Source organism: Acinetobacter sp. AB03 (assembly GCF_058107045.1).
On sequence record NZ_JBUEBA010000002.1, the window covers coordinates 1,987,484 to 2,036,472 of the forward strand.

General features: G+C 41.2%; 54 protein-coding genes and 1 tRNA gene (1 of these 55 cut by a window edge). 27 read left to right on the forward strand and 28 right to left on the reverse strand.

Annotated features, from left to right (window positions below; translation table 11 throughout):
* Both ACY3FQ_RS10120 and ACY3FQ_RS10125 read right to left on the reverse strand, forming a co-directional pair.
* Positions 1-37, reverse strand: the 5' portion of a protein-coding gene (locus tag ACY3FQ_RS10120) for a DMT family transporter (protein WP_489774001.1). Its footprint begins 815 nt before the window's first position; the window shows 37 of its 852 coding nt (coding positions 1-37); it begins with the start codon at positions 35-37; the stop codon falls past the left edge of the window.
* A gap of 131 nt (positions 38-168) precedes the next feature.
* Positions 169-588, reverse strand: a complete 420-nt coding sequence (locus ACY3FQ_RS10125; RefSeq protein ID WP_489774002.1) for a GFA family protein — start codon at positions 586-588, stop codon at positions 169-171.
* Positions 589-929: 341 nt separating this feature from the next.
* On the opposite strand from ACY3FQ_RS10125, the gene ACY3FQ_RS10130 reads away from it, so the two are divergent.
* On the forward strand, positions 930-1,310 hold the full coding sequence (locus ACY3FQ_RS10130) for a PaaI family thioesterase (protein ID WP_489774003.1): 381 nt from the start codon (positions 930-932) through the stop codon (positions 1,308-1,310).
* Between the two features lie 123 nt (positions 1,311-1,433).
* Here the strand turns inward: ACY3FQ_RS10130 and ACY3FQ_RS10135 are convergent, their stop codons facing one another.
* The gene (locus ACY3FQ_RS10135; RefSeq protein ID WP_279741829.1) at positions 1,434-1,892 is read right to left on the reverse strand and encodes a hypothetical protein; all 459 of its coding nucleotides are present in this window, start codon (positions 1,890-1,892) and stop codon (positions 1,434-1,436) included.
* Positions 1,893-2,143: 251 nt separating this feature from the next.
* On the opposite strand from ACY3FQ_RS10135, the gene ACY3FQ_RS10140 reads away from it, so the two are divergent.
* Positions 2,144-2,219, forward strand: a tRNA-Asn gene (locus ACY3FQ_RS10140).
* Between the two features lie 815 nt (positions 2,220-3,034).
* On the opposite strand, the gene ACY3FQ_RS10145 is transcribed toward ACY3FQ_RS10140, so the two are convergent.
* The 11 genes from ACY3FQ_RS10145 to ACY3FQ_RS10195 form a co-directional block, all read right to left on the reverse strand.
* On the reverse strand, positions 3,035-3,688 hold the full coding sequence (locus ACY3FQ_RS10145; protein WP_489774004.1) for a MiaE family protein: 654 nt from the start codon (positions 3,686-3,688) through the stop codon (positions 3,035-3,037).
* A 24-nt stretch (positions 3,689-3,712) separates the two neighbouring features.
* Positions 3,713-4,438: a pyridoxine 5'-phosphate synthase gene (gene pdxJ / locus ACY3FQ_RS10150; RefSeq protein WP_004980400.1), complete on the reverse strand. Its 726-nt coding sequence runs from the start codon at positions 4,436-4,438 to the stop codon at positions 3,713-3,715.
* A gap of 13 nt (positions 4,439-4,451) precedes the next feature.
* Entirely contained in the window at positions 4,452-5,162 is a 711-nt protein-coding gene (gene recO, locus ACY3FQ_RS10155; protein WP_489774006.1) for a DNA repair protein RecO, read from the reverse strand.
* A 10-nt stretch (positions 5,163-5,172) separates the two neighbouring features.
* Positions 5,173-5,370, reverse strand: a complete 198-nt coding sequence (locus ACY3FQ_RS10160) for an NF038104 family lipoprotein (RefSeq protein ID WP_004693662.1) — start codon at positions 5,368-5,370, stop codon at positions 5,173-5,175.
* A 35-nt stretch (positions 5,371-5,405) separates the two neighbouring features.
* The gene (gene era, locus ACY3FQ_RS10165) at positions 5,406-6,434 is read right to left on the reverse strand and encodes a GTPase Era (protein ID WP_489774008.1); all 1,029 of its coding nucleotides are present in this window, start codon (positions 6,432-6,434) and stop codon (positions 5,406-5,408) included.
* Between the two features lie 6 nt (positions 6,435-6,440).
* Positions 6,441-7,133, reverse strand: a complete 693-nt coding sequence (gene rnc, locus ACY3FQ_RS10170) for a ribonuclease III (protein ID WP_058869418.1) — start codon at positions 7,131-7,133, stop codon at positions 6,441-6,443.
* Positions 7,105-7,479 (reverse strand): DUF4845 domain-containing protein, encoded by a 375-nt coding sequence (locus ACY3FQ_RS10175; RefSeq protein WP_004693667.1) that lies wholly within the window; start codon positions 7,477-7,479, stop codon positions 7,105-7,107. The genes rnc and ACY3FQ_RS10175 overlap by 29 nt, the downstream gene beginning before the upstream one ends.
* A 21-nt stretch (positions 7,480-7,500) precedes the next feature.
* The gene (gene lepB / locus ACY3FQ_RS10180; RefSeq protein WP_489774010.1) at positions 7,501-8,328 is read right to left on the reverse strand and encodes a signal peptidase I; all 828 of its coding nucleotides are present in this window, start codon (positions 8,326-8,328) and stop codon (positions 7,501-7,503) included.
* A 20-nt stretch (positions 8,329-8,348) separates the two neighbouring features.
* Positions 8,349-10,166 (reverse strand): translation elongation factor 4, encoded by a 1,818-nt coding sequence (gene lepA, locus ACY3FQ_RS10185; RefSeq protein WP_489774011.1) that lies wholly within the window; start codon positions 10,164-10,166, stop codon positions 8,349-8,351.
* A gap of 145 nt (positions 10,167-10,311) precedes the next feature.
* Complete coding sequence (locus ACY3FQ_RS10190) at positions 10,312-10,788, reverse strand: acyl-CoA thioesterase (protein WP_489774013.1); 477 nt, start codon at positions 10,786-10,788, stop codon at positions 10,312-10,314.
* Positions 10,789-10,899: 111 nt separating this feature from the next.
* A complete protein-coding gene (locus ACY3FQ_RS10195) occupies positions 10,900-12,279 on the reverse strand; it encodes a Do family serine endopeptidase (protein WP_234965859.1) in 1,380 nt (459 codons plus the stop codon).
* A 230-nt stretch (positions 12,280-12,509) separates the two neighbouring features.
* Here ACY3FQ_RS10195 and nadB point away from each other — a divergent pair, with 230 nt between their 5' ends.
* Positions 12,510-14,144, forward strand: a complete 1,635-nt coding sequence (gene nadB, locus ACY3FQ_RS10200; protein ID WP_489774014.1) for an L-aspartate oxidase — start codon at positions 12,510-12,512, stop codon at positions 14,142-14,144.
* Between the two features lie 45 nt (positions 14,145-14,189).
* On the opposite strand, the gene ACY3FQ_RS10205 is transcribed toward nadB, so the two are convergent.
* From ACY3FQ_RS10205 to pabC, 4 genes are all read right to left on the reverse strand, one after another.
* Complete coding sequence (locus tag ACY3FQ_RS10205; RefSeq protein ID WP_205666817.1) at positions 14,190-14,606, reverse strand: PaaI family thioesterase; 417 nt, start codon at positions 14,604-14,606, stop codon at positions 14,190-14,192.
* An 87-nt stretch (positions 14,607-14,693) separates the two neighbouring features.
* Complete coding sequence (gene tmk, locus ACY3FQ_RS10210) at positions 14,694-15,293, reverse strand: dTMP kinase (protein WP_125273085.1); 600 nt, start codon at positions 15,291-15,293, stop codon at positions 14,694-14,696.
* Complete coding sequence (gene mltG / locus ACY3FQ_RS10215; protein WP_373868112.1) at positions 15,294-16,295, reverse strand: endolytic transglycosylase MltG; 1,002 nt, start codon at positions 16,293-16,295, stop codon at positions 15,294-15,296.
* A gap of 55 nt (positions 16,296-16,350) precedes the next feature.
* Positions 16,351-17,163, reverse strand: a complete 813-nt coding sequence (gene pabC, locus ACY3FQ_RS10220; protein ID WP_201950903.1) for an aminodeoxychorismate lyase — start codon at positions 17,161-17,163, stop codon at positions 16,351-16,353.
* A gap of 164 nt (positions 17,164-17,327) precedes the next feature.
* Between pabC and ACY3FQ_RS10225 the strand changes: the two genes are divergently transcribed.
* From ACY3FQ_RS10225 to ACY3FQ_RS10255, 7 genes are all read left to right on the forward strand, one after another.
* Positions 17,328-18,338, forward strand: a complete 1,011-nt coding sequence (locus ACY3FQ_RS10225) for a sulfate ABC transporter substrate-binding protein (RefSeq protein ID WP_201950898.1) — start codon at positions 17,328-17,330, stop codon at positions 18,336-18,338.
* A 37-nt stretch (positions 18,339-18,375) separates the two neighbouring features.
* Positions 18,376-18,981, forward strand: a complete 606-nt coding sequence (locus ACY3FQ_RS10230) for an RBBP9/YdeN family alpha/beta hydrolase (RefSeq protein WP_201950896.1) — start codon at positions 18,376-18,378, stop codon at positions 18,979-18,981.
* A gap of 85 nt (positions 18,982-19,066) precedes the next feature.
* Positions 19,067-19,900 (forward strand): sulfate ABC transporter permease subunit CysT, encoded by an 834-nt coding sequence (gene cysT, locus ACY3FQ_RS10235; protein WP_004693816.1) that lies wholly within the window; start codon positions 19,067-19,069, stop codon positions 19,898-19,900.
* The gene (gene cysW, locus ACY3FQ_RS10240; RefSeq protein ID WP_004693818.1) at positions 19,897-20,778 is read left to right on the forward strand and encodes a sulfate ABC transporter permease subunit CysW; all 882 of its coding nucleotides are present in this window, start codon (positions 19,897-19,899) and stop codon (positions 20,776-20,778) included. Before cysT ends, cysW begins: the two co-directional genes overlap by 4 nt.
* 12 nt (positions 20,779-20,790) lie before the next feature.
* Positions 20,791-21,852 carry a sulfate/molybdate ABC transporter ATP-binding protein gene (locus tag ACY3FQ_RS10245; protein WP_004693820.1) on the forward strand — a complete coding sequence of 354 codons (1,062 nt, stop codon included), beginning with the start codon at positions 20,791-20,793 and terminating at the stop codon, positions 21,850-21,852.
* Between the two features lie 57 nt (positions 21,853-21,909).
* Positions 21,910-22,833 (forward strand): CysB family HTH-type transcriptional regulator, encoded by a 924-nt coding sequence (locus ACY3FQ_RS10250; protein WP_201950895.1) that lies wholly within the window; start codon positions 21,910-21,912, stop codon positions 22,831-22,833.
* Positions 22,834-22,952: 119 nt separating this feature from the next.
* Positions 22,953-24,161, forward strand: coding sequence for an OmpP1/FadL family transporter (locus tag ACY3FQ_RS10255; protein WP_262469853.1), 1,209 nt, complete (start codon positions 22,953-22,955; stop codon positions 24,159-24,161).
* Between the two features lie 60 nt (positions 24,162-24,221).
* On the opposite strand, the gene carO is transcribed toward ACY3FQ_RS10255, so the two are convergent.
* Positions 24,222-24,938: an ornithine uptake porin CarO gene (gene carO, locus ACY3FQ_RS10260; protein ID WP_201950893.1), complete on the reverse strand. Its 717-nt coding sequence runs from the start codon at positions 24,936-24,938 to the stop codon at positions 24,222-24,224.
* Positions 24,939-25,240: 302 nt separating this feature from the next.
* Between carO and dapD the strand changes: the two genes are divergently transcribed.
* From dapD to ACY3FQ_RS10290, 6 genes are all read left to right on the forward strand, one after another.
* Positions 25,241-26,062, forward strand: coding sequence for a 2,3,4,5-tetrahydropyridine-2,6-dicarboxylate N-succinyltransferase (dapD, locus tag ACY3FQ_RS10265; RefSeq protein WP_004693827.1), 822 nt, complete (start codon positions 25,241-25,243; stop codon positions 26,060-26,062).
* 95 nt (positions 26,063-26,157) lie between these two features.
* The gene (gene queE, locus ACY3FQ_RS10270; RefSeq protein ID WP_201950891.1) at positions 26,158-26,868 is read left to right on the forward strand and encodes a 7-carboxy-7-deazaguanine synthase QueE; all 711 of its coding nucleotides are present in this window, start codon (positions 26,158-26,160) and stop codon (positions 26,866-26,868) included.
* 43 nt (positions 26,869-26,911) lie between these two features.
* Positions 26,912-27,580 carry a 7-cyano-7-deazaguanine synthase QueC gene (gene queC / locus ACY3FQ_RS10275; RefSeq protein WP_005399706.1) on the forward strand — a complete coding sequence of 223 codons (669 nt, stop codon included), beginning with the start codon at positions 26,912-26,914 and terminating at the stop codon, positions 27,578-27,580.
* 16 nt (positions 27,581-27,596) lie between these two features.
* A complete protein-coding gene (locus ACY3FQ_RS10280; protein ID WP_004980581.1) occupies positions 27,597-28,004 on the forward strand; it encodes a hypothetical protein in 408 nt (135 codons plus the stop codon).
* Between the two features lie 72 nt (positions 28,005-28,076).
* The gene (locus ACY3FQ_RS10285) at positions 28,077-28,769 is read left to right on the forward strand and encodes a Dph6-related ATP pyrophosphatase (protein WP_201950888.1); all 693 of its coding nucleotides are present in this window, start codon (positions 28,077-28,079) and stop codon (positions 28,767-28,769) included.
* A gap of 9 nt (positions 28,770-28,778) precedes the next feature.
* Positions 28,779-29,237 carry a peroxiredoxin gene (locus tag ACY3FQ_RS10290; protein WP_201950887.1) on the forward strand — a complete coding sequence of 153 codons (459 nt, stop codon included), beginning with the start codon at positions 28,779-28,781 and terminating at the stop codon, positions 29,235-29,237.
* A gap of 72 nt (positions 29,238-29,309) precedes the next feature.
* On the opposite strand, the gene ACY3FQ_RS10295 is transcribed toward ACY3FQ_RS10290, so the two are convergent.
* Positions 29,310-29,909: a LysE/ArgO family amino acid transporter gene (locus ACY3FQ_RS10295; protein ID WP_114837103.1), complete on the reverse strand. Its 600-nt coding sequence runs from the start codon at positions 29,907-29,909 to the stop codon at positions 29,310-29,312.
* Positions 29,910-30,027: 118 nt separating this feature from the next.
* Between ACY3FQ_RS10295 and ACY3FQ_RS10300 the strand changes: the two genes are divergently transcribed.
* On the forward strand, positions 30,028-30,918 hold the full coding sequence (locus tag ACY3FQ_RS10300; RefSeq protein ID WP_195728880.1) for a LysR family transcriptional regulator ArgP: 891 nt from the start codon (positions 30,028-30,030) through the stop codon (positions 30,916-30,918).
* A 38-nt stretch (positions 30,919-30,956) separates the two neighbouring features.
* Here the strand turns inward: ACY3FQ_RS10300 and ACY3FQ_RS10305 are convergent, their stop codons facing one another.
* Complete coding sequence (locus ACY3FQ_RS10305; protein WP_489774018.1) at positions 30,957-31,553, reverse strand: YceI family protein; 597 nt, start codon at positions 31,551-31,553, stop codon at positions 30,957-30,959.
* Between the two features lie 43 nt (positions 31,554-31,596).
* Complete coding sequence (locus ACY3FQ_RS10310) at positions 31,597-32,166, reverse strand: nicotinate-nicotinamide nucleotide adenylyltransferase (protein WP_126036059.1); 570 nt, start codon at positions 32,164-32,166, stop codon at positions 31,597-31,599.
* Between the two features lie 104 nt (positions 32,167-32,270).
* On the opposite strand from ACY3FQ_RS10310, the gene ACY3FQ_RS10315 reads away from it, so the two are divergent.
* The gene (locus tag ACY3FQ_RS10315; protein WP_201706274.1) at positions 32,271-33,071 is read left to right on the forward strand and encodes an enoyl-CoA hydratase-related protein; all 801 of its coding nucleotides are present in this window, start codon (positions 32,271-32,273) and stop codon (positions 33,069-33,071) included.
* Positions 33,072-33,175: 104 nt separating this feature from the next.
* Positions 33,176-33,931, forward strand: a complete 756-nt coding sequence (locus ACY3FQ_RS10320) for a nitroreductase family protein (protein ID WP_201706273.1) — start codon at positions 33,176-33,178, stop codon at positions 33,929-33,931.
* A gap of 232 nt (positions 33,932-34,163) precedes the next feature.
* Here the strand turns inward: ACY3FQ_RS10320 and ACY3FQ_RS10325 are convergent, their stop codons facing one another.
* The 4 genes from ACY3FQ_RS10325 to purL form a co-directional block, all read right to left on the reverse strand.
* Positions 34,164-34,478 (reverse strand): YqfO family protein, encoded by a 315-nt coding sequence (locus ACY3FQ_RS10325; RefSeq protein WP_201706272.1) that lies wholly within the window; start codon positions 34,476-34,478, stop codon positions 34,164-34,166.
* 4 nt (positions 34,479-34,482) lie between these two features.
* The gene (locus tag ACY3FQ_RS10330) at positions 34,483-35,253 is read right to left on the reverse strand and encodes an abortive infection family protein (RefSeq protein WP_201706271.1); all 771 of its coding nucleotides are present in this window, start codon (positions 35,251-35,253) and stop codon (positions 34,483-34,485) included.
* Between the two features lie 124 nt (positions 35,254-35,377).
* Positions 35,378-35,506, reverse strand: coding sequence for a KGW motif small protein (locus ACY3FQ_RS10335; RefSeq protein WP_004693854.1), 129 nt, complete (start codon positions 35,504-35,506; stop codon positions 35,378-35,380).
* A gap of 215 nt (positions 35,507-35,721) precedes the next feature.
* Complete coding sequence (gene purL / locus ACY3FQ_RS10340) at positions 35,722-39,558, reverse strand: phosphoribosylformylglycinamidine synthase (RefSeq protein WP_201950876.1); 3,837 nt, start codon at positions 39,556-39,558, stop codon at positions 35,722-35,724.
* Positions 39,559-39,994: 436 nt separating this feature from the next.
* On the opposite strand from purL, the gene ACY3FQ_RS10345 reads away from it, so the two are divergent.
* The 3 genes from ACY3FQ_RS10345 (at position 39,995) to ruvB (ending at position 43,315) form a co-directional block, all read left to right on the forward strand.
* Positions 39,995-41,335, forward strand: coding sequence for a deoxyguanosinetriphosphate triphosphohydrolase (locus ACY3FQ_RS10345; RefSeq protein ID WP_151836263.1), 1,341 nt, complete (start codon positions 39,995-39,997; stop codon positions 41,333-41,335).
* A gap of 125 nt (positions 41,336-41,460) precedes the next feature.
* Positions 41,461-42,063: a Holliday junction branch migration protein RuvA gene (gene ruvA / locus ACY3FQ_RS10350; RefSeq protein WP_151836264.1), complete on the forward strand. Its 603-nt coding sequence runs from the start codon at positions 41,461-41,463 to the stop codon at positions 42,061-42,063.
* Between the two features lie 247 nt (positions 42,064-42,310).
* Positions 42,311-43,315 carry a Holliday junction branch migration DNA helicase RuvB gene (gene ruvB / locus ACY3FQ_RS10355; RefSeq protein WP_151836265.1) on the forward strand — a complete coding sequence of 335 codons (1,005 nt, stop codon included), beginning with the start codon at positions 42,311-42,313 and terminating at the stop codon, positions 43,313-43,315.
* Positions 43,316-43,343: 28 nt separating this feature from the next.
* Here ruvB and ACY3FQ_RS10360 read toward each other — a convergent pair whose 3' ends face one another.
* Together ACY3FQ_RS10360 and ACY3FQ_RS10365 are read right to left on the reverse strand one after the other, a co-directional pair.
* Positions 43,344-44,132: a hypothetical protein gene (locus tag ACY3FQ_RS10360; protein ID WP_004693865.1), complete on the reverse strand. Its 789-nt coding sequence runs from the start codon at positions 44,130-44,132 to the stop codon at positions 43,344-43,346.
* Positions 44,133-44,208: 76 nt separating this feature from the next.
* Positions 44,209-44,790 carry a hypothetical protein gene (locus ACY3FQ_RS10365; RefSeq protein WP_151836600.1) on the reverse strand — a complete coding sequence of 194 codons (582 nt, stop codon included), beginning with the start codon at positions 44,788-44,790 and terminating at the stop codon, positions 44,209-44,211.
* Between the two features lie 220 nt (positions 44,791-45,010).
* Between ACY3FQ_RS10365 and ybgC the strand changes: the two genes are divergently transcribed.
* The 5 genes from ybgC (at position 45,011) to ACY3FQ_RS10390 (ending at position 48,977) form a co-directional block, all read left to right on the forward strand.
* A complete protein-coding gene (ybgC, locus tag ACY3FQ_RS10370; protein WP_004693869.1) occupies positions 45,011-45,418 on the forward strand; it encodes a tol-pal system-associated acyl-CoA thioesterase in 408 nt (135 codons plus the stop codon).
* A 26-nt stretch (positions 45,419-45,444) separates the two neighbouring features.
* Positions 45,445-46,143, forward strand: coding sequence for a protein TolQ (gene tolQ / locus ACY3FQ_RS10375; RefSeq protein ID WP_004693871.1), 699 nt, complete (start codon positions 45,445-45,447; stop codon positions 46,141-46,143).
* Entirely contained in the window at positions 46,143-46,595 is a 453-nt protein-coding gene (tolR, locus tag ACY3FQ_RS10380; RefSeq protein ID WP_004693872.1) for a protein TolR, read from the forward strand. Before tolQ ends, tolR begins: the two co-directional genes overlap by 1 nt.
* A gap of 3 nt (positions 46,596-46,598) precedes the next feature.
* Positions 46,599-47,858, forward strand: coding sequence for a cell envelope integrity protein TolA (gene tolA / locus ACY3FQ_RS10385; protein ID WP_201950873.1), 1,260 nt, complete (start codon positions 46,599-46,601; stop codon positions 47,856-47,858).
* Between the two features lie 367 nt (positions 47,859-48,225).
* Positions 48,226-48,977, forward strand: a protein-coding gene (locus ACY3FQ_RS10390; protein ID WP_151532474.1) for an IS5-like element IS1301 family transposase whose coding sequence is annotated in 2 segments (ribosomal slippage) — positions 48,226-48,427 and positions 48,427-48,977 — 753 coding nt in all. Because the reading frame shifts where the segments join, the coding sequence is not laid out codon by codon here.
* The last annotated feature ends 12 nt before the right edge of the window (positions 48,978-48,989 follow it).

Below are 48,989 nucleotides of genomic sequence, written 5' to 3' on the forward strand. Positions count from 1 at the left end.
CAAAGGCCAACATTGCAATGGAAATTTTAAGCAGCATGTTTGAGCGTCCTTATTCAACAGCCTGCTTTAGATATATCGAATATATCTTATTAAATCTAGAGAGTTTTTCTCATGCAATTTATCAATAATCTCGATATGTAACTCAGATGATTCAACCTGAATACCTTATTATTTAGCATCATCTGGTGAAAATAAAGCAATCACATCCGCTTCCGTGAGCTGCTCCGTAGAATACTTGAATTGGTAAAAATCAGGCTTATTATCAATATAAATTTCTGTTGTAAGTTTTAAATCTTTTGGCTGTTCTTCCATCGCAAATACATTGATATTGCAATAGCTGCCGTCCTGAGTTCGCCAAAAAAGCGACGTGTCACATTCGCTACAAAAACCTCGCTCACCCCAGTCTGATGATTTGAATAATTTTAAATATTCTTGATTGTCAAACTTTAAACTACTGGGTTCGACATCAATACTCATGAGCACCCCGCTCGACTGCTGGCGGCACATAGAACAATGACAAGCATGGACATCATGATTTTTGAGTGCGGCTTGGAACTTGGTTTTACCGCATAAACAGGACACGTTCATTGTGAGTTCCCTCTTCATGTGAAGACTGTGTAAATTACTAAAACCTTGTTTATCTTATATATAAATAAAAAACAAAAGAGTGTATAAATTTTGTGCACCATTTTAAAACAATGCTCACGTTTAGGCTGCTCTGTTCTATCAACACTCAAATTATCAAAATGAATAATCCTAAATCTTTTCCCTACAATATGTTCATAGCATGAGCTCAATCCATGATTACGATTTCGTTGATTTTTGTACTGATCAATCCAATGCTGAATCTTGACGAAAAGACTGAATTTTGTTTAATTGGACAACAGGTTCCAAAAAGGAACTCATAGATAAATATAGGAATGAACAAGATGAATCCCAAAGAAATGACAGGACTACAACTCTTAGAAGCCATGTGTACAGGAAAAATTCCACCTGCAAGTATCAGTGAAACTATTCCCATGCAGCCTTTTGAAGTTTCTGAAGGGAAAATTAGCTTTAAAGCAAAAGCAGATCATCGCCATTTAAACCCGCTTGGTGGCGTGCATGGTGGCTTTGCAGCAGCAGTACTCGACTCAGTGACGGGTTGTGCCGTACATACTATGCTTGAAGCTGGTGTTGGCTATGGCACCATTGATCTGAATATTAAAATGTGCCGACCGATTCCAAGAGACAAAGAACTACTTGCCATCGGCAGCGTGATCAACATCAGTAAGAACCTAGGTATTTCTGAAGGTAAAATTGTAGATTAAGACGGTAAACTCTACGCCCATGCAACAGCCACCTGTATGATTATTCGTCCCTAAAAACGAAAGGCACTGATAATATTCAGTGCCTTTTTCACGCCAAAGTAAACTTTACTTCAGCATGACAGATCAAATTGCGGTTTTAAACGTCTTCAGCGTCTGCAATTTTGAGGCATCGGGACGTTCAGCCCCTTTATAAATACAATAGTATTTAAACGCACTGTCTAAAATCACGTCTAAGCTTTTGCCTTCAGCAGCAGACCAGACTTTTGAATGATTACTGCCTGATAAAGTACTGCCTGACAACTGATACAAATACAGATCATGTTCTCGCTGCACAGTCTTTTTAAGAGTAGTCGTCGACTGTGTTGAAAGCAACTGACAAGGACTGTTGACCAGCCAACGCTCACTAAACCAAAGTTGTAATAAATCACCCAAATACAAGTCTGTACAACCGACTGGCCAAACATCAATATAGGCTGACTCTACAGGGGTATAGTATTGTTCAGGGTTTGAAATAATAGAGAGATACTGATCTTGATAATCAGCTAGGTTTGCAAAAATATCGGAAATGGTAAGCGTATTCATTCGCTTTCTCCTGTTTAGCCATTTTAGTGCTGGCAAGTTGGTTATAAATCCACACTGTTTAAGTTTTCACTTAAACGCTCTGTTGTTAAAATCAGACTATCAATGACTTTTCAACATTGCAAGCACTTCAATACGATTTTTTTTGAAAATGATTTTTTTGTTCAAATAAAAAGCATCCAATATAAAAATGACAGCAACATGACATTTTAGACTTGACCCACTATGAAATGTCCTTATAATCGCATGCAGATTCTCCAATAGCTCAGTCGGTAGAGCGACGGACTGTTAATCCGCAGGTCCCTGGTTCGAGCCCAGGTTGGAGAGCCAAATTCAAGAAAGCCCACACTATATGTTGTGGGCTTTCTTCTTTTCTACGTCTTAAAAGTTTCGCTGCTTAAGATGTAAATCTTCCAGCTAAACCCAACAGAAAGCCAGAACTAAACCATTATCGAAAAATAACTTATCTTAAAAATACCCAAAATGATTCACAAGAAAAATCATGGGCACATTTAAAACACATATGGATGTTCGTTCAGATCACTTCCCGATCACAGCAACTGAAATGAAAAAATAGGAAGGATAAATTATTGGTGAACTATTAGCCCAACATCTTGTTGAACAATTCAATCAATAACAACTTGCAATCGCTGCAATTCACAATGAAGATTGAGGATACTTACTTAGTTTTAGTCATCCCACTTTATTAGATATAATCGTTACGATAAAAATGACAACTTATTTTTAATTTTTATTCACCCATCACAGCCAATCATTAAAAAATATTTTTTTAAGAAAATAGATCTTTCAACCCAATTAAGTCATGTCTCTGAGACTTTGCGAAATACTCTTTCTGATGCAACAATTTTTCATGATGTGCAATGGTGGAACGTGGAAGATATAAAAAAGTACAATAAATCATCCTCAAAATCACTAAACATCCATACTTAAACAACTCATTCCACTGACTCATATTTCGCGATTTTATGGAAAGGAATTACAGCTCTCAATACATCACATCTACCCTTCTTTAATTAAAAAGCCCAATCTATAAAATTGGGCTTTTTAATGAGTCAAGGCAATCTACACTGAGAATCTGTAAATTTTGAACAGTTTACAAACTGTAGCATTCACCCGCTTTATTCCTAAGCCGCTTCCACAGGCACGCCACTATGGAAACGGAACACATCATCAGGTGTACTAATTAGCTCTTTTTCGACGTTACGGATATGTTCAATACGGGCTTGAATATCTTCTTTCGGATTTTTCAATTTCCCCGTTTGCGCCACCTCTAAAGCTAAAGCCAAGTAGTCTTCAAAATGGCGGGATTCAGACTTTAGCAAGTAGCGATAGTAACGACCTAATTCATCATCCACCAAAGGTGCTAACGCGTAGAAACGCTCACATGAACGTGCTTCTACAAAGGCACCAATGATTAAAATATCAATTAAAGCCTCAGGCTCATAAGTCCGCACTTCTTTACGTAAACCACCCGCATAGCGACCTGCACTCAGATTGCACCACTCTAGCCCGCGCTTTTTCATAAATTCAAGCACTTGCTCATAATGCAGCATTTCTTCACGAACCAGTTGTGCAAGCTTGACTTGCAAATCGGTAAAAAAACTATAGCGAAACATCAGGTTCATCGCTGTACCTGCAGCTTTCTTCTCACAATTCGCATGGTCTTGCATCAGCACATCAAGATTAGTCAGTGCTTCAGCCAACCAAGCTTTTGGTGTTTCACAGCCCAAGAAGTCCATGACGGGCTTCATGAGTTCATCATAATTGATATTCGACATATTCAAATCTTAAAAACTTTAGAATTAACGTGCAGCTTTAATCACTGCTTTCATTTCACGTACAGCTTGTTCCAAGCCCACAAAAATAGCATCCGCAATTAGGGAATGGCCGATGTTTAATTCGTGAATCTGTGGAATTTGTGCGATTGGGGTCACATTTTCAAGGTTGAGCCCATGCCCAGCATTCACCACTAAACCTTTTGATGCTGCATATTCAGCACCTTTGACAATACGTTCAAGCTCATGTTGCTGAGCTTCAGGTGTTTCTGCATCAGCATAGGCACCTGTATGAATCTCAATGGTTGGTGCACCACAAGCAACTGCTGCATCAATTTGTGCAAAGTCAGCATCAATAAACAAGGACACATCACAGCCAATCTCAGACAAGGCTTGAGTTGCCGCTTTGACATCGTCAAAATGTCCAACCACATCCAAACCACCTTCGGTCGTTACTTCTTGGCGTTTTTCAGGAACAAAACATACATGGTGCGGTTTAATTTCTTTGGCAAATGCAATCATTTCATCCGTAACTGCCAACTCTAAATTCATACGTGTTTTAAGCGCTGGACGCATACGACGCACATCATCGTCCTGAATATGACGACGGTCTTCACGTAAATGCAAGGTAATCCCTTCCGCCCCTGCTTGCTCACAGATCAATGCTGCATTGACTGGATCAGGATAAGACGTTCCACGCGCTTGTCGTAAAGTTGCCACGTGGTCAATATTTACACCAAGTAATGCAGCCATATTCATTTCCTAATTACGATTGAGTTTGAGTGTTCTGAATCCACAACTGACGACTTTTTAAGGGGCGATCGCCCAACAATGAACTGATCATTTGTCGATACAACTTGGTCAGCAATTGTAACTGTTCCAAACCAAAATCCCTACCCTTTTCATATTGGCACATGCTTAAAATTTGCTGTCCATTTAAGGTCGCTCGCGAAGCTTGTGCAGTAGGAATAAAGCCTTCATTCAGCTGGAATATATATTTGAGTGATGATTGAATTTCTAGTTGATTGGCATCAGTCGAAAAATCTAAGGCATAACCCAAATCTTCCAGTAGTTCGTGCTCAAACTGTCTTAGAATTTGTTTTAAAAACTGATTAGGATCTGCTTGCTGCGCCAGTTGTTGTAATTGCGTTAGCGTATGTGCATATTGAGCAAAACTTTGCTCCATTTGTACTTCGAGCGGACATAGTCTGAGCAGAATCTCATTGAGATAAAAACCTGAAAAAAAAGCATCCCCGAAGAAAAAAATCGGCTGATTGACAATTTCAAGTTTTGTAAAATTTTTGAGTTCAGATTTACCCGAAGCTTGTAAACAAATCGGCTGATATTGTGGCGGCGGGGTTTGTCTTAGAATGCCATCAACTCGCCCATGCTCTTGGGTAAATAAATGCACAATATGACTACGTTCACGGTATTTTCTGTGGTGAATTAAATAACCATGCAGTACTTCATTGCGCATGAGGAATTAACTAATCTTTTTTATCTTTATCATTCTGTTCACTGTCTTCATCATCCCCATCTGGGATAACAGCACCAACCACCGCTGCGGTTCCTTTCACCACGCCTTTTGTGGTTTTATACGCAATCTTTACAGGAACGGTGACGATCTTGTGTATACAACCTTGCAAAAACAACATACAAGCCATTACTGCGAACACCTTGACCATAACACCATCCCTATAAAAATTTGTTTTCTTAAAACTTAGATATCGCTATAACCTAAGCTTTTCAATGCACGCTCATCATCAGACCAACCGCCTTTCACTTTAACCCAAAGCGTCAGCATGATCTTTTGTTCAAACATTTTTTCCATATCGATACGCGCATCCATACCGATTTTCTTAAGCTTAGCGCCTTTTTCACCAATCACAATTGCTTTCTGGCCTGGGCGGTCTACAAAAATCGTTGCATCAATGTATGTACATGCTGGTTTTGGACGACCTATTTTTTCATTTACCGTTGCTTCTTCAGTCTTAAACGACTCAATTTGCACGGTTAAATCATAAGGTAGTTCCTCACCCAACTGACGCATAATCTTTTCACGGATAATTTCTGATGCCAAGAAACGTTCAGAACGATCTGTCAGTTGATCCAATGAATACATCGGTGGCTGGAAAGGTAAATATTTTTCAATGGTATCGCGCAGATGGTCTAAGTTTGCACCACGTAGTGCAGAAACAGGAACAATCTCAGCAAAATTCATTAATTTTGCACGTTCTTGAATCAAGGGTAATGCATGGTTTTTATTTTCAAGTGTATCAATTTTATTGATCACAAGAATCACTGGCATCTCTGCATTTTTGAGTTTTTCCAAAACGAGCTCATCGTTTTGAGTCCACTTGTCTGCATCTAGAACAAACAATACCAAGTTGACATCACGCAATGCAGAAGACGCAGCACGGTTCATCATTTTGTTGATGGCGCGCACTTCTTTTTTATGCATCCCTGGTGTATCAACAAATACCGCTTGAGATTTTGCACGTGAATCAATTCCCACAATTTTATGACGTGTGGTTTGTGGTTTACGTGAAGTAATCGATAATTTTTGACCCAACAAATGGTTCATCAACGTAGATTTGCCTACGTTTGGACGACCGACAATTGCCACAAAGCCGCTACGAAAATCCGTTGGGATTTCTGTGCCTTGTTCGCTAAAAAATTGGCTAATTAAATCATTACTGTCGCTTTGCGACTCGTGATCAGCATCGATGTGATCGGAAGAATTTGACATGGCAGATTACTGCTCCAAAAGTTTTAAAATATCCGCCGCAGCTGCTTGTTCAGCAAAACGGCGACTGGTACCCTCACCCATTACAACAGACAATCCATCCACTTTACACTCCACTTTGAAATGCTGATTGGGTGCATCGCCTTGAATATCGACCACATCATAAACTGGGAGAGCTTTTTTTCGTGCCTGAAGATATTCTTGTAAACGAGATTTAGGATCTTTAAGTTGATCGGTTGGCTCGATATGGTCTAAATATGGCTCGTACCATTTTAACACAATCGGCTCCAACACCGTTAAATCACTACAATCCACATAGATTGCACCAATAATAGATTCAACCGTATCCGCAAGGATGGACTCGCGATGATGTCCACCTGATTTTAACTCACCTGTACTTAAAATGAGTGACTGGCTCAGTTTTAAATCATTTGCAATCTTACCTAAAGCTTCCTGACGAACCAAGGTTGCACGCATACGCGTCAAACGGCCTTCGTTCTCAGTTGGATAAGCTTTGTAGAGATAATTTGCAATAATCATCCCTAATAAAGAATCGCCTAGAAACTCTAGGCGCTCATAGTTGTATTTGTGGCTCACCGATCGGTGGGTCAGTGCAAGCTGAAGTAATTCAGGTTGTTTAAACTGATAACCGATACGGCTCGCTAAGCGGGCTTCACTTAGCTTGGACTGAGCTTTGATCAAAACTTTTCTCGAACTTTAATACTAAATCTATATTCAGCAAGAATGGTTTTCTTACCTCATACTCCTTTTTCACCTGCAACCCTTCGGTATTGGTGACTTGCATAATTTCTTTAATCTTCACATCACGAATGCCATTCATATCCAAACGCTTTGAAAGCTGACTCTCAAACTCCGCGGGCTGAATATTTTTCGGGCTGCTTTGAAATACTTCCTCAATTTGGCTATTGATCATCCGATCATCAAAATAGGGAGCCCAAACTGCAATTGCCACTTTCGCCATAAATGCAAACCCCATGATTGCAAATAAAATGGCGATATAAGATGCCCCTTGTTGATTCTTGCGCATTTTTTATTTTCCGAATCGATATTAGTCAATGCTACCGTTACGGTTAAATGACGGCAACTTAAAGCCAGGTTCTTTATGCATCCAAATATAAAATGCACGACCTGTTAGGTTCTGTTCAGGAACCATTCCCCAGAAACGACTGTCAGCACTTTGGTCGCGATTATCCCCCATCGCAAAGTACTCACCTTCTTTTATTTTCACTTCCCAATATAAACCATTTTCAGCAGAGTATTTACCATTTTCTACAAAGTTAATATACGGTGCTTGGCGTGCAACATTAACACCTTCTAACTCACGCATGGTAAAGGTATGCTTGCCAATCGTTTCTTTATGATATATCGAAGTAGGCGTATCTAAACGGTCTTTTTCACGGCTAAATTCAACAGGCACTTTAGCAATTTTTTGACCATTAATGGTTAATTGGCCATGATCAAAAACAATGTGATCGCCAGGAATACCAACCACACGTTTGATATAGCTGATCGTCGGTTGCGGTGGATAACGGAAGACAATCACATCGCCACGCTCAGGCTCACCCACATCAATCACTTTTTTATTCACAATCGGCAGGCGCACACCATAGTCAAACTTATTGACCAAGATGAAGTCACCAGTTTCTAAAGTCGGGACCATCGAGTCCGAAGGAATATTAAAAGGTTCATAAAAGAATGAACGTAGGCATAGAACAATCGCAAGGACTGGCCAGAAATCATAAGCCCACGTAATGACAAAATTTTCATTTCCCTTGCCTTTCGTCGCTCGTTGTTTAAATACAAACTTATCGAGCAACCACACCAAAAAGAAAATCAGTGTGACAGGAACAAGTATCAAATTAAAATCAAAATCCATGGGCTTATATTCCTACCTTTTTATCTTTCTACTTTCAACACAGCCAAGAACGCTTCTTGTGGTATTTCCACACTTCCCACTTGCTTCATGCGTTTCTTACCTTCTTTTTGCTTCGATAGCAGTTTCTTCTTACGAGAAACGTCACCACCATAACATTTCGCCAATACGTTTTTACGCATTGCCTTTACGGTTGAACGAGCAATAATTTGTGCGCCAATGGCCGCTTGAATTGCCACATCAAACATTTGACGTGGAATCAAATCTTTCATTTTTTCAACCAATGCAATACCACGGTGACGTGCATCTTGACGGTGACAAATCATTGCCAAGGCATCGACTTTATCGCCATTGATTAGAACATCGACTTTTACCAATGATGAACTTTCAAAACGTACAAAGTTATAATCGAGCGACGCAAAACCACGTGAACACGACTTCAATTTATCAAAGAAGTCCATCACCACTTCCGCCATTGGAATTTCAAAGGTAATTGAAACTTGGTTCGCCATAAACTTCATGTCTTTTTGAACACCACGGCGTTCCACACATAAAGTCATGACATTACCCAAATACTCTTGCGGTACAAGGATATGGCACTCAGCAATCGGCTCACGTAAGTCTTCAACCGTTGAACCATCTGGCATTTTAGATGGGCTATCGATATAAATCGTTTCACCATTCTTCATCACCGCTTCATAAATCACTGTCGGTGCAGATGAAATGAGGTCTAAATCATACTCACGCTCTAAACGCTCTTGCACGATTTCCATATGTAGCATGCCTAAGAAGCCACAACGGAAACCAAAACCTAAAGCATCTGAACTTTCAGGTTCAAAGAATAACGCCGAGTCATTGATCTGAAGTTTATGCAAAGCTTCACGAAACGGTTCAAATTCACTTGAATCAATTGGGAACAAACCTGCATAAACCTGCGGCTTCACTTTTTTAAAGTCCGGTAAGGTTTTGACTTCTGGTGTGTTGGCAAGGGTAATCGTATCACCCACTGGCGCACCAAAAATGTCTTTAATCCCTGCAATTACGAAACCAACTTCACCCGCTTCAAGGATGTCTGTCTCAGTATGCTTAGGATTGAAAATACCCACAGAAGTAATGATGTGCGTTTGACCTGTTGATTTCATCAACATCTTGTCGCCCTTACGCACACGACCTTCTTTCACCCGCACCAAAGAAACCACGCCTAAGTAGTTATCAAACCAAGAGTCGATAATTAAAGCTTGTAATGGCGCATTACGATCACCAGTAGGTGCAGGAATGACATTAACAAGGGTTTCTAAAACGCTATCAATCCCAAGACCTGTTTTTGCCGAACAGGTTGGTGCTTCAGTCGCCTCAATACCAATGATGTCTTCAATTTCTTGAATCACACGTTCAGGCTCAGCCTGCGGTAAATCAATTTTGTTGAGCACTGGTAGAACTTCGAGACCTTGCTCAATTGCGGTATAGCAGTTCGCAACTGACTGTGCTTCCACGCCTTGTGCTGCATCTACAACCAACAATGCACCTTCACAAGCCGCCAATGAGCGTGACACTTCATATGAAAAGTCGACGTGCCCTGGTGTATCAATAAAGTTCAATTGATACTCTTGGCCATTTGGATGGGTGTAATACAAAGTAACCGACGCAGCTTTAATGGTAATACCACGCTCACGTTCAAGTTCCATGGAGTCAAGTACTTGTGCTTGCATTTCACGATCTTGCAAACCACCACAGGTTTGAATAAAGCGGTCAGCGAGCGTTGACTTCCCGTGGTCAATGTGAGCAATAATACTGAAATTACGGATATTTTTAATATCAACAGATTTTTTAGCTTGCGCCATGGGCTACCTTGAACAAAATGAAGCGTTATGCAGACAAATTTCGATGCACAACAAAAGCCGAATAGAAATTGCGAAGGATTATAACAGATGGTTTTTTTAAAGTATCCATATTAATACGCTTCCTTTTCACAACTCTGACGCTTTTTTACGTGTTTTCGCTTTTCACTGGGCTTTTTGAATAATCCATTGAAAAATCTAGGGCATTCACATCTTTTGCAAGCGGTTGGTAAGCTTGGGTAAAACTGGGTGACATACGTTTCGCGCGTCCTGTTTCAATCTCTACACAAGCCCACTTGGTTTGAGCAACAAATAAAATGCTATTGTCTTTGGGTCTATAAAACACATATTGGCGTGATGAATATAATGCGTTTATATCGTCAAACCATGTGCGTAAGATTATTTCATCCTCTTTAAATGCAGCTTTTCGGTACTGCACATGATGCTCAACTGCAACCATGGCATGTTTTAATTCAATATATTCTTTTAAGCCTAAACCCAGTGCATCAATATGTGCTGTTGCGACATCCTGCATCCAATGCATATAAACCACGTTATTCACATGGCCTAACTGGTCGATATGTTCTGCTTTTACCTGAAGTCTTAAGTCAAAAATACTACTCATAAACACTCTATTGAATCTAAATATCCTTATGAAGATGGCAGTGTACGCAAATAACAGGCATCATCAAATTGCAAAAAATAAAAAACCACTCCGAAGAGTGGTTTTTTTCGATTATTGGATGCGCATCCCTAAAATGGCAGGTGTGCCTTGTCGGATGATTCCAACGCGGGCAACCTGACCTTTTTTCAATTCAGATGCCGCTTGGACAAAATCATTGGTGTCTTTTACGACTTTATTATTAATGTGAGTGACCACATCACCAGCCGCCATGCCTGACTGTGCTGCTGCTCCGCCACGTTTCACTTCTTGAATTAACACACCACCTTTCACATTGAGTTGTGACAATTCAGCAGGTGCTAAATTTCGGATAGCAATACCTAACACAGGCCCTTTACTTTGTGTAACTGTATCTGATTTTGCGGGTGTATCATCAGGTGCAGTAGTTAAGGTTGCCGATATATTACGCTTTTTATCATCACGCAATACTTCAAGCTGTACCGTTTGATTTGGCATGGTACGATTTAAGTAGTTCAATAACTCAGAGGTACGCGAAATCGGCGTTCCATTGAATTTTAAAATAATATCGCCTGCTTTTAGCCCCGCTTTCTGCGCAGGTGAATTCGGCTGAACATTGGTAATCAGTGAACCTTCAGGTTTCGGCAAATTATAAGACTCTGCCAAATTGCGGTCTAGATCTTGTAAATTGAAGCCTAAATAAGAGCGCGTAACTTTACCTGTTTTCTTAAGTTGGTCAGCAATATCCATTGCGACATCAATGGGAATCGAGAAAGACAGCCCCATATAACCGCCCGTACCACTGAAGATACGCGAGTTCACTCCAACCACTTCACCCTGCTGGTTAAATAACGGACCACCTGAGTTTCCTGGGTTGAGAGCCACATCGGTTTGAATGAAGGGTACCGATGTCTCTCCCATCATATTACGCATTTTCGCACTCACGATTCCCGCTGAAGCCGAGTAATCAAAACCAAACGGTGAACCGATCGCAAGCACAGGTTCGCCTACGCGCAGTTGATCAACATTGCCTGCACGGAGTGATGGAAAATTCGTACCATTCACCTTAAGCAGGGCCACATCGGTTCGTTCATCACTACCTACTACAGTTGCATCCAGTTCACGACGGTCATTAAACATAATCGTGACTTTCGATGCATCTTCTACGACGTGGTGGTTTGTCAGTAAATAACCATCTTTACTAATAAAAAATGCGCTGCCATAAGCCGTTTTTTCTTGCGGCGCTTGCTGCTGTGGGATAATGACTTGATTACCAAAAAAACGCTTCAAAATCTCAGGTATTTGCTGCTGCAGTAACTCTTCTTGAGTCATCTTTTTAACCACATTGACACTAACTACAGCAGGGCTGACTTGCTCAACCAAGTTTGAGAAATCAACAGGTGCTGCTTGTGTTTGCACCGTAGCCATTGTGCATGCAACAGCAAAAAAACCAGTTTGTATCGCGCGACTTTTCATATCAAGTATTGACCTATATGTTTGTTATCAATTTATGTATTAGCGTTTTTAGCATAATCTTTGTCTATCTTGGGTAATAATATGTTCTATTATGTTTGTATAAACAAGAGCTTAAAATTTGCTTAAAAAATACGTTCTTTATTTATATTTCCCATCAATTGTAGAGATTTTACTCTTGCCTTTTCGTGAAAAAAGCGCTGTCATTAGCGAACTTTTTTCCAAATTAGCTGATGGACATGTCTAATTTAAACACAACACATCATTTTGATGTGATTATTGTGGGAAGTGGCGGTGCAGGCCTGAGCTTAGCCTTATCGTTGCCTCAACATTTCAATATTGCTGTTCTTGCAAAATCAAACCTGACCGATGCAAGTACATTCTATGCACAAGGTGGCGTTGCCGCTGTTTTAGATGAAACGGATTCCATCGAACAGCACATTGATGACACCATGATTGCGGGCGCTCACTTATGTGAGACCGAAGCCGTAAAGCAAACCGTTGAAGGTGGTAAACCTTCTGTTGATTTTCTATTGAAACACGGCGTGCAGTTTACCCTTGATGATCAAGAACAGTTGCATCTAACACGTGAAGGTGGACACTCTCAACGCCGTATTATTCATGCCGCAGATGCTACAGGTCGCGCCATTTCAACTACCTTAGTTGAACGTGCAATTGAAAAAGACAACATCACCATTTTTGAAAATTACATCGCTATCGATTTAATTACCTCTCAAAAACTGGGCTTGGAAGAACAAAATCGTGCATTAGGCCTCTATGCACTCGATGAAAAGACTGAAAAAGTACATACCTTTTTAGCCCCTTTCACCGCGCTAGCGTGTGGCGGTGCCATGAAAGCCTATCTGTATACATCGAACCCAGACATTGCAACGGGCGATGGTATTGCCATGGCATTTCGTGCAGGTTGTCGCGTGGCCAATATGGAATTTAACCAATTCCACCCAACCTGTTTATACCACCCACAAGCGCGCTCTTTCCTCATTACTGAAGCAATGCGTGGTGAAGGTGCCTATTTACGCTTACCCGATGGCGAACGCTTTATGTTGCGTTTTGATGAACGTGCGGAACTGGCTCCACGTGACATTGTGGCGCGAGCGATTGACTATGAAATTAAACGTTTAGGTATTCGTCACGTTTGGCTCGACATTAGCCATAAGCCCGAAAGTTTCATTAAAGAACATTTCCCAACCCTGTACGCACGCTTACTTGAACTCGGCATCGACATTACCAAGGAAATGATTCCTGTTGTTCCTGCTGCGCACTATACCTGTGGCGGTGTGGTGGTTGATGAACATAGTCAAACTGACATTACTGGTCTCTATGCAATTGGGGAAACCTCATATACTGGCTTGCATGGCGCCAACCGTATGGCCAGTAACTCACTGTTAGAGTGTTTTGTGTATGGCATGAGTGCAGCAGAACACATCGAAAAAAGTTTTGATTCAAATTACCAATCCCCAACTGCTCCGTCTTGGGATGACTCACAAGTGATGAATCCTGATGAAGATGTGGTGATTTTACAAAACTGGGATGAACTCCGTCAAACCATGTGGAACTACGTCGGCATTGTGCGTACCACGAAACGTCTTGAACGTGCGCTACACCGCATTGAAATGTTGAAGCGAGAAATTACCGAGTATTACCAAGATTACCAAGTCAGCAAAAATCTTATTGAGCTACGTAATTTAGTTTTAGTCTCTGAAATGATCGTGCGCTGTGCTATGGAGCGTAAAGAATCGCGCGGTCTACACTACACTTTAGATTACCCAGAACTATCGAATGAACTGCGTAAAACCGTACTCACCCCTTTTAATTTTAAAGTTGAAACCCCTTTAGTGAATAACTAATTTAAAAAAAGCCTGATTCGTCAGGCTTTTTTATTCAGACATTTTTTAGGATTTGCGTGGAATAGAATAAGTTCCCACCACATGTGCAATGGGTTCATCCTTACCCACTGAATACAACCACACATCCCCAACCACCAATGCTTTGCCAACTTTCATTAACTTACATTCACCGCGGATATTTGTTGAAGCTGCGGGTTTACTTAGAAAGTTGACCGATAAATTGGTGGTCACGGTTAAACCGACAAGCCCAATTTCCCCTAAAATAGCGATATACAATGCATAGTCTGCAAGAGTCATCATGGTTGGGCCTGAAACCGTTCCCCCCGGTCGCAAATCGCGCTCATCTACCTGATACACCACTGTTGCTGCGCGCTCAGTGACAGATTCGATACGACATTTTTCTAAACTTTGCGGAAATTCCTTTTCTAAAAAAGCCACAATCTCAGTTAAGTTACTTTTCATTTTCCCTTCAACATACAGTCCTTTGTCACTGACTATAAAAGAAAAATGCATTTCACTACAATCTGAAATAACATTTCAGGCATATTTTTAGTTTAAATATTGCAGCGCTTGTGCAAAAACCTGCTCTGGTGACTGGGTCGCATCCAAGCGTTTGACCCGCTCAGGATATTGTTCCCATAACTGCTGATAACCTGCTCTGACTTTTTCAAAGAACGTGACTTTTTCTTGTTCAAAACGGTCCAAAGCTCCCCTTTCCCGCGCACGAGACATGCCTGTCTCAATCGGAGCATCAAGCCAAAATGTAATATTCGGCATATGGCTGACAAAGTGATCATTCAGCAGTTGCAGCTTCGACTGGCTTAAACCACGTCCTGCGCATTGGTAAGCAAAGCTGGCATCGGTAAAACGGTCACACAATACGGTTTTATGTTCCGTTAAAGCAGGCATGATCACTTGTTGTAAGTGCTGTGCACGAGCCGCGTACATCAGCAGCAGTTCAGTATCGTTCGACATCGACTCTTCATGATTGACTGACAATAATAGCGAACGAATTTGCTCAGCCATCGGTGTACCACCAGGCTCACGCGTTAAAACAACCTGCTGACCTTGTTGTTCTAGATGCTCATAAATTTTGCGAATCAGTGTGGTTTTACCGACACCTTCTGTGCCCTCAAAACTAATAAACATCTATTCATCCTTCTTGGTTTTTAAAACGCTGAGATATTCTTTTACAGCTTGGTTGTGCTGCTCTAAAGTCTCACTAAATGTGTGTCCACCATTGCCCGTTGCAACAAAGTAGATGTTTTTGCTGTTATCTGGGTGCATGGTAGCTTCAATGGCTTTTTTACTTGGTAAAGCAATTGGCGTAGGAGGTAAACCATTGATGGTATAAGTATTATAGGCTGTTGGAGTACGCAAGTCTTGGCGGGTAATATTGCCTGTATATTTATCGCCCATGCCATAAATCACCGTTGGGTCCGTTTGCAAACGCATGCCGAGTTGAAGACGACGCGCAAACACACCCGAAACTTGCTCCAGTTCACGGTCAACATTGGTTTCTTTTTCAATAATAGAGGCCATGATCAGGGCTTCGTATTTGTCTTTATACGGCAAATTCGCCGCACGGTTTGCCCACGCTTCATCTAAAGCTTTCATTTGGCGTTTGTATAAATCCGTTAAGATTTTTTTGTCTGACTCCCCTTTGGCGAAGAAGTAAGTATCGGGGGCAAAAAGCCCTTCAGCATGCGTATACGGAATATCTAAGGCTTTTAAAAGCTGATCCATGGATAAACTGGAGACTTCCTTTTTAACCAATGCATCCTTCTTCAACGCCTCGATCAACTGTTTAAAGGTCGTCCCCTCAATCACCAATATACGATTCATCTCGGCATTATCGACATTGGAAATCATATCCAAAACTTGGCGAATACTCATACCTTCACGCACTTCATAAACACCGGCTTTCAACGTGTCATGAATAAATATTTTTTGGTAAAGCTTTAAAATAATAGGAAAACTAGCCATGTCTTCTTTGGCTAAGCGGTCAATAAAACCGGAATAGGTATCACCAGAGTTAATTGCCAATAACTGCTTTTTACCCTCAACAGGATAAGATTTAAATAAACTCGACCACAGTACAATCATCAATAAAACAATGATGCTCACAGCAATCAATAACAACCCTTTCATTTTTCGTTGGGGTGGTTGCGTTTTCTTTTTCGATTTGGTTTTGGCTGCGGACATACTACTGCATCTGATTAAGTTGAAGACGATGGAACAAATCTATACACGGCTGAACATCTAAGTGCTGATGATTCAAACTTTTGGCTATTTTCATAGGACTCAAGGCATTGCAGAAAAATAAACTTTGAAAGCGTGGAATTTCTTCCATATCAATCATTCTCAGCTCACAGCTCATTCCTTGTTGCTGCATCCGTGCCAATATTTCGGCACGCATGACACCATGTACGCCATTATAACGAAGTTCGGGACTAATCCATCGATCATTTAGCAGAATGAAACAATTACTACTCACACCTTCAACGACAGAACCTTGCACATCTGTGACCAAAGCTTCCAACCAACCGTGTTGTTCTGCCTCATGCTTAAGTAAAACTTGTTCTAAACGGTTTAAGCTTTTCACACCCACCATTTGCGGCATACTTAACCCCATCGCATGTTGCAGTACCCCTGAATCAATTTCGCTGTATGTCAAAACCTCTGATGCTTGCGGATAGAAAAATACCCAAACGTCAGCAGGATGTGCTGGCAAACTATAACCGCGCTGCCCTTCACCCCGACTAATAATAATTTTCAGCGTTCCGTTTAAGTGTGCATAGGTTTGTTTTAATTGTACGATGCTGCGCTGAATAAAGGCTAAATCTGCTGACAACAACAGTCTTTCACAGGCCAATTTCAAGCGTGCTATGTGTAGAGACTCTAGCTCAATCACACCCTCACGGATACGCGCTGTACTAAAACAACCATCTCCATAGTGAAATGCACGATCTAATAATTCTATTTGTTTGATTTCTTGTGCATTTTTATAGCAATGCATGCCAATCTACCCTGAAACAATCTTCTGCTTTAGTTTAATGAATTCTAGGCTGAACTCTTTTTCTTTTTTATTCATATAAAATTCATTTTTTATTATTTTTTTTGCAATAAGACTCACAGTATTCTTGCCTCATGTTTAAGAACGTTTAAAATTTGAGGTCTCACATGAGCTTATCTAAGTTAAAAATTGGGGTACTAGCAGCGCTAGTTTCAGTCACATCTTTTGGTGTTGCAGCAAAAGATTTCCTTAACGTGTCGTATGATCCAACACGCGAACTGTATGAAGATGTCAACAAACAGTTTGGCGCTTATTGGAAACAACGCACAGGACAAGACATTAACTTCAAACAGTCTCACGGCGGCTCGGGTAAACAAGCCCGTTCGGTAATTGATGGTTTAGGTGCAGATGTTGTGACACTTGCTCTTGCAGCAGATATCGATGTGATTGCTGAAAAAGCAAAACTTTTACCGCCCAACTGGCAAAAGAAATTACCCAATAACTCGACACCATATACTTCAACTATCGTGTTCCTCGTCCGTAAAGGTAACCCACAAGGCATTAAAGACTGGGGCGACCTTGTTAAGCCGGGTGTTGGCATTATTACACCAAATCCAAAAACCTCAGGTGGTGCACGCTGGAACTACTTAGCAGCTTGGGCTTGGGCGAAACATCAACCTGCGGGTAACGATGCAAAAGCACAAGAATTCGTGCGTAAAATTTATAAAAATACCAAAGTTTTAGATTCAGGTGCACGTGGGGCAACCACAACCTTTGCTGAACGCGGTATCGGTGATGTTCTATTAGCATGGGAAAACGAAGCACATTTAGCGATTCGTGAACAACCGGGTAAGTTTGAAATCGTGACGCCTTCGCTATCTATTTTGGCAGAACCACCCGTTGCCATTGTTGAAAAAAATGCGGAAAAAGACGGCAATCTGAATCTGGCAAAAGCATATCTCAACTATTTGTATTCACCTGCTGGACAGGAAATTGCGGCGAAAAACTTCTATCGCCCACGTAATGCAAGCGTCCTGAAAAAATATGCAACCACTTTCAAACCGTTGAAGTTGGTGACCATTGATAAAGAATTTGGCGGTTGGACCAAGGTACAAAAACAGCACTTTGAAAATGGTGGTGTATTTGACCAAATTGTGAAAGCCAATACGACGAAATAAAACCGAGTCCAGTAAATAGCTGTAAGGGAGCATCGACATGATTCATACTGTAATTGTACCGGGCGTGGGTGGAAGTGAACATGACCACTGGCAATCGTGGTTACAACGTCAGCTCAAGTCATGCTCTCGTGTCCAGCAGCAGGATTGGAATAAACCCGTACTCCATGAGTGGATTGAGCAATTTTTCAAAACAGTTCAATCCATTCAGGAACCGATTCAAATTGTGGCGCATAGCTTTGGCTGTTTAACGACAGTCGCTGCTTTAGCACAGCATCCTGAACTAAATCAAAACATCAAAAATTTAGTTCTGGTTGCACCGGCCAACCCTGCTCGCTTTGGTGATGCTGGTTTTGCTCGTGAGAGCCAAAACGACTATCAACAGTATTTCCACCAACTCAAGCTACAAGTTCCTACCCAAATGATCATCAGTGAAAATGATCCTTGGCTCAATTTTCAAGATGCGCTGCAACTGGCAAAAGCATGGAAAATTAGGCCTAAGAACTTGGGCCAAGTTGGACATATTAATGTTGCGTCAGGTTTTGGGCCATTTCCTGAAATTTATGATTTTTTGATTTCAGAAAATGTGCTAAAAAACATTAGTTTTTACAATGAAAGCAAGTATTTATTTAAATTTGCAATTTAAACACTGTAAATGATACTTGTGCCGAAATTCAGTTTTATTTGAGCTGACTCTTTTTAGGTCAGCTTTCTCTCTTTGAGGAGTAATCATGTCGCAGCGATCCCGAGTGCTGCCAGGATTTGGTCTTTCTCTAGGCTTTACCCTAGCATATTTGTCATTAATCGTTCTCATTCCGTTGTCCGCTGTTTTTATTAAATCTTTAGGCATTGGTTGGGATGGTTTATGGGAAATTTTAAGTTCAGAACGTATTTTAAAATCTTTGCAGCTCAGTTTTAGTACAGCCCTGATCGCCGCGTTTATTAATGTGGTTTTTGGTCTCCTTCTAGCGTGGTGTCTGGTTCGTTATCGTTTTCCGGGTAAACGCATTGTAGATGCCTTGGTCGACTTGCCGTTTGCCTTACCCACCGCGGTTGCAGGTATTGCACTCACCTCGCTTTATGCGCCTACAGGTTGGATCGGTCAGTATCTTGAGCCTTTAGGGATTCAAGTGGCCTATACCCCAATTGGTATTACATTGGCACTGATTTTTATTGGTATTCCTTTTGTGGTGCGGACTGTGCAACCTGTTCTCAGTGACTTGGAAACAGAGTTAGAAGAAGCAGCATCAGCATTAGGTGCCAACCGTTTACAGATTGTGACCAAAGTGATTTTACCGATTTTATTTCCAGCACTCATCACCGGTTTCGCACTTGCCTTTGCACGCGGCGTCGGTGAATACGGTTCAGTGATCTTTATTGCCGGGAACCAACCGTTTAAAACAGAAATTGCACCGCTCATGATTATTTCGCGCCTAGAAGAATATGACTATGCAGGTGCAACCACGATTGCAGTCGTCATGTTGGTACTGTCTTTTGCCATTTTATTCCTGATTAACTTGTTACAAGCATGGGCAAGCCGTCGTACAGGGAGAACAGCACGATGAATATCAACAGTAATGCGCTTGCTGAAAAGCTACAATCGCGTGATGCAACACGTGAGCCAACTTGGGTTCGCTACACCCTGATTACGATTGCTCTGCTGTTCTTTTTGAGCTGTTTGATCTTACCGCTGATTTTGGTGTTCGTTGAGGCCTTTAAACAAGGGGTCGGTGTCTATGCACAAGCCTTGGTTCATCCAGACACGCTCTCCGCAGTCAAACTCACTTTATTAACCGCGGTGATTGCAGTTCCACTAAATGTGGTATTTGGTGTTGCAGCAGCTTGGTGTGTGGCCAAATTTAACTTCCGTGGTAAATCCATCTTAACCACAATTATTGATATGCCATTTTCAGTATCCCCTGTTATCGCGGGCTTAATGCTGGTACTGATTTTTGGTACGCAAGGTTGGTTTGGTAGTTGGCTCATGGATAACGACATTAAAATTCTGTATGCCGTTCCTGCCATTGTATTAGCAACGATCTTTATCACCGTTCCTTTTGTTGCACGTGAACTTATTCCGCTCATGGAAGCTCAAGGTACGGAAGAAGAAGAAGCTGCTATTGTACTGGGTGCATCAGGCTGGCAAACCTTCTGGAAAGTAACCCTACCCAACATCAAATGGGGTTTAATTTACGGAGTCATTCTGTGTAATGCACGTGCAATGGGTGAATTTGGTGCGGTATCGGTCGTTTCAGGTCATATTCGTGGTGAAACCAATACTTTGCCTTTACATGTCGAAATTCTCTATAACGAATATACCTTCAGTGCGGCTTTTGCTGTGTCTTCCCTCTTGGCGCTTTTAGCGATTGTGACTCTAGTTTTAAAAACATGGGTTGAGATTCGCCAAGAAAAGCAAAACAAACATAACGATTCAACAGTTTAAAGGAATGACCTCATGAGTATTCAAGTTAAAAATATTGAAAAACACTTTGGTGCGTTCCATGCGCTGAATAACATTTCTCTCGATTTTCCTGATGGTCAATTGGTTGCATTACTCGGCCCATCAGGCTGTGGTAAAACCACTCTGCTTCGTATTATTGCGGGACTTGAGTCCGCAGATGGCGGTCAAGTCATCTTGGAAGGTGAAGATGCAACCAATGTACACGTACGTGAACGTGAAGTTGGCTTTGTATTTCAGCACTATGCCTTGTTTCGCCATATGACCGTATTTGACAATATCGCCTTTGGTCTCCGCGTTCGCCCACGTGCAACACGCCCATCTGAAGCTGAGATTAAAAAACGTGTCACGCGTTTACTGGACTTAGTCCAATTGGGGTTCTTGGCAGATCGTTACCCAGCTCAACTTTCTGGCGGTCAACGTCAACGTATTGCACTGGCACGTGCTTTGGCAGTTGAACCACGCGTACTGTTACTAGATGAACCTTTTGGTGCTTTGGATGCAAAAGTACGTAAAGAGCTCCGTCGTTGGTTACGTACTTTGCATGATGAACTTCATATCACCTCTATCTTTGTAACGCATGACCAAGAAGAAGCTTTAGAAGTCGCGGATCAAATCATTGTGATGAATAAAGGGAATGTTGAGCAAATTGGATCACCCCGCGAGGTTTATGAAAAGCCAGCAACGCCATTTGTGTTTGACTTCTTAGGTCAAGCGAACCGTTTCGAAGGCCAAAATAACGCAGGGACGATCCAAATTGGTGAAGACCGTATTCAATTAGATTCTTTACGTAATGCACCTTCGGGCGACGTGATTGCCTTTGCCCGTCCAGATGAATTAAGGATCCATGCACAGCCGCAAGACAATGCCATCCAAGCAACGTTCGTTCGAGAATTATGGATCGCGGGCAAAGTGGTTGCAGAGCTCCATGATCGCCAAGGCAAACTGATTGAAATCTCACTGACTTCTGAAGAAGCAAAATTACACCAATTTAGACCTAATCAAACGGTATGGTTAAGCCCATCAAACTTGCATTTATTTGCAAAACCTGCGGCTTAAGACCAATTGAATGGGGCATGTTGAATGCCTCATTCATCATAAAAGAGATCCAAAACTATGAACTTTCAACAACTCAGAATTATTCGAGAAACGGTGAGACAAAACTTCAACCTCACCGAAGCCTCTGCTGCACTATATACCTCTCAGTCAGGCGTCAGTAAGCACATCAAAGACCTAGAAGATGAATTAGGCGTACAGCTTTTTATTCGTAAAGGGAAACGCTTACTGGGTTTAACTGAACCAGGTCAAGCACTACTGGGCATTGTTGAACGCATGTTGGTCGACGCAGACAATATTAAACGTCTTGCAGATGATTTTAACCGTGTCGATGAAGGCACTTTGACGATTGCAACTACACATACGCAAGCGCGTTATGTGCTACCGCCGATTGTTAATCAATTCAAAAAAGAGTTTCCAAAGGTTCATCTTATTTTGCAGCAAGCCAGCCCTATTGAAATTACCGAAATGCTTCTACAAGGTGAAGCTGATATTGGTATTGCAACTGAGTCACTCACCACTGAGGACAATCTGGCTAGCGTGCCGTTCTATAATTGGCAGCACAGTATTATTACCCCGCAAAATCACCCACTGGCAAGCAAACAAAATATTAGTATTGCAGACTTGGCGGAATATCCACTGATTACCTATCACGGCGGTTTCACAGGCCGTTCAAAAATTGACAAAGCTTTTGAAGATGCAGGTGTAGATGTCGACATCGTAATGTCTGCTTTAGATGCCGATGTGATTAAAACCTATGTTGAGCTTAATATGGGTGTTGGTATTGTCAATAATGTGGCCTATGACGTTGAGCGTGACTACCGTTTAAAACAAATTCCAACTGATATTTTTGGTCTCAATACCACATGGATTGCAGTGCGTAAAGGCCACCTCCTGCGTGGTTATGGTTATGAATTTATCTCGTTGTGCTCGCCAGATGCAGATATTAAAGCGCTCAAAAGAGTAGCTTATCCAGAAGACTAAAACGCTTTTATTCTAAAAAGAGACCTCAGAGTCTCTTTTTTTATTTCTAAATCCATATACTTTAAATGGATATGGTGTATGATTTGATCAATTGATAAAAATATTAATGAGCAATGACAGTGAATATAAATCTGTTGGGCTCTCCATTACTTTGTTTATGTTTATATTCGTCGGGATCATGCTTTGCTGCTGCTTTTGAACGTTCAGGCCAAACGATACAACCCTTTTTTGAACATGGAAATTATGCAGAAATTTCTCTGGCTTATATTGACCCAGATGTTTCTGGCCAAGTTCAACAGATCGAGACACTGCAACAGTTTGGCATCACTGACTTTTCAACAGGCAATTTAAGCAATGAACAAGTAATGCTGGGAGCTGCACTCAAACTACAACTTAATCCTCAGTTTAAATTTGCTGTCATTTATGACCAGCCTTTTGCTGTAGACATCGATTATCGCTATCGCCCAAAGATTTACGGTGAAAGTTATGAGGTTGAATCTGCCGATATCGACTTTGAAAGTCATAATCTCAGCTCGCTTTTAGGCTACCAATTCAACCCACAATGGGAAATCTATGGTGGTTTCAGCTATCAAAGCTTTGCAGGCTCTTTAAAAGCGAAAGGTCAGGCCTACTCTGTGTTTGATGGCTATGATGCCGAGTTTAAACAAGATGAAAGCTTGGGCTGGTTAGCAGGTATTAGTTATCAAATCCCTGAATATTATTTTAGAACATCGTTGACTTATCGCTCAGCGATTAAACATGAAATTACTACAACAGAGTCTATCGAAGTCGGCATAGATACACCCAATGTGATGGAAGTGAAAACACCACAATCGGTAAATCTTGATTTCATGACAGGACTTCCCAATCAAAATATCTTGTACGGGACAATACGCTGGGTAAATTGGCAAGACTTTGTCATTCAACCACCCAAATTTAAAGCTGTGATCGATTATGTTGCGATATTTTACCCTGAAGCCACAGACGTCAAACTTATTCAGTACAATGAAGATCAATGGTCTGCAAAACTCGGCTTAGCACACGTATGGAACAAAAAGTGGCTGAGTACTATGGAACTACTCTGGGACTCTGGGATTAATAATCCTGCATCTACCCTTAACCCAAGTGATGGGTACCAAGGTATTGGGCTAGGCAGCATGTACACATATAACACTCAGTTTGATATTGCGGCTGGTCTATATTATTTGCATTTTAAGAAGTCCAAAACATCTTCCGACTCAAATCCACTGGCAAACATTACAGGACTTTCAGCGCTGAATGATAATGATGCATGGATCTTTGGACTCAAATTTGCTCATCATTTTTAAAGGCTTTAGCTAAAATCAGACACAAAAAAAACGAGCCGCAGCTCGTTTTTTTTATGTTAATTACCAGTGGTAACTTACACCCAGTTTAGCAACTGGCATCCACTCGTATTTATCATCGTTACGTACTTCATTGATGTGCTCTGCCACTAAAGCTGCATCAACATTGTCACCACCTTGATATTTTACGTTCGATACTGTTGGGTTGCCTGTATAGTATGCACCGACTTCACCAAAGACACCCCAGTTTTGGTTAATTCGAGGTGAATAACCAATACCTAAATATGGTGAGATATTATTGCTATAGTCAAGATCATAGCTTAATTGGTTTAAACCTGTATCTTTCCCATCAACTTTGATCGTTCCACCATCATTACGGGCTTGTAGACCATATTGTTGATCAACATAGCCAACACCCGCGGCAATATATGCAGCCTGCGCCCATTTGTTAGTACTTGCACCCCATGGACGAATTTCTGCATTTAGATAAGTCAGATTGTTATCCATATCGACATCGTAATTTACATCGTCAACTTCCACATCATCCGACCACGAAATGTCACCACCGTTGTAACCTAATGCTAAACCCACATATGGGTTAGCTGTCCACAACAAAGCGCCGCCATAACCTGTTGTACCAACTTCAGCACGAACACCAGTAGGAATTAATTTATTTTGGTCAAAAGCATAACCATCTTTTACGACTGCATCATCAGCAAAAGCTGTACCTGCGACTGCTGAGATTGCTGCTGCGATTGCAACTAAACGTAATGATTTCATGTTTTTTCTCCTCCAAGCAAAGATATTTTTACATCAATTACCATTTTTTGATGAGGTCATCTTAGAACAGTCTCGGACTGTTTTTTATTCAAGATTTGGGCTGTTTTTGTTATTTTTTGATACATTTTAGATTTTATTGTTGTTGTAAATCACAAATCTTTACTTAATTTTTCTACCCATATAGCCCTAAAAGTCGTATTTCCAATCATTCATTATTATTTCCGATCCTATGCTGTTTTTTCATCTATTCTCTGCACAATTTAGTGTAAAATCAGGAAAATTTTTTTTCTGGAAGGAAGATCATGTCTCAGCTTTCAACAATTATTGAACAAGCGTTTGAAGACCGTGCGAATTTTACAGCAGCGGACTGTCCTGCTGAAGTTCGTGCAGCAGTTGAAGAAGTCATTGCTGGTTTAGATAACGGGACATTACGTGTTGCTGAAAAAATTGATGGTGAGTGGGTTGTTCATCAATGGGTGAAAAAAGCTGTACTTTTATCATTCAAACTAAATGACAACAAACCAATTGAGTCATGTGACCTTCAATTCTACGACAAAGTAGATACTAAATTTACAGGTTGGACTGAAGAACAGTTTAAAGCGGCTGGCGTACGTGTTGTTCCTCCTGCGGTTGCCCGTAAAGGTTCTTTCCAAGCGAAAAACGTGGTGTTAATGCCTTCTTATGTGAACATTGGTGCATATGTTGACGAAGGCACCATGGTTGACACATGGGCAACTGTTGGTTCATGTGCTCAAATTGGTAAAAATGTTCACTTATCTGGTGGTGTAGGGATTGGTGGTGTTCTTGAGCCACTTCAAGCAAACCCAACGATTATTGAAGACAACTGCTTCATCGGTGCACGTTCTGAAATCGTAGAAGGCGTGATTGTAGAAGAAGGTTCTGTAATTTCTATGGGCGTGTTCATTGGTCAATCGACTAAGATTTTTGACCGTGCAACTGGCGAAATTCACTACGGCCGTGTACCAGCAGGTTCTGTTGTAGTTGCAGGTAGCTTACCTTCTAAATGCGGTACTTATAGCCTATATGCTGCAATCATCGTGAAAAAAGTAGATGCACAAACACGTTCTAAAACGAGCTTGAACGACTTACTACGCGACGAATAATTTTTAGTTGTCGTGCGGAACTAAAGTTCCTCATCTCTACGGTTAAGACTAGCCGTAGAGATTTTTGTTTTTCTAACCTGTGGTTTAATTTTGCTATGAATACGCTTCGATCTTCTGCTATCCCTGTTTCTGATCCTTCTGCGGGTCTACGTATCACGGAGATCTTTTATTCTTTGCAAGGAGAAGCCAACACCTCAGGACTGCCAACAGTTTTTATTCGTTTAACGGGTTGTCCACTACGTTGTACTTACTGCGATACGACCTACTCGTTTGAAGGTGGCGAACGCCAATCTTTAGATCAGATTATTCAAACCACACTTGATTTTAAAACCCCTTATGTCTGCGTGACAGGTGGTGAACCTCTTGCACAGCCCAATGCCTTGCCTTTAATGCAACGTCTTGCTGACCTCGGCTGTGCAGTCTCTTTGGAAACCAGTGGCGCTTTAGATGTGTCTAAGGTTGACCTACGTGTTTCAAAAGTATTAGATTTGAAAACCCCAACTTCAGGTGAAGTTGCACGAAATTTGCTTTCGAATCTCGACCATTTAACCCAGCACGACCAAATCAAGTTTGTAATTTGTAACCGTGAGGATTATGAGTGGTCAAAACAGCAAGTTGAAGACTATAAACTCAATGAAAAAGTCAGCACAGTATGGTTCTCTCCTGCTTTTGCCGTTGAGAAAGGTGCTGCTCGTTTACCTCAACTTGCACGTGACTTAGCGCAATGGATATTAGAAGACCATCTCCCTGTTTGCTTCCAACTCCAACTCCACAAGTTGCTTTGGAATGACGAAACTGGTCGCTAATACATTGCCTATTCATCTTTAATTTATATTTGGAGAAATTTGTATGCGCCCTCGTGCCATAGTTTTGTTATCTGGCGGTTTAGACTCAACAACTTGTTTAGCATGGGCGCAAGCACAGTATGACTGTACAGCGCTCAGCTTTATGTATGGTCAACGCTCAACCACTGAGCTCGATGCCGCACGCGAACTGACAAAAAAAGCAGGCGTAGAACATCGTGTCATTAATATCGACTTAGGTAATTTGGGCGGTTCTGCGTTAACAGACCATAGCATTGATGTTCCAGATCATGAACAAGTCGGTATTCCTGTAACTTATGTTCCAGCACGTAACACGATTTTCTTATCTTATGCCCTAGCAGCAGCAGAAGTTTTAGATGCTGAAGCCATTGTGATTGGTATTAATGCTGTTGATTATTCAGGGTATCCTGACTGTCGACCTGAATTTATTGAGGCATTTGCCAACATGGCTCGCCTTGCAACCAAGGTTGGCGTTGAAGGAAAACCTCTTAAATTTGAAACACCTCTGTTACATTTATCCAAAGCAAATATTATTCGCTTAGGTATAGAACATGGCGTAGACTATAGTCAAACGGTGTCTTGCTACCAAGCAGATGACCAAGGACGTGCTTGTGGGAAATGCGACAGCTGCCGTCTTCGTAAAGAAGGTTTTGCAGATGCTGGCGTAGCAGACCCAACGCGTTATATACCGTAACGACAAGGTACAGTTTATGAAAAATTTAAAATCAAACATTTTGCTTTCTACATTGGTGTCTGCAGCTGCATTGTTCGCTACAGCTTCAAATGCTGCTGAATCGAACAAATTACAAGAAGCGTATAAAAGCAGCAATGTAAAATCGGCATTAATTAATGTTTGTAAAGAAGAAACTGCAAAAAGCAAAAAGCTTAGCGCAGCAGAAGTAAGCAAATACTGTACTTGTGCAGTTGAAGCTGATGGTAAGTTGACCAATGCACAAAAATGGGAAATCCAAAGTGCGATCAACCAAAAGAAAAGCCCGTCTACTTTAGCTTTTGTACAAAAGCAAAATAACGACTTACAAACATGTTTCGGTCCACAGTTAACAGGTAAATTAAAATCTTTAACTGAAGAAGCCATGAAAGCTGCTCCGAAAAAATAATTCACTGAATGTGAATGAAGCCTGCTCTATGCAGGCTTTTTTATATGTGCAAAATAGATAGAACCTGAAAATATGCTCACCCAATGGAATACACGCGCCCAAAATCGCAAATTTGTTGCGTCATATAGTGGTGGAAAAGACAGCAGCCTTGCTTTATACCAAGCGATGCAAATGGGTGAACCTGTTGCATTAATTGTCATGTTAGAAGAGCAAGGTCTGAAGTCACGCTCACATGGGATGTCCCTCGGTATTATTCATGCGCAGGCCAAAGCAATTGGACTTCCCATCTACAGTGCCTCTGCGACGTGGCAAGACTATGAAAACCAGTTCATTCAACTGTTACAAAAAGCTCAAGCTCTTGGAGCAGAAAGCTTAGTTACAGGTGATATTGATTTAATGGCACATGCCGAATGGAATCAATCTGTGTGTGATAAAAGTGAGCTCAGGTTATGTATGCCCCTGTGGCAACGTCCGCGTTTAGACATTGTGCATGAGTTTATTCAGCTTAGTTTTCAAAGCATCATCGTTACGGTCAACTTAAGCTTAGGCATGACAGTTGAAGACTTAGGTCAAGTGCTCAGCCTTGAATATATCGATGAACTGGTTGCAAGAGGCATTGATCCATGCGGCGAAGCGGGTGAATTCCACACTACGGTGATTGATGGCCCAATTTTCAAACATCCACTTTCGGTCGTTAAAGGTGATATTCTGTATCATGAGAATTATGCCTTTTTACCACTTGAATTAGAACAACGCGACATTTAAGGATAGAACATGACTGATAGCATCCAACTTCCAAATCAGAACTTTCCAACCACAATGGGTGAAGTGAACTTAACTGAAGTGCCGACTGAGTGGCTGATTGTGTATTTTTACCCGAAAGATTCAACGCCTGGTTGCACAACTCAAGCCGTTGATTTTTCATGTTTAAAAGATCAGTTTGATGCCTTACAAACCACGATCATTGGTGTTTCACGTGACTCGGTTAAAGCGCACCAGAATTTTACAGAAAAGCAGGCTTTAACCATTAATTTAATTAGCGACAAAGAAGAAGTGCTGTGTAAACACTTTGATGTGATTAAAGAAAAAAATATGTATGGTAAAAAAGTGATGGGTATTGAGCGCTCAACTTTTATTTTCCATAACGGTAAGCTGGTTAAAGAGTATCGTAAGGTAAAAGCTGCGGGACATGCTGAACAAGTTTTAGAAGACTTAAAAGCATTACAAGCTTAATGTACATCAGCCCGCAAATGCGGGCTTTGTTTTTTGTGATTTTTTAATTTATAGTTTTTATTGCACACGCTTTTATTTCACAAGCAGTGAAATGGCGATTCCCCACATCACCAGAGCAATGATCGCATCTAGCACATTCCACGCTTTCGGATTTGCAAAAATAGGGATAAGCACACGAGCCCCATAGCCCAAAGCAAAGAAAAACAACCAAGACGCACACACTGCTCCTAGAGCAAAGTACGCAGGTTGCTCAAACTGTGTTGAAATTGAACCCAGTAAAATAACCGTATCTAAATACACATGCGGATTAAGCCAAGTCAGCGCCAAACACAGCAAAACAATATTCACTAGTTGATGCTTTTCAATGGGACTTGCCTCCAAGCCCTGCTGTGATTTGAATGCCCGCAGTGCATGTTGGAATCCATAACAAAACAGGAAAAGTGCCCCTGCCCATTTGGCAAACTGAATAATTTCAGGATAGTGCTGAAGCACTTTTGAAAAACCCGAAACGCCTAAGACAATTAGAATAGAATCCGACAATGCACAGACAAAACATACCCAAAAAACAAACTGCTTTTTAAGCCCCTGTTTTAGCACAAATGCATTTTGAGCCCCAATAGCAATAATAAGGCTCATCCCAACTGCAAGCCCTTGTACATATGTACTTAACATTTTGACTTTTCAACTTAATTGATGATGTCAGGATTATCTTTCATTTTTAGTTAAATTAAGTATTATTTAGAAAATATCAATATAACTAAAATATTTTTAGTTTAAAGTGAGTCCCGATATGCTGAATCATAAACAATGCGACGCATTTTTAGCTGTAGCAGAAACAGGAAGTTTTGACCTTGCTGCTGAACAGCTATGCATTACTGCTTCAGCCGTCACTTTACGCGTACAAAGCCTAGAAAAAAGTTTGGGGCATTTATTAATTGTGCGCGAAAGACCTTGCCGCCCGACACAAGCAGGTCAATCGCTGCTACATTATTTGCAACATAGCCGACTGTTAGAGCAAAGTTTCATTCAGAACCTCACGGGTCATATGAACACCTCTGCCTTTTATCAAATCAACATTGCAACCAATGCCGACTCCTTAGCGACATGGCTGTTGCCCTTGCTACAATCAACATTAATTGAAAAAAAGATCGTGGTGCATTTTCAGGTTGATGACCAATCACAAACCCATCACTTACTTGAAGCCGGTTTGGTAAATGCCTGCGTGACAGATGAATCACAAGCCATGAAAGGCTGCGTAGCGGAATACATTGGCGATATGAACTATCGTTTTGTTGCCACGCCTACTTTTGCACAGCAATGGTTTAAACAAGGTGTCAACCGCGAGTCTCTACGTGCAGCTCCTGCACTGATATTTAACGCAAAAGATCAACTCCACACCACGTATATCCAACAAAAGTTTGGACTCAATCCAACTCAATATCCACATCACTTTATTCCGTCTTCCAGTGCATTTTTTGATGCAGTTACGATGGGACTCGGCTATGGTTGGTTGCCCTATTACCAAGCCAAACCGCGTTTGCAGGATGGCTCATTGGTTGAGTTAGATGCTCAACTCAATATTGATTTACCTTTGTATTGGCATCATTGGAAACAGCAGTCGGTGCAGTTAAATCTGCTGACAGATCTCTTGATTGAACAGGCTCAAGCAGCAATGAACTAAAATAACCCTGAATATAAGTCTTTGAGATCATGGAGCCTCTATTGCACTTTCCACTGCCCTGACAGTTGAATATTCACTTTTTCGCCTACACCTCCCATGGCTTTTTTCATGCCAAAGTCACTTCGATTAATCACGGCTGATGAGTGAACATCCAGTAGATTGGCATTATTGGCACTCGGTTTTAAGGTGGTGCTAAAGCTAACAGGCTTGGTAATGCCGCGAAGTGTTAAGTTTCCGGTAATATTATATTGACCGCCACCCAAGTCTTTAAAACTGGTGCTTTTAAAATTAGCGCTTTTGTACTTAGATGCATAAAACAAATCTTCACCCAAAATCATATTTTTCAGTGAAGGCTTGCTCAAGCTTAGGCTATTTACATCTATCACAAAATTCGTTGAAGCCTGCTGTGGTGCCTTGGCATCAAACTGCATACTGGATTGCACCCGATTAAACTTAGCTCTTACAACAGTTACACCCAAGGATTTAATTTCAAAACCTACATTACTCTGAGGTGTCAATGTCCATGACTGGGCTTGCACTTGAGTGCTGAATGCAAATGTAACACCTGCAATCATCAAAGCATTTTTAATGACCGTATGACTTGCAATCTGTTTCGTCTGTTGTTTTCTATCCATGGAACTCGATCCTCGTCGAAATATTTTTATTCGACTGAGAACATTAGTCTAAATTGGATAGGTCCTGAGTTAAAAATTTGTGTTGTAACTGTTTATATATTTCACTTTGTTGGAATTTATGTAAAAACTCACTGGTCCCCAATGGAAACGCCTGCTCTAAAATATCGCCTCGATAATAAGCCTCACGAACAGGTGTTGCAGACATCGCGTCTTGTAGACTATCGAGCTCAACCATTTGCCACTCAGGAAAAAGCTGTAAATAATACGAGGAATCATCTTTAAAATGGCCAATCAGTCCAACCTTCGCCTCAGGTGTGACTACATGATTCACTAATTTTTTTACCAATTGCACCCATTTAACATCATTATAAACATCAATTACATGTACAAAGTGAATCCGTTTTTGATGTGCTTCTGAAAAGTTCGATAAAATCATTTCTTCACGTTCAGATGCTAAAAATGGATTTTTCGTATTTCGTTCATTTTGCGCAGAGCCTAAAGCCAAAATGACATTTTCACTTTGCTCTAAAGCAATCTTGATGGTTTGCATATGTGCCAAGTGAAATGGCTGGAAGCGACCAATGAATACGAGATAATCAAATGTATATGGCATAAATCTTTTACTTTTTTATGAACTGGTCAGTTGTGTCGATCATAAAATTATGCGACATAATGAGCCCATAAAATTAAACCAAACTTTCTAGCAAGGATAGTACGATGACACTGAGCTGTATTCAACAACCTCATCAACATTTGAATGCAAAACTAGACAATGGCGTACTGACATTAGCCATTCACCGTCCTGAAGCAAAGAATGCGTTGTATGGCGAACTTTATTTATGGATTGCAAAAGCTTTAGATGAAGCAGATCAGGACAATAGCGTTCGTGCCGTGATTCTACGTGGTGAAGACGCAGACTTTACCGCAGGCAACGATATGCAAGACTTTATGAAATCTGCTGCACAAAAAGGTCAAGCACCTGCATCTGAAGGCCCTCCATTTATTTTACTCAAATCTGCTGCGAAGTTTTCTAAACCGTTGATTGCTGCTGTACGTGGTGTGGCGATTGGTATTGGAGTAACAATCTTATTACATTGTGACTTGGTTTATAGCGACAACACTGCCCTATTCCAAATTCCATTTGTCAGCCTTGGTTTATCACCTGAAGGGGCTTCAAGCAAATTATTGGTAGAACAAGCTGGCTATCATAAAGCAGCAGAATTACTGCTGACTGCTCAGAAGTTTGACAGTGTAACTGCGGTTTCTGCAAACCTTGTGAACAGTATTGAAGATGATGTGTATGTAGCGGCTACCAAAAAAGCAGCACAATTGTCCGCTTTACCTTTAGCCTCTTTAGTACAGTCTAAAGCGTTAATGAAGCACAATGTAAATGAAATTGTGGCTTGGATTGATCATGAAGCTGAAATTTTTATGGATCGCGTGGGTTCACCCGAAATGATGGAAGCTGTAGCTGCATTTATGCAAAAACGTAAACCTGATTTTTCCCAGTTCAATTAAAGCTTCATAACTTGACTGAAAAAACCACTACGTTTATTAAGACGCAGTGGTTTTTTTACTTTTAGTCCCAACATATTTTAAAACCCAATCTGGAAATACTTCTTATGTCGAACACTACAGAAAAAAAACGCTATTTTGAGCCTGCGCCACAAGACATTGATGTTGAAAATTTTAAAAAAGTTATTCAAAGTCGTCGTTCTGTGCGTAAGTTTACGGATAAGACCATTCCAGCCGATATGCTTGATGACTGTTTAGATTTGGCACTGCTTGCACCAAATTCATCCAACTTACAGCCTTGGACTTTTTATGTGGTGCAAAACCCAACGAAGAAAAAACAACTAGTCAAAGCTTGCCTAAATCAGCTTGCGGCAAAAACTGCGTCAGAATTGATCGTGTGTGTCGCGCGTACAGACCGTAATGATGAAATGGCAAAACGTAATATTACCGAGTTCCCTTTTCCTGAAGCGCCTGCAAGTGTACTCAAATATTACAAGTTTATTCCTTATAACTATAAGACAGGTTACTTAAATGCATTAGGTAACTTTAAGAAAGTGGCTTTCAAAATAGCACGTAGTTTAGACAAACAACTGCCTGTAACCGCATTTAATCAAGCCGATGCCAAACTTTGGGCAAGTAAAACCACAGCTTTAGCATGTGAGAACCTTGTTTTAGCTTTACGTGCCTACGGTTTTGATAGTTGTATGATGGAAGGTTTTGATGAGCCTTTGGTGCGTAAATTGTTAAATCTGAATGATCAGCAATACCCTGTGATGGTGATTGGTGCAGGTGAGCGTGCAGAAGATGGTGTGTTTTTCCCGCAGTATCGTTTTGATCGTGAGTTATTTATTCAGAAGGTTTAATATTAGTTTTCTCAATGGAATCCTTTCATTAAAGTTTTAATTTCAGGATTAACCTTCGGTTTTGCCTACTTTTCTTTCGGGAAAAGTAGGCAAAACCATTGTCATTCGCAAAACTCGTTCTATTCCGTCGTTTATCAATTTAGTCGCAGAAACTTTATCTGATAAATTAAGTCCTGCCTCAAACAGTTGCGAATGCCGTTAGCGTGTCTAAAATATATTTTTAGGTTCATCATTAAAGTACATCGACCATCTGAATAAACTCAAAAGCTGGCTCTTCATAGGGATGGCTTAATGTTAAAGCCTTTGCCACAGCAGAGGCTTTTTCCTCTGGAACAATGGTTTCCACCCGCCACTCTGGAATTTTCTCCAAAGCATCCAACTCACCTATAAACGGATTTGCGTCTTTTACAGGTTTAAACTGGCCTGTACCCAAAACTTGCCATGCACAGTGTTCATAGTTTCCTATACCACCTGCCCCTGCTTCAAAAATCGCAAGTTTGGTAGATTCAAGATGAGATTCTGGAACATAGTAAATAAGTTTGAGCATGGAACTAATCTTTATGAGAATTTGATAATTTTTCGGACTCGGCTCTTATATCCCAAGTTGAGAAAAGAAACACCGACATGGTTCCTGCTAAATTCACTGCTAATTCTGCATGTCTCGAAGATGGTTTAAAATTCTTCTGCCCTTGTCCATGTGCATCACCAACTTTATTTCTTAATGCACCTAATCCCTCAACAATAGAACTACAACCGCCCAAAATCTGCTTAAAAGTTTGCTCTGTATGTTGTGATGGAGATAGGTTCAACTTTTTGTTTAATAGACGGTACAAATGATTAATATCAGGACTATTTCCATAATCAACATTGAAGTCATCCAATATATGCTTACAAGTAGATTCCAATAATGTTCTCGACAACGTAATTGCCCCTTCGGGATCTGTACTTCGTCTTTCTAAAGCTTTACCCCATATTTGATGAATGTAATCAGAACTTAAACCTTCAATTTTATTCATCACTAGATGGTCTAATGGAGTTGTATCTAAACTTTCCAAGACATCGAACAATTCATTAAAATCATCATAGATATGTTGTTTACATTCCTCATAACCATTAAAAGTATTTTTTAAATAGTCATTCGCCTGATCTAAAGATCTAGAATTTTTCACTAATGTTGGAAGATAAGGTTTTAGATTATTAATTTTAATCAGCTCATTTCTCAATTGAATAAATGCTTCGTCAGAGCCTTGCTCTAATTTGTCTAAGACTCTAGAGATGATTAACTCTTGTAATAATGAAACTGTTTTTATTAAATCTGTCATTTTTAGTCTTAAATATTCAAACTTTAAATATTTTATAAGTATATAAAAATAAAGCCATAAATATTTTTGAATATCTTATCATCAATAAAAATCCACCTTTCGTTGGTTCTTTAACTTTCAAAAATCACATCTGCAATGCATAACCCAAAATCAAAAAGATCAATTGCAAGCTCAAAATCACAGCAAACAACTTCCATCCTTTTTTACGCAATGCAGACTTATCGACTGCTTCGTATGTAACTGTTTTAATCATGTCATCACCTCATACATGAGTGTTGATACTGAAATTGTTTAGTGATCCATCTTTCTTCTATTTTGCATGATATTTGTGCATTTATTACACAATATCACTTTTACATAAATATAAAAGCAAAATCTAAACCAACTTCAGCGGGAGAATTAAAAAAATAAAAAACGATTCAATAAAAAAGCCACCCGAAGGTGGCTTTTCAAAACCCAGACTTCAGATTAACCAATGAACTTACGTGCATTACGGAACATACGTAACCATGCACCGTCTTCTGTCCAATCTTCAGGCTTCCAAGAATGCTGTACCGCACGGAAGTTACGTTCAGGGTGCGGCATCATAATCGTTGCGCGACCATCTTTCGATGTGACACCTGAAATCGCTTCTGGTGAACCATTCGGGTTCATTGGATAGTGTTGAGTTGGGTTACCTTGGCTATCGACATAACGCAAGATTACTTGATTACCTGTATTTAATGCAGCCAAGTTATCCGCGCTTGTCACCACACGACCTTCACCATGTGCAACTGCGATCGGCAGGATTGAACCTTCCATACCTTCTAACAATACAGAGTTCGATTTTTCAACACGAACATTGACCACACGTGCCTCAAACATCTCAGAAGTGTTGCGGTGAAAACGTGGCCAAGCTTCAGCACCCGGAATCAGTGGTGCCAATTGCGACAACATTTGACAGCCGTTGCAAATACCAAGAGAGAACGTTTCGTCACGGTTGAAGAATTTTTCAAATTGGTCACGAAGTTTCGGGTTGAACAAAACTGATTTCGCCCAGCCACCACCAGCGCCCATTACGTCTCCGTAAGAGAAACCACCACATGCCACAAGACCTTCAAAGTCATCTAGGCTGATACGACCTGCAAGCAAGTCGCTCATGTGCACATCTACAGTGTTGAAACCAACTTTGTCGAATGCAGCAGCCATTTCCACATGACCGTTTACGCCTTGTTCACGTAAGATCACCATGTTTGGACGACGTTCGTTGATGTACGGCGCTTCGATTGGCTCATTCAAATCAAATGTTGGTTTTGCAATAATACCTGCATGTGATTTGTCCGTAATTAATGCAAATTCTTGATCCGCTGTTTCTACGTTGTCACGTAGACGCTGGATTTGATGTGATACTTCAGTCCACGCCACTTGCAAATCTGCACGTTCAAGCACTAAACCATTTACCATCAATTGATCGGTGTTGTTTACCGTACCAATAACCGCAATTGCATCGCGTAATGTAGATGCCGCAACTTCGTCTGCAAGTGTTGCCCAATCAGACGCGCTGATTTGAAGCACTGCACCAATTTCTTCTGCAAATAAACTTGCAGTTGATTGATCTTCTAAAGCCACACCGAGACGTGCTGCAAACATCATTTCTGCAACAGTTGCAAGCAAACCACCATCACCGATGTCGTGGTAAGCCTTAATTAAGCCGCGGTTATTCCAGTCTTGAACCAATGCAAAGAATGCTTTGAAGTCGTCAAAACTATCCACATCTGGTGTCACTGAACCAATCGCTTTATAGACCTGAGCAAGGATCGAACCGCCTAGACGGAACTGACCTTTAGAAAGATCAATACGGACAAGTATTGATTCTTCATTTTTCAATTCAGGCGTTAAAGTTTTACGTACATCCGTAACTGGTGCAAATGCAGTGATCACGCCTGACATCGGTGAAGTCACCGATTTGTCTTCGCCTTCGTCATTCCAAGTCGTACGCATAGACAATGAGTCTTTACCCACTGGAATTGCAATACCCAGTGCAGGACACATTTCCATACCGATGGCTTTTACACCTTCGAATAAAGCTTGGTCTTCACCTTTCTGTCCTGCTGCCGCCATCCAGTTTGCAGACAATTTAATGTCACTGATCTGGTCGATTTTTGCAGACATAATATTCGAGATCGACTCTGCAACCGATAAACGTGCAGATGCCGCAGGATTTAACAAGGCAACGGGTGGACGTTCGCCCATCGCCATTGCTTCACCTGTGTAGCCTTGTAAGCTTGTTGTAGTCACTGCTGCATCTGCAACAGGAACCTGCCAACGACCTACAAACTGATCACGTGCAACCATACCTGTAATTGAACGGTCACCAATGGTGATCAGGAATGATTTCGATGCAACCGTTGGATTTTTAAGTACACGGTAAATCGCATCTTTTAAATCTGTGACTTTAGATGCATCAAAGTCGTCGCCTTGACGTTCAATCGTTTCATACGAACGGCTCATACGAGGTGTGCCACCTAGCATGACTTGCATTGGCATATCCACGGCTTTGTTATCAAACAATGGATCGTTCACCGTCAATTGACGCGCTTCAGTTGCTTCACCTAAAACGGCAAACGGACAACGCTCACGTGCACATAATGATTCAAATAATTCTAAAGAACTTGGACGAATCGCCAACACATAACGTTCTTGCGCTTCGTTTGACCAGATCTCCATTGGAGACATGCCCGGTTCAAGCGATGGAATCTTACGCAAATCAAGAATCGCACCCAGTTCGTGGTCATTCACCAGTTCAGGCATTGCATTAGAGACACCACCTGCACCCACGTCATGCACAGACACGATTGGATTGAAGTCTTCCATGCGCCAGCATGCATCAATCACTTCTTGGCAACGACGTTCCATTTCAGGGTTTTCACGTTGTACAGAAGCGAAGTCTAGGTTTTCACCGAGTTTACCGCTGTCTACAGAAGATGCCGCACCGCCACCAAGGCCGATCAGCATTGCAGGCCCACCAAGGACGATCAATAAGTCACCCGGTTGAATCGCATCTTTTTCCACGTGGTCTGGACGGATGTTACCGTAACCACCAGCAATCATAATTGGCTTATGGAAGCCTTTTACATCGCCATTGACATTTTGTTCAAATGTACGGAAGTAACCATTTAATGCAGGACGACCAAATTCGTTGTTAAACGCAGCACCACCCAGTGGGCCTTCAATCATAATTTGAAGCGGAGATGCCATACGAGATGGTTTGCCGTAGTTTTCTTCCCAAGGCTGTTCAAAACCGGGAATATTTAAGTTAGACACTGTAAAGCCAGTTAAACCTGCTTTGGGTTTACCACCACGACCTGTTGCGCCTTCGTCACGAATTTCACCACCCGAACCAGTCGCAGCACCCGCAAATGGCGCAATCGCTGTTGGGTGGTTATGCGTTTCCACTTTCATCAGGATGTGAGCCGCTTGACTCTTGTATTTATAAACGTGGTGACCAGTCGCTTCATCTTTCTTTGGATAGAAACGCTGAGTATCAAAACCAACGATCACCGAAGCATTGTCTTTATATGCCGACAATACATCTGTTGGTGATTCTTTATAGGTGTTTTTAATCATTTGGAACAATGACAATGGCTGTTTTTCACCATCAATTGTCCATTCAGAACCAAAGATTTTATGACGACAGTGCTCAGAGTTTGCCTGAGCAAACATCATCAGTTCGATATCGTGTGGATTACGGCCGAGCTTGTTAAAAGCAGCAACCAAATAATCAATTTCTTCATCAGAGAGTGCAAAACCAAACTCAGAGTTTGCTTTTACTAAAGCGTCTTTACCCTGACCTAATATGTCAATTGCATTTAAAGGCTTTGGTGCAGTTTCAGAGAACAATGCAGCCGCGTCTTCAATTTGATTGAACACACTTTCAGTCATACGGTCATGTAAAACTTGTTTTACTGCATCCGATACTTCAGAAATACCTTTTAAAGTAAACAAAACACCGCGTTCTAAGCGGTGTATCGGGGTATTACAGTTAGCAAAAATATCCGTTGCCTTTGATGACCACGGCGAAATTGTGCCTACACGTGGCGTCACGAGGACTTGAACTTCATCACTTGTCGCTTCGCGAACTTGGAAGGTTGCGCCATCATTTAATAGCTGCAAAGCAGATTGCTGTTGTTGCTCGTCGAGCGCTTGGTCGAAAAGGTAAACCCATTGGCTTTCTATTGATTGAACAGAACTGATAGACGATAGACGTGTTAAAAGTTGTGTTTGCTTAAAAGAAGAGTGTGCAGGTGCACCGGCAACGATAAACATGCTGTTTTTGGCTCCACGGGCAGGTCTAGACAACCTACCTCAATGTGACTTGAAGAGAGCGCATATTCTACTGTGTATTGCCAAAATCAGCTAGTCGTCTACGACTTAAAAAAGTGAGATTTCTTTGTTTTAAAAGATCAATTTACTTTGACTTTAAAAATCAAACATGATTAGTAACAAATGTTTTAAGGGATAAATTTAAAAGATGCCCGACTTTTAGGCTTTGATTCGATTCTAAAAACCATTTTCAATTGATATTTAAGCTGCAAATAACGAAGTCGATAGCCTCCTTTAGAACAAACATGACTGCTTTAAGATGTTCTATTTCTGAAAACTTAATACTGCATAAATTAAAAGACAACTTATGTCGCAGCCCTCTAGAGCTCGTCACACTTTTTTGGCATGATGAAGCCAATAACTCACTGAATAACGATAAATGATGCAAATGCGTTGGTTGGAACTGCTCTCAACAGTTCGTATTGGAAGTAAAAAACAAAATACCGAATTGGCACGTAGCCCATTTCACAAAGATTATGACCGAATTATTTTTTCTCAAAGTTTTCGCCAACTGAACCGAAAAACCCAAGTCCATCCTCTGACTCAACACGATGGCATTCACACCCGTTTAACGCATTCGCTTGAAGTCTCCTGTATTGGCCGCTCTCTTGGCATGCTGGCAGCGGAAAAGATCAAAGATGAATTACCAATGTGGATTTCCCCTGCCGATGTTGGAGCCATTATTCAAGCTGCTTGTTTAGCACATGATATTGGGAACCCACCGTTTGGTCATGCGGGTGAATATGCTATTCGTGAATGGTTTGACGATGCATCACATGGCAACTTTTTAGAGAAACTTTCCGCAGAAGAACAAGCCGATGTGCGTCAGTTTGAAGGTAATGCCCAAGGTCTACGCTTACTGACTAAAATTGACTATCACCCTAATGATGGTGGCATGCGTCTGACCTATGCAACGTTGGGAGCTTACTTAAAATATCCGTGGCTATCGAAAACCATCGAATCACAAGGCAATACTCCTGCCAGTAAACGTGCCAAATTTGGCTGCTATCAGGCAGAAAAAGAAATCCTGCAACAAATCGCTGAACAACTCGGACTGATTCAACTGGGTGAATATCATTATTGCCGTCATCCGCTAACTTATTTACTTGAAGCCGCAGATGATATTTGCTACGCCCTGATTGATCTTGAAGATGGCATCATTTTAAACATGTTGTCTTATGAAGAAGTTGAACCGATTTTTTTAAGCTTGCTTGGTGAATATAGCGCACCAACTGAACTGTCGATGCCAGATACTACATGGCAGCAAAAAATTGCAGCCCTGCGCGGGCGCGTGATGAAACGTCTGGTTGAAGAAGTCACATCGGCTTTTGCTAAGCATCATTTTGAAATTTTACGCGGACAACTGGCCGGCAGCTTACTGCAATACTGTGCTGCTGATATTGAGTTAGGCATTAACCGTGCAAAGGATTTAGCCCGCGATAAAATATTTGAACACCCACAAAAAGCGGGTTTGGAAATTATTGCCCATCAAAGTTTGCAAAACATTTTAGATGCCTTTATTCCGCTGACAACACCGCATAAAACATTAAGTTTTAAAGAACAACGCTTAATGGCTATTTTATGTCGTTCTGGTGCGCACTTTGGTAGCAACCATTATGAAAATATCATGCAGGTCTTAGATATTATTTCTAAATTTTCAGACCACCAAGCGTATAACTTGTCTCAAGAGTTACAAGGCAATAAGGCAGGATTGATTTAAATGTGTCATCAACATCCAGTTTGATGATAAAGCCATCAACCTCAACTCAATTTTCCGTGAGCCTTTTGCCTTTCTGCGCAATGCTCACTACTATGTAACCATTGATAAAAAGTGAATCACACAACATGATCGGATGTCTTATTGGTGAAGTCTTCGCACTAGAAGCACCCACCGTACTTTTAAATGTAAATGGTGTCGGTTATGAAATTGATACACCACTCACCACATTTTGCCAGTTACAAAAAGGTCAGAAAATCACCTTATGGACGCACCTTGCAGTGCGTGAAGATGCTCAACTACTTTATGGCTTTTTGCATCAACAAGAAAAAATCATTTTCCGCACGCTGTTAAAGGTCAATGGTGTCGGCCCTAAAATGGCTTTAGGTATTTTATCCACGCTCAGCGTCGATATGCTGATTCATACTGTCGAACATGAAGATATCAACACACTGGTTAAAGTACCGGGCGTGGGTAAAAAAACCGCTGAACGCCTCATGATCGAACTACGTGATCGCTTTAAAGCGATGTCTTCAGGCACAGTGCCAAGCAACTCAACCGTTGAACAAATCCATTTCACAGGCAACTCTGCCGTGTCAGAAGCTGAAGCGGCCTTACAATCTTTAGGTTACAAACCTTTAGAAGCACAGAAATTGGTCAATGCTGCAAAAGGTGATTTTACTGAGGCGAGCGACATCATCCGTGCTGCACTCAAATCGATGAATAAATAATTCAAATAGACACACCAATACACCTAAATTGGATACACGAAGGCGACATGGATGTCGCCATGTTGGATTGGGATATAAGGACATATCCTCAATCCAACACAAGATTTACTTGCGGACTTTTAAATATATTTAAAAGCCCTCATTTTGATCTTTCAAAAGTAAGGCAATGCCTACACAATGGTACCTAAACACAAATCATAATTTGAGGCTGTGCCTCGAAAGTTTAGCCAGAGATTGATTTAACTATATGCAAGACCGTCTCATCGGTGGTTCCGAAAAACCCGAAGATCATATCGACCGCGCTATCCGCCCGACCTCACTCGATGACTACATCGGTCAGCCCGTGGTTCGTGAACAAATGGAAATCTTTATTGGCGCAGCACGTGGTCGTAGTGAAGCCCTTGATCACACCTTAATTTTTGGTCCGCCAGGACTGGGTAAAACTACACTTGCCAATATTATTGCGCGTGAAATGGGGGGAAACCTCAAGTCGACTTCCGGCCCAGTATTGGAACGTGCTGGGGACTTGGCAGCCATGCTGACCAACCTTGAAGAAGGTGATGTGCTGTTCATCGACGAAATCCACCGTCTTTCTCCCGTGATTGAAGAAATTCTTTATCCAGCCATGGAAGACTACCAACTCGATATTATGATTGGTGAAGGTCCTGCGGCTCGTTCAATTAAGCTCGACTTACCCCCTTTTACTTTAGTTGCCGCAACCACACGCGCAGGTCTACTCACTTCTCCTTTACGTGACCGTTTTGGTATTGTGCAACGCCTTGAGTTCTATTCAGTTAGTGACTTGACGCATATTGTGACTCGTTCTGCCAATTTGATGGATGTACCTATTACGCGTGAAGGTTCAGCAGAAATTGCACGTCGTTCTCGCGGCACACCACGTATTGCAAACCGCTTACTACGTCGAGTTCGTGACTATGCGCAAGTCAAAGGTACTGGTGAGGTGACACAAGACATGGCTCAGCGTGCCCTCGATATGCTCAATGTCGATAAAGATGGTTTAGACACTTTAGACCGTCGTTATTTGAGTATGTTACTTGAACGTTTTGATGGCGGCCCTGGTGGTGTAGAAGCTTTGGCAGCAGCGATGGCTGAAGACTCAGGTACATTAGAGGACGTGATTGAACCGTATTTGATTCAACAAGGTTATGTCATGCGGACAGCCCGTGGCCGTATTGCCACCAATATGGCGTATTTGCAGTTTGGTATGACACCACCTGAGCCGAAACATTAAGCAAAAAAACTAAGCCTGAAAAATAGGCTTAGTTTATGAATTTATCTAAAACCATCTCATTTTTTAAAAGTTTTTTTGCAATGAGTTTAAATTTTGCAATGTGATTTCTATATGCTTTAATGTCTTCCTGCAATGTACTACTTTTACGTAATAGAGCATTATTTAATAAAGCACCATCTAAAACAATGTCTCTTAAAATTAGATTTACCTCAGTTTGAAAATCAGCAGTATAGTAAAAAACTTCAAATGATATTTTCACCTTTAAAGCCTGCATATTTTTCAATCTTCCTTGGAGTTCTTTATATATTTCATAACCATACGTACCCTTTTGAACATGCTTTGATAAATCAATCTTTATACTTTCCATCGCAGTAAATCCAATAAATGTTGATAAATTTTCCGCCTCAGTTAGAAAATCAACTACCAATCTTTTAAATTCATTTCTATCCTTATTAAAACCATCTATTTTATTCTTCATAAGTAATTGTTTATATTGATTTTCAATTAAATTACTATTTGATTCCATCATTAGTCTTTCAGAACTTTCTATTTGCTTAATTACCGCATCAAAAGACTGCTTCGTTAAATCAAAACTTTTTCGTCCATACCAATATGCCAACCAAGTAGCTAAGCCACCTAAAGCTAATGCAATCACAACAGAAAGTGCAAAAGACAAAATAGCCGTTTTGTCTGTAGAAGCATTTAATTCCATATGTGTTTTAGCAGGCTGCTGGAAAACTATTGTTTGCACACTTGGTTGTTGAGGCACTGTCCAAGGAAGTTGAATTACTATATCGTTAGAATCTTGCTTAGGCATATTTCAAACTTATTTTTAACTTATCAAGTGGCTTTATCATACTAAACTTCAAATAGGCTTGAACACAAAGTAAGGTTTATAAAGAAGAAATTTCTCTCACATCCTCCACCAGCATTAACTCACACGCCCCATTTCCTGTGTCTGTCCGACTCAGTGAACTGCGCCACTTCCAACCATCAGCCGACTTAACTTCAACCAGTTGCCCTTTTAAATAAACCATGTCATCCACATCAATATCTGCAAGTTTTTGTGCAACAACTTTATTGGCTGGGATCAAATGCGTATTGGCACTACTCGAGGCAATGTCATTTACTGGAATGGGTGGATTGTTCTCATAACGCCAATAATACCAACGATTACTTTGTGTAATAGATAGTTGCTTATAGACCTCTGGCTTCGCCATCTCATTCCAACCTAAAGCAAAATCAACAGGACTCAGCTCTGCTTCACGACCCATCCTATAGTTTTCACGCGCCAACACACGAAACTCTCCTACATATGGTTCTAAGGAAGTAATTGTGTAGCCTTCAACGTACTGTACATTTTCAGTCGGTGAATATAACTCTAAACTTCTGCTTCCTTGCTCAGGTTTAAGCCAATATGTCCACAGCGCAAATGCCACAGCCAAAATAAGCAGCAGCTTAAAATAACCATTCATTCCCTTATCCTTATATTTTTATAGCCATACTGCGCTCAACTTCCCCAACAGTCATGAATCACAATATTTGACATCTTGTGCCATTGGAGTGAAATCTCATAATGCTAAACTGCGACGCATTAGTACTTTGACGTGCACCAATTTTAAGACCCTGTCCTTAAATATAAAAGCGCCAAGTCAATCTAAATCGACTCGTACAACTGGAAAACGGAATACTCTCATGGCGAATAAATTTGAATTCAACATTCGTGTCTATATTGAAGATACTGATGCAGGTGGCATTGTTTACCACGCCAATCATATTCGCTTTATGGAGCGTACCCGTACCGAGTGGTTACGTGCTTCTGGTGTAGATCATTACTGGCATCAAAAAGACTATAACTTCGTTGTACACAAAATTAATGTGAAATATTCACGTCCAATTTTAATGGATGATTTAATTACTGTTACAGCAAGTGTTGTTTCGTGTAAGGCTACGTCATTTGTGTTGCAACAAAATATTTATCGTGGTGAAATCATGCTTGCATCTGGTGAGGTCGAATTGGCATGTATCAGTTCAGAAATGAAACCACGTCGACTTCCCGATGAAATCCGCGAACTGATTCTAAAAGAATTAGGACAAGACTAAAAAAATTATTGGCACATGTAGTAACTATGGCAACTCAACTCGAATCATCTCTTCAAGTTTCAGATCTAATATTACAAGCAAGCCCAGTCGTACAACTGGTAATGCTGGCTTTACTTTTGGCCTCGCTGTTTAGCTGGTATCTGATTGCCAAGTTACACATGAGTTATAAAAAAGCACAGGCAGACGATGACCATTTCCAAAAAATTTTTTGGTCAGGTGCTGAACTGAATACGCTGTATAACAATGCGCAACTTAACTCCAAACGTGTCGGCCTTGAGGATATTTTTTATCAAGGTTTAGGCGAGTTTTTAAAACTAAAAAAACGCAATGCTGCTCCAGCACAAACCATTGAAGGCACAGAACGTATTTTACGCGTCGGTCTAAGTCGTGACCAAAGCCAACTTGAACAAGGCTTAGGTGCTTTGGCCAGCATTGGTTCTGTGGCCCCGTATGTTGGCTTATTTGGTACCGTTTGGGGCATCATGAATGCATTCATCGGTTTAGCAGACGTAGATCAAGTCACCCTTGCAACGGTTGCACCGGGTATTGCTGAAGCCCTCATTGCTACAGCGATTGGTTTATTTGCAGCGATTCCTGCGGTATTGGCATTTAACCATTACACAGGAAAAGGCGAAACGGTTTACTCCGATCGTGCTTTATTTGCAGAAGAAATGGTTGCGTTATTACAACGTCAGTCTTTGGGTGAAACTAAGGAACATGACTAATGGCAATTCAACGTTCAGGGCGCTTCGAGCGCATTAAGAAACCACTAAAAAGTGAGATGAACGTCGTCCCATATATTGACGTGATGCTCGTATTATTAGTGATTTTTATGGTCACCGCACCCATGATTACGAGCGGCATCAATGTCGATCTTCCTCAGGCCAATGGCAACCCCATTGAATCAAAAGATGCACCTGCAATGGTCAGCTTAGATAAAGAAGGTCGCTATTTTCTTAAATATAAAACACACAGTTCAGCTGAACCTTTGGCTTTATCTGAATTGACCTCTATTTTAAGTGAAGCACAGCAACAAGCTCAGGCTGAAAATAAAACTTTAACCGTTGTTGTGGAAGGTGAACAGTCACGCTCTTATGGCGAAGTCATGTCGCTCATGAACAGTCTACAAGAAGCGGGTCTCAGCCAAGTTGGATTACTCACAGAGCCATTAAAGTAATTTATGAAAGATTTTAAAAAGCCACCGTTTAAACAAAAAGCTATCGCGCTTGGATTTACCTTTGGTATCCATGTGATTGCTGTTGTTGGCTTACTTTATCTTGGTATGAGTAAACCACCAGAGCCACCGAAGCAAATTAGAACTGTGCTCATCAAACCTGAGGACTTAAAGCCTGTTACGCTTGAAGAAACAGAGTTTACTGAAACAGCACATGAAAATGTCGCCAAAGAAATCACACAAACTGCTCCGCCCGCTGTAGAGCCTGCACCTGTTATCCCAACCGCGCCACCTATAACACCCATTGTGCCAAAGGTCGACGCTCAAAAAGCAGCAGCGGATGCCAATGCTGCTGAAACGGCAGCGCGTAAAGCTGAATTACAGCAGCAGATTCAGGCACGTGCAAAGGCAGAAGCTGAAAAACTACAAGCTCAGCAAGAACGTGCTGCTACCCGTGCAGCGGAGCAAGCTAAAGATGCTGAGAAAGCCAAAGCAGATGCAGCGGCGACAGCCGAAGCAGACGCCAAACGCCGAGCAAACTTAGAAGCATTGAAAAAAGCAGAGGCAGTACAAAAAGCTAAGCTAGAGGCACAAAAGAAAGCGGATCTCGCTAAAAAGCAGAAGCAAGACGCTGATGCAAAGGCCAAAGCAGATGCAGATAAAGCCAAGGCTGCCGCTGATGCAAAACGTAAAGCCGATGCGGACAAAGCAAAAGCCGCCGCTGATGCAAAAGCCAAGGCAAATGCCGATGCTAAAGCTAAAGCAGATGCTGCGAAGACCAAAGCTGACGCTGATGCGAAACGTAAAGCTGATGCTGATAAAGCTAAGGCAAATGCTGACGCAAAAGCCAAAGCTGATGCCGAAAAAGCCAAAGCCGCTGCTGATGCCAAACGTAAAGCTGATGCCGAAGCCAAAGAGCGTGCGGCTGAAGAAGCACGTGCTTCATCTGCAAAACAAGCTGCCGAAGAAGCCGCGCAAAAGAAAGCTGAAGCCAAGCAAATTGCTTCAACGGCTAAGCGCGACTTTGAAAATAAAATTAAACGCGCTTGGGATACCCCAGCAGGCTCAAGTGGTAAGACCGCAACAGCGCGAGTGACCTTATCTGATAACGGTTCCGTACGTTCGGTGATTGTCAATTCAAGTGATCCTGACATGAAAGCCAGTGTTGAAGCTGCTGTTCGTTCTGCTGCCCCCTACCCAATGCCTTCAGATCCAGAAGCACGCCGGCAAGCACAAAGCTTTACCTCATCCTTTACTGCGAAATAATCCAAATCCCCTGAACAGTCAGGGGATTTTTTAGCCTAAAGCTCAGTACTTTTATATATTCAAATAACTTATTTTAAATACATTTAATCTGTATCCATGCTCAATAGTAATCGATGTGAAGTCTTTAATTTCAGTCGATATTTCACTCAATACAAGCGAGCCTCCACTCCCCCTTATCACACATATCTACCTATGCGTTTTTGCATTTACGCTTAAACGACTTAATTCTTACTCATTTTTCACAGTGTTATAACAGATCAGTCATAATTTCATGCTTTTAATATTAGGGCGTGTCCCTAATTTGAATAAGCCCAAAAGAGCCCTATTTTAACCCTATATTTCAACAAAATATAGGCAAACACAAACAATGGCGAGAACCGCAATAACTGACAACATATGGGAACAATTACAAACAACCATGAAAGCGCACGGCTGTCATCAATGGAAGAACGACCGTACCGTGATGGAAGCCATACTATGGAAGCTAAGAACAGGTGCACCATGGCGAGACATACCTACTGAGCTAGGGTCATGGAAAACCGCTTATAACCGCTTTAACCGATGGTCTAAAAAAGGCTTGTGGCAGAATTTTTTTTTGATCTACGAAAAGAAATTGACAAAGAATGGGTATTCATCGACGGAAGTTATGTACGGTGTCATCAACATGCAAGTGGAGCTCGGCGTGGTTTCGATAGAGCAATTGGACAAAGCCGTGGCGGAAACACGACAAAAATACACCTATGTGTGGACTCGCATGGAAATCCGCTCGATTTTAAAGTCACTGGGGGTAACGTGCACGACAGTCAAGTTGCAAACGACTTGATAGAAGTCATACAAGAAGCCCAGTATTTTATCGCTGACAAAGGGTATGACTCGCAAGAAATCAGAGATAAAGCGATAGAACACGGTATGAAAGCTATTATACCAAAGCGTAAAAATGCCAAGCAACCTAACCCTGATTTTGATAGCTACCTTTATAAATTACGCCACTTAGTCGAGAATGCATTTGCACGATTAAAGCAGTTTCGTAGTATTGCTACTCGCTATGAGAAATTAGCTCGTAATTTTAAATCGATGCTTTACTTGGCTTGCTCTATTATTCATGCTAAGTTAAATTGAGGACACGCCCTA

What these genes read in the sequence shown, in the direction of transcription:
- ACY3FQ_RS10125 (WP_489774002.1), bottom strand. Translation starts at nt 588, where the DNA reads ATGAACGTGTCCTGTTTATGCGGTAAAACCAAGTTCCAAGCCGCACTC.
- ACY3FQ_RS10130 (WP_489774003.1), top strand. Translation starts at nt 930, where the DNA reads ATGAATCCCAAAGAAATGACAGGACTACAACTCTTAGAAGCCATGTGT.
- ACY3FQ_RS10135 (WP_279741829.1), bottom strand. Translation starts at nt 1,892, where the DNA reads ATGAATACGCTTACCATTTCCGATATTTTTGCAAACCTAGCTGATTAT.
- ACY3FQ_RS10145 (WP_489774004.1), bottom strand. Translation starts at nt 3,688, where the DNA reads ATGTCGAATATCAATTATGATGAACTCATGAAGCCCGTCATGGACTTC.
- pdxJ (WP_004980400.1), bottom strand. Translation starts at nt 4,438, where the DNA reads ATGGCTGCATTACTTGGTGTAAATATTGACCACGTGGCAACTTTACGA.
- recO (WP_489774006.1), bottom strand. Translation starts at nt 5,162, where the DNA reads ATGCGCAATGAAGTACTGCATGGTTATTTAATTCACCACAGAAAATAC.
- ACY3FQ_RS10160 (WP_004693662.1), bottom strand. Translation starts at nt 5,370, where the DNA reads ATGGTCAAGGTGTTCGCAGTAATGGCTTGTATGTTGTTTTTGCAAGGT.
- era (WP_489774008.1), bottom strand. Translation starts at nt 6,434, where the DNA reads ATGTCAAATTCTTCCGATCACATCGATGCTGATCACGAGTCGCAAAGC.
- ACY3FQ_RS10175 (WP_004693667.1), bottom strand. Translation starts at nt 7,479, where the DNA reads ATGCGCAAGAATCAACAAGGGGCATCTTATATCGCCATTTTATTTGCA.
- lepB (WP_489774010.1), bottom strand. Translation starts at nt 8,328, where the DNA reads ATGGATTTTGATTTTAATTTGATACTTGTTCCTGTCACACTGATTTTC.
- lepA (WP_489774011.1), bottom strand. Translation starts at nt 10,166, where the DNA reads ATGGCGCAAGCTAAAAAATCTGTTGATATTAAAAATATCCGTAATTTC.
- ACY3FQ_RS10190 (WP_489774013.1), bottom strand. Translation starts at nt 10,788, where the DNA reads ATGAGTAGTATTTTTGACTTAAGACTTCAGGTAAAAGCAGAACATATC.
- ACY3FQ_RS10195 (WP_234965859.1), bottom strand. Translation starts at nt 12,279, where the DNA reads ATGAAAAGTCGCGCGATACAAACTGGTTTTTTTGCTGTTGCATGCACA.
- nadB (WP_489774014.1), top strand. Translation starts at nt 12,510, where the DNA reads ATGGACATGTCTAATTTAAACACAACACATCATTTTGATGTGATTATT.
- ACY3FQ_RS10205 (WP_205666817.1), bottom strand. Translation starts at nt 14,606, where the DNA reads ATGAAAAGTAACTTAACTGAGATTGTGGCTTTTTTAGAAAAGGAATTT.
- tmk (WP_125273085.1), bottom strand. Translation starts at nt 15,293, where the DNA reads ATGTTTATTAGTTTTGAGGGCACAGAAGGTGTCGGTAAAACCACACTG.
- mltG (WP_373868112.1), bottom strand. Translation starts at nt 16,295, where the DNA reads ATGAAAGGGTTGTTATTGATTGCTGTGAGCATCATTGTTTTATTGATG.
- pabC (WP_201950903.1), bottom strand. Translation starts at nt 17,163, where the DNA reads ATGCATTGCTATAAAAATGCACAAGAAATCAAACAAATAGAATTATTA.
- ACY3FQ_RS10225 (WP_201950898.1), top strand. Translation starts at nt 17,328, where the DNA reads ATGAGCTTATCTAAGTTAAAAATTGGGGTACTAGCAGCGCTAGTTTCA.
- ACY3FQ_RS10230 (WP_201950896.1), top strand. Translation starts at nt 18,376, where the DNA reads ATGATTCATACTGTAATTGTACCGGGCGTGGGTGGAAGTGAACATGAC.
- cysT (WP_004693816.1), top strand. Translation starts at nt 19,067, where the DNA reads ATGTCGCAGCGATCCCGAGTGCTGCCAGGATTTGGTCTTTCTCTAGGC.
- cysW (WP_004693818.1), top strand. Translation starts at nt 19,897, where the DNA reads ATGAATATCAACAGTAATGCGCTTGCTGAAAAGCTACAATCGCGTGAT.
- ACY3FQ_RS10245 (WP_004693820.1), top strand. Translation starts at nt 20,791, where the DNA reads ATGAGTATTCAAGTTAAAAATATTGAAAAACACTTTGGTGCGTTCCAT.
- ACY3FQ_RS10250 (WP_201950895.1), top strand. Translation starts at nt 21,910, where the DNA reads ATGAACTTTCAACAACTCAGAATTATTCGAGAAACGGTGAGACAAAAC.
- carO (WP_201950893.1), bottom strand. Translation starts at nt 24,938, where the DNA reads ATGAAATCATTACGTTTAGTTGCAATCGCAGCAGCAATCTCAGCAGTC.
- dapD (WP_004693827.1), top strand. Translation starts at nt 25,241, where the DNA reads ATGTCTCAGCTTTCAACAATTATTGAACAAGCGTTTGAAGACCGTGCG.
- queE (WP_201950891.1), top strand. Translation starts at nt 26,158, where the DNA reads ATGAATACGCTTCGATCTTCTGCTATCCCTGTTTCTGATCCTTCTGCG.
- queC (WP_005399706.1), top strand. Translation starts at nt 26,912, where the DNA reads ATGCGCCCTCGTGCCATAGTTTTGTTATCTGGCGGTTTAGACTCAACA.
- ACY3FQ_RS10280 (WP_004980581.1), top strand. Translation starts at nt 27,597, where the DNA reads ATGAAAAATTTAAAATCAAACATTTTGCTTTCTACATTGGTGTCTGCA.
- ACY3FQ_RS10285 (WP_201950888.1), top strand. Translation starts at nt 28,077, where the DNA reads ATGCTCACCCAATGGAATACACGCGCCCAAAATCGCAAATTTGTTGCG.
- ACY3FQ_RS10290 (WP_201950887.1), top strand. Translation starts at nt 28,779, where the DNA reads ATGACTGATAGCATCCAACTTCCAAATCAGAACTTTCCAACCACAATG.
- ACY3FQ_RS10295 (WP_114837103.1), bottom strand. Translation starts at nt 29,909, where the DNA reads ATGTTAAGTACATATGTACAAGGGCTTGCAGTTGGGATGAGCCTTATT.
- ACY3FQ_RS10300 (WP_195728880.1), top strand. Translation starts at nt 30,028, where the DNA reads ATGCTGAATCATAAACAATGCGACGCATTTTTAGCTGTAGCAGAAACA.
- ACY3FQ_RS10305 (WP_489774018.1), bottom strand. Translation starts at nt 31,553, where the DNA reads ATGGATAGAAAACAACAGACGAAACAGATTGCAAGTCATACGGTCATT.
- ACY3FQ_RS10310 (WP_126036059.1), bottom strand. Translation starts at nt 32,166, where the DNA reads ATGCCATATACATTTGATTATCTCGTATTCATTGGTCGCTTCCAGCCA.
- ACY3FQ_RS10315 (WP_201706274.1), top strand. Translation starts at nt 32,271, where the DNA reads ATGACACTGAGCTGTATTCAACAACCTCATCAACATTTGAATGCAAAA.
- ACY3FQ_RS10320 (WP_201706273.1), top strand. Translation starts at nt 33,176, where the DNA reads ATGTCGAACACTACAGAAAAAAAACGCTATTTTGAGCCTGCGCCACAA.
- ACY3FQ_RS10325 (WP_201706272.1), bottom strand. Translation starts at nt 34,478, where the DNA reads ATGCTCAAACTTATTTACTATGTTCCAGAATCTCATCTTGAATCTACC.
- ACY3FQ_RS10330 (WP_201706271.1), bottom strand. Translation starts at nt 35,253, where the DNA reads ATGACAGATTTAATAAAAACAGTTTCATTATTACAAGAGTTAATCATC.
- ACY3FQ_RS10335 (WP_004693854.1), bottom strand. Translation starts at nt 35,506, where the DNA reads ATGATTAAAACAGTTACATACGAAGCAGTCGATAAGTCTGCATTGCGT.
- purL (WP_201950876.1), bottom strand. Translation starts at nt 39,558, where the DNA reads ATGTTTATCGTTGCCGGTGCACCTGCACACTCTTCTTTTAAGCAAACA.
- ACY3FQ_RS10345 (WP_151836263.1), top strand. Translation starts at nt 39,995, where the DNA reads ATGATGCAAATGCGTTGGTTGGAACTGCTCTCAACAGTTCGTATTGGA.
- ruvA (WP_151836264.1), top strand. Translation starts at nt 41,461, where the DNA reads ATGATCGGATGTCTTATTGGTGAAGTCTTCGCACTAGAAGCACCCACC.
- ruvB (WP_151836265.1), top strand. Translation starts at nt 42,311, where the DNA reads ATGCAAGACCGTCTCATCGGTGGTTCCGAAAAACCCGAAGATCATATC.
- ACY3FQ_RS10360 (WP_004693865.1), bottom strand. Translation starts at nt 44,132, where the DNA reads ATGCCTAAGCAAGATTCTAACGATATAGTAATTCAACTTCCTTGGACA.
- ACY3FQ_RS10365 (WP_151836600.1), bottom strand. Translation starts at nt 44,790, where the DNA reads ATGAATGGTTATTTTAAGCTGCTGCTTATTTTGGCTGTGGCATTTGCG.
- ybgC (WP_004693869.1), top strand. Translation starts at nt 45,011, where the DNA reads ATGGCGAATAAATTTGAATTCAACATTCGTGTCTATATTGAAGATACT.
- tolQ (WP_004693871.1), top strand. Translation starts at nt 45,445, where the DNA reads ATGGCAACTCAACTCGAATCATCTCTTCAAGTTTCAGATCTAATATTA.
- tolR (WP_004693872.1), top strand. Translation starts at nt 46,143, where the DNA reads ATGGCAATTCAACGTTCAGGGCGCTTCGAGCGCATTAAGAAACCACTA.
- tolA (WP_201950873.1), top strand. Translation starts at nt 46,599, where the DNA reads ATGAAAGATTTTAAAAAGCCACCGTTTAAACAAAAAGCTATCGCGCTT.